The sequence below is a fragment of the Streptomyces sp. NPDC040718 genome (genome assembly GCF_055593565.1).
This window is the reverse complement of sequence record NZ_JBVIXO010000012.1, coordinates 112,316-166,826: the sequence shown is the minus strand read 5'-3', so window position 1 is coordinate 166,826 and position 54,511 is coordinate 112,316. Positions and strand designations below refer to the sequence as shown.

Annotated in this window: 53 protein-coding genes, 1 tRNA gene, 1 pseudogene and 1 riboswitch (2 of these 56 cut by a window edge); of the genes and pseudogenes, 29 read left to right on the top strand and 26 right to left on the bottom strand. The window is 72.7% G+C overall.

The annotated features are described in order from the left end of the window. Positions 1–189, bottom strand: a pseudogene (locus ACZ597_RS27000) (imine reductase family protein); its annotated part reaches 6 nt to the left of the window's first position; the annotation flags it as partial. A gap of 83 nt (positions 190–272) precedes the next feature. Between ACZ597_RS27000 and ACZ597_RS26995 the strand changes: the two are divergent. From ACZ597_RS26995 to ACZ597_RS26985, 3 genes are all read left to right on the top strand, one after another. Then, positions 273–716 (top strand): helix-turn-helix domain-containing protein, encoded by a 444-nt coding sequence (locus ACZ597_RS26995; protein ID WP_471335054.1) that lies wholly within the window; start codon positions 273–275, stop codon positions 714–716. 23 nt (positions 717–739) lie between these two features. Next, a complete protein-coding gene (locus ACZ597_RS26990; protein ID WP_471335051.1) occupies positions 740–1,297 on the top strand; it encodes a hypothetical protein in 558 nt (185 codons plus the stop codon). A 116-nt stretch (positions 1,298–1,413) separates the two neighbouring features. Next, positions 1,414–1,752: a DUF2516 family protein gene (locus ACZ597_RS26985; protein ID WP_405979508.1), complete on the top strand. Its 339-nt coding sequence runs from the start codon at positions 1,414–1,416 to the stop codon at positions 1,750–1,752. A gap of 11 nt (positions 1,753–1,763) precedes the next feature. On the opposite strand, the gene ACZ597_RS26980 is transcribed toward ACZ597_RS26985, so the two are convergent. The 3 genes from ACZ597_RS26980 to ACZ597_RS26970 all read right to left on the bottom strand — a co-directional run bounded on the left by ACZ597_RS26980 (position 1,764) and on the right by ACZ597_RS26970 (position 5,470). Then, the gene (locus ACZ597_RS26980; protein ID WP_471335048.1) at positions 1,764–3,032 is read right to left on the bottom strand and encodes a PP2C family protein-serine/threonine phosphatase; all 1,269 of its coding nucleotides are present in this window, start codon (positions 3,030–3,032) and stop codon (positions 1,764–1,766) included. A 279-nt stretch (positions 3,033–3,311) separates the two neighbouring features. Beyond that, a complete protein-coding gene (locus ACZ597_RS26975; RefSeq protein ID WP_471335046.1) occupies positions 3,312–4,424 on the bottom strand; it encodes a C40 family peptidase in 1,113 nt (370 codons plus the stop codon). Positions 4,425–4,657: 233 nt separating this feature from the next. Continuing rightward, positions 4,658–5,470: a class I SAM-dependent methyltransferase gene (locus ACZ597_RS26970; protein WP_471335043.1), complete on the bottom strand. Its 813-nt coding sequence runs from the start codon at positions 5,468–5,470 to the stop codon at positions 4,658–4,660. Between the two features lie 222 nt (positions 5,471–5,692). On the opposite strand from ACZ597_RS26970, the gene mshA reads away from it, so the two are divergent. Together mshA and ACZ597_RS26960 are read left to right on the top strand one after the other, a co-directional pair. Continuing rightward, positions 5,693–7,075, top strand: coding sequence for a D-inositol-3-phosphate glycosyltransferase (mshA, locus tag ACZ597_RS26965; RefSeq protein ID WP_471335040.1), 1,383 nt, complete (start codon positions 5,693–5,695; stop codon positions 7,073–7,075). After that, entirely contained in the window at positions 7,068–7,553 is a 486-nt protein-coding gene (locus ACZ597_RS26960; RefSeq protein WP_471335037.1) for a type III secretion system chaperone family protein, read from the top strand. The genes mshA and ACZ597_RS26960 overlap by 8 nt, the downstream gene beginning before the upstream one ends. A 48-nt stretch (positions 7,554–7,601) precedes the next feature. Here ACZ597_RS26960 and ACZ597_RS26955 read toward each other — a convergent pair whose 3' ends face one another. Then, positions 7,602–8,873: an MDR family MFS transporter gene (locus ACZ597_RS26955; protein WP_471335035.1), complete on the bottom strand. Its 1,272-nt coding sequence runs from the start codon at positions 8,871–8,873 to the stop codon at positions 7,602–7,604. Between the two features lie 138 nt (positions 8,874–9,011). On the opposite strand from ACZ597_RS26955, the gene ACZ597_RS26950 reads away from it, so the two are divergent. Further along, entirely contained in the window at positions 9,012–9,770 is a 759-nt protein-coding gene (locus ACZ597_RS26950) for a phosphoglyceromutase (RefSeq protein WP_125813820.1), read from the top strand. Positions 9,771–9,858: 88 nt separating this feature from the next. Here the strand turns inward: ACZ597_RS26950 and ACZ597_RS26945 are convergent, their stop codons facing one another. Next, on the bottom strand, positions 9,859–10,008 hold the full coding sequence (locus ACZ597_RS26945) for a hypothetical protein (protein ID WP_165365008.1): 150 nt from the start codon (positions 10,006–10,008) through the stop codon (positions 9,859–9,861). Positions 10,009–10,116: 108 nt separating this feature from the next. Next, positions 10,117–10,794 (bottom strand): phosphate signaling complex protein PhoU, encoded by a 678-nt coding sequence (phoU, locus tag ACZ597_RS26940; protein ID WP_007265512.1) that lies wholly within the window; start codon positions 10,792–10,794, stop codon positions 10,117–10,119. Between the two features lie 227 nt (positions 10,795–11,021). Between phoU and phoR the strand changes: the two genes are divergently transcribed. After that, positions 11,022–12,260, top strand: a complete 1,239-nt coding sequence (phoR, locus tag ACZ597_RS26935; RefSeq protein ID WP_471335032.1) for a two-component system sensor histidine kinase PhoR — start codon at positions 11,022–11,024, stop codon at positions 12,258–12,260. A 5-nt stretch (positions 12,261–12,265) separates the two neighbouring features. Then, positions 12,266–12,937, top strand: coding sequence for a two-component system response regulator PhoP (gene phoP / locus ACZ597_RS26930; protein WP_467644498.1), 672 nt, complete (start codon positions 12,266–12,268; stop codon positions 12,935–12,937). A gap of 75 nt (positions 12,938–13,012) precedes the next feature. On the opposite strand, the gene ACZ597_RS26925 is transcribed toward phoP, so the two are convergent. After that, complete coding sequence (locus ACZ597_RS26925) at positions 13,013–13,696, bottom strand: copper chaperone PCu(A)C domain-containing protein (RefSeq protein ID WP_471335029.1); 684 nt, start codon at positions 13,694–13,696, stop codon at positions 13,013–13,015. Positions 13,697–14,251: 555 nt separating this feature from the next. Here ACZ597_RS26925 and ACZ597_RS26920 point away from each other — a divergent pair. The 6 genes from ACZ597_RS26920 to ACZ597_RS26895 all read left to right on the top strand — a co-directional run bounded on the left by ACZ597_RS26920 (position 14,252) and on the right by ACZ597_RS26895 (position 20,679). Then, positions 14,252–14,734 carry a CarD family transcriptional regulator gene (locus ACZ597_RS26920; RefSeq protein WP_003953493.1) on the top strand — a complete coding sequence of 161 codons (483 nt, stop codon included), beginning with the start codon at positions 14,252–14,254 and terminating at the stop codon, positions 14,732–14,734. A gap of 399 nt (positions 14,735–15,133) precedes the next feature. Beyond that, positions 15,134–15,880 carry a 2-C-methyl-D-erythritol 4-phosphate cytidylyltransferase gene (gene ispD / locus ACZ597_RS26915; RefSeq protein ID WP_471335027.1) on the top strand — a complete coding sequence of 249 codons (747 nt, stop codon included), beginning with the start codon at positions 15,134–15,136 and terminating at the stop codon, positions 15,878–15,880. Beyond that, positions 15,870–16,367 (top strand): 2-C-methyl-D-erythritol 2,4-cyclodiphosphate synthase, encoded by a 498-nt coding sequence (ispF, locus tag ACZ597_RS26910; protein WP_471335025.1) that lies wholly within the window; start codon positions 15,870–15,872, stop codon positions 16,365–16,367. The genes ispD and ispF overlap by 11 nt, the downstream gene beginning before the upstream one ends. A gap of 116 nt (positions 16,368–16,483) precedes the next feature. Then, positions 16,484–17,884 carry a cysteine--tRNA ligase gene (gene cysS, locus ACZ597_RS26905; RefSeq protein ID WP_471335022.1) on the top strand — a complete coding sequence of 467 codons (1,401 nt, stop codon included), beginning with the start codon at positions 16,484–16,486 and terminating at the stop codon, positions 17,882–17,884. A 101-nt stretch (positions 17,885–17,985) separates the two neighbouring features. After that, positions 17,986–18,957: a 23S rRNA (guanosine(2251)-2'-O)-methyltransferase RlmB gene (gene rlmB, locus ACZ597_RS26900; RefSeq protein ID WP_471335019.1), complete on the top strand. Its 972-nt coding sequence runs from the start codon at positions 17,986–17,988 to the stop codon at positions 18,955–18,957. 156 nt (positions 18,958–19,113) lie between these two features. Further along, positions 19,114–20,679: a DoxX family protein gene (locus ACZ597_RS26895; RefSeq protein WP_471335016.1), complete on the top strand. Its 1,566-nt coding sequence runs from the start codon at positions 19,114–19,116 to the stop codon at positions 20,677–20,679. A gap of 133 nt (positions 20,680–20,812) precedes the next feature. Here the strand turns inward: ACZ597_RS26895 and ACZ597_RS26890 are convergent, their stop codons facing one another. The 3 genes from ACZ597_RS26890 to ACZ597_RS26880 all read right to left on the bottom strand — a co-directional run bounded on the left by ACZ597_RS26890 (position 20,813) and on the right by ACZ597_RS26880 (position 23,316). After that, positions 20,813–21,583: a nucleotidyltransferase family protein gene (locus ACZ597_RS26890; RefSeq protein WP_471335014.1), complete on the bottom strand. Its 771-nt coding sequence runs from the start codon at positions 21,581–21,583 to the stop codon at positions 20,813–20,815. A 54-nt stretch (positions 21,584–21,637) separates the two neighbouring features. Then, positions 21,638–22,048, bottom strand: a complete 411-nt coding sequence (locus ACZ597_RS26885) for a hypothetical protein (protein ID WP_125813845.1) — start codon at positions 22,046–22,048, stop codon at positions 21,638–21,640. 191 nt (positions 22,049–22,239) lie between these two features. Next, the gene (locus ACZ597_RS26880) at positions 22,240–23,316 is read right to left on the bottom strand and encodes an ABC transporter ATP-binding protein (protein WP_471335010.1); all 1,077 of its coding nucleotides are present in this window, start codon (positions 23,314–23,316) and stop codon (positions 22,240–22,242) included. 374 nt (positions 23,317–23,690) lie between these two features. Between ACZ597_RS26880 and ACZ597_RS26875 the strand changes: the two genes are divergently transcribed. Continuing rightward, positions 23,691–23,764 (top strand) — tRNA-Thr (locus ACZ597_RS26875). A gap of 87 nt (positions 23,765–23,851) precedes the next feature. Here the strand turns inward: ACZ597_RS26875 and ACZ597_RS26870 are convergent. Next, entirely contained in the window at positions 23,852–25,231 is a 1,380-nt protein-coding gene (locus ACZ597_RS26870; protein WP_471335008.1) for an NAD(P)/FAD-dependent oxidoreductase, read from the bottom strand. A 120-nt stretch (positions 25,232–25,351) separates the two neighbouring features. On the opposite strand from ACZ597_RS26870, the gene ACZ597_RS26865 reads away from it, so the two are divergent. Together ACZ597_RS26865 and ACZ597_RS26860 are read left to right on the top strand one after the other, a co-directional pair. Further along, a complete protein-coding gene (locus tag ACZ597_RS26865; RefSeq protein WP_471335006.1) occupies positions 25,352–25,828 on the top strand; it encodes a GNAT family N-acetyltransferase in 477 nt (158 codons plus the stop codon). Positions 25,829–25,865: 37 nt separating this feature from the next. Next, on the top strand, positions 25,866–26,549 hold the full coding sequence (locus tag ACZ597_RS26860) for a pentapeptide repeat-containing protein (protein ID WP_471335004.1): 684 nt from the start codon (positions 25,866–25,868) through the stop codon (positions 26,547–26,549). Positions 26,550–26,621: 72 nt separating this feature from the next. On the opposite strand, the gene ACZ597_RS26855 is transcribed toward ACZ597_RS26860, so the two are convergent. The 5 genes from ACZ597_RS26855 to ACZ597_RS26835 form a co-directional block, all read right to left on the bottom strand. After that, positions 26,622–28,430, bottom strand: coding sequence for a serine/threonine-protein kinase (locus tag ACZ597_RS26855; protein ID WP_471335001.1), 1,809 nt, complete (start codon positions 28,428–28,430; stop codon positions 26,622–26,624). 111 nt (positions 28,431–28,541) lie between these two features. Continuing rightward, a complete protein-coding gene (locus ACZ597_RS26850; protein WP_471334998.1) occupies positions 28,542–29,066 on the bottom strand; it encodes a hypothetical protein in 525 nt (174 codons plus the stop codon). A 95-nt stretch (positions 29,067–29,161) separates the two neighbouring features. Continuing rightward, a complete protein-coding gene (locus ACZ597_RS26845; RefSeq protein WP_471334995.1) occupies positions 29,162–29,665 on the bottom strand; it encodes a hypothetical protein in 504 nt (167 codons plus the stop codon). A 72-nt stretch (positions 29,666–29,737) separates the two neighbouring features. Then, positions 29,738–30,823: a M4 family metallopeptidase gene (locus ACZ597_RS26840; protein WP_471334993.1), complete on the bottom strand. Its 1,086-nt coding sequence runs from the start codon at positions 30,821–30,823 to the stop codon at positions 29,738–29,740. Between the two features lie 176 nt (positions 30,824–30,999). Next, the gene (locus ACZ597_RS26835) at positions 31,000–32,226 is read right to left on the bottom strand and encodes a serine hydrolase domain-containing protein (protein ID WP_471334990.1); all 1,227 of its coding nucleotides are present in this window, start codon (positions 32,224–32,226) and stop codon (positions 31,000–31,002) included. A gap of 229 nt (positions 32,227–32,455) precedes the next feature. Here ACZ597_RS26835 and ACZ597_RS26830 point away from each other — a divergent pair, with 229 nt between their 5' ends. After that, positions 32,456–33,190, top strand: coding sequence for a GbsR/MarR family transcriptional regulator (locus ACZ597_RS26830; RefSeq protein WP_471335192.1), 735 nt, complete (start codon positions 32,456–32,458; stop codon positions 33,188–33,190). Here ACZ597_RS26830 and ACZ597_RS26825 read toward each other — a convergent pair. Further along, positions 33,187–33,810: a response regulator gene (locus ACZ597_RS26825; protein ID WP_267033560.1), complete on the bottom strand. Its 624-nt coding sequence runs from the start codon at positions 33,808–33,810 to the stop codon at positions 33,187–33,189. The genes ACZ597_RS26830 and ACZ597_RS26825 overlap by 4 nt on opposite strands. Next, entirely contained in the window at positions 33,807–34,961 is a 1,155-nt protein-coding gene (locus ACZ597_RS26820) for a sensor histidine kinase (RefSeq protein ID WP_471335189.1), read from the bottom strand. The genes ACZ597_RS26825 and ACZ597_RS26820 overlap by 4 nt, the downstream gene beginning before the upstream one ends. 472 nt (positions 34,962–35,433) lie before the next feature. Here ACZ597_RS26820 and ACZ597_RS26815 point away from each other — a divergent pair, with 472 nt between their 5' ends. From ACZ597_RS26815 to ACZ597_RS26800, 4 genes are all read left to right on the top strand, one after another. Further along, the gene (locus ACZ597_RS26815) at positions 35,434–35,964 is read left to right on the top strand and encodes a GlcG/HbpS family heme-binding protein (RefSeq protein ID WP_471334986.1); all 531 of its coding nucleotides are present in this window, start codon (positions 35,434–35,436) and stop codon (positions 35,962–35,964) included. Between the two features lie 29 nt (positions 35,965–35,993). After that, a complete protein-coding gene (locus ACZ597_RS26810; protein ID WP_471334983.1) occupies positions 35,994–37,397 on the top strand; it encodes a M1 family metallopeptidase in 1,404 nt (467 codons plus the stop codon). Between the two features lie 78 nt (positions 37,398–37,475). Next, a complete protein-coding gene (locus tag ACZ597_RS26805) occupies positions 37,476–38,180 on the top strand; it encodes a serine/threonine protein kinase (RefSeq protein ID WP_471334981.1) in 705 nt (234 codons plus the stop codon). After that, the gene (locus ACZ597_RS26800) at positions 38,177–39,517 is read left to right on the top strand and encodes a serine/threonine-protein kinase (RefSeq protein WP_471334978.1); all 1,341 of its coding nucleotides are present in this window, start codon (positions 38,177–38,179) and stop codon (positions 39,515–39,517) included. Before ACZ597_RS26805 ends, ACZ597_RS26800 begins: the two co-directional genes overlap by 4 nt. A 134-nt stretch (positions 39,518–39,651) precedes the next feature. On the opposite strand, the gene ACZ597_RS26795 is transcribed toward ACZ597_RS26800, so the two are convergent. Further along, positions 39,652–40,227 carry a TerD family protein gene (locus tag ACZ597_RS26795; protein WP_471334975.1) on the bottom strand — a complete coding sequence of 192 codons (576 nt, stop codon included), beginning with the start codon at positions 40,225–40,227 and terminating at the stop codon, positions 39,652–39,654. Positions 40,228–40,371: 144 nt separating this feature from the next. Between ACZ597_RS26795 and arfB the strand changes: the two genes are divergently transcribed. Continuing rightward, the gene (gene arfB, locus ACZ597_RS26790) at positions 40,372–40,797 is read left to right on the top strand and encodes an alternative ribosome rescue aminoacyl-tRNA hydrolase ArfB (RefSeq protein WP_471334973.1); all 426 of its coding nucleotides are present in this window, start codon (positions 40,372–40,374) and stop codon (positions 40,795–40,797) included. A 5-nt stretch (positions 40,798–40,802) separates the two neighbouring features. On the opposite strand, the gene ACZ597_RS26785 is transcribed toward arfB, so the two are convergent. After that, complete coding sequence (locus ACZ597_RS26785; protein ID WP_471334970.1) at positions 40,803–41,375, bottom strand: flavin reductase family protein; 573 nt, start codon at positions 41,373–41,375, stop codon at positions 40,803–40,805. Between the two features lie 303 nt (positions 41,376–41,678). Between ACZ597_RS26785 and cdgB the strand changes: the two genes are divergently transcribed. Both cdgB and ACZ597_RS26775 read left to right on the top strand, forming a co-directional pair. Continuing rightward, complete coding sequence (cdgB, locus tag ACZ597_RS26780; protein ID WP_471334967.1) at positions 41,679–43,412, top strand: diguanylate cyclase CdgB; 1,734 nt, start codon at positions 41,679–41,681, stop codon at positions 43,410–43,412. A gap of 68 nt (positions 43,413–43,480) precedes the next feature. Then, entirely contained in the window at positions 43,481–44,509 is a 1,029-nt protein-coding gene (locus tag ACZ597_RS26775; RefSeq protein WP_471334964.1) for a CBM35 domain-containing protein, read from the top strand. Between the two features lie 70 nt (positions 44,510–44,579). Here ACZ597_RS26775 and ACZ597_RS26770 read toward each other — a convergent pair whose 3' ends face one another. The 3 genes from ACZ597_RS26770 to ACZ597_RS26760 form a co-directional block, all read right to left on the bottom strand. After that, the gene (locus ACZ597_RS26770) at positions 44,580–45,506 is read right to left on the bottom strand and encodes a 1-phosphofructokinase family hexose kinase (RefSeq protein WP_471334961.1); all 927 of its coding nucleotides are present in this window, start codon (positions 45,504–45,506) and stop codon (positions 44,580–44,582) included. A gap of 103 nt (positions 45,507–45,609) precedes the next feature. Continuing rightward, complete coding sequence (nagA, locus tag ACZ597_RS26765; RefSeq protein WP_471334958.1) at positions 45,610–46,761, bottom strand: N-acetylglucosamine-6-phosphate deacetylase; 1,152 nt, start codon at positions 46,759–46,761, stop codon at positions 45,610–45,612. After that, a complete protein-coding gene (locus tag ACZ597_RS26760; RefSeq protein ID WP_471335186.1) occupies positions 46,761–47,693 on the bottom strand; it encodes an ROK family protein in 933 nt (310 codons plus the stop codon). Before ACZ597_RS26760 ends, nagA begins: the two co-directional genes overlap by 1 nt. A 210-nt stretch (positions 47,694–47,903) precedes the next feature. Here ACZ597_RS26760 and ACZ597_RS26755 point away from each other — a divergent pair, with 210 nt between their 5' ends. From ACZ597_RS26755 to otsB, 3 genes are all read left to right on the top strand, one after another. Further along, positions 47,904–49,208 (top strand): extracellular solute-binding protein, encoded by a 1,305-nt coding sequence (locus tag ACZ597_RS26755; protein WP_471334955.1) that lies wholly within the window; start codon positions 47,904–47,906, stop codon positions 49,206–49,208. Between the two features lie 49 nt (positions 49,209–49,257). Beyond that, positions 49,258–49,527: a DUF3263 domain-containing protein gene (locus ACZ597_RS26750; RefSeq protein WP_471334952.1), complete on the top strand. Its 270-nt coding sequence runs from the start codon at positions 49,258–49,260 to the stop codon at positions 49,525–49,527. Positions 49,528–49,731: 204 nt separating this feature from the next. After that, positions 49,732–50,589, top strand: a complete 858-nt coding sequence (otsB, locus tag ACZ597_RS26745) for a trehalose-phosphatase (protein WP_471334949.1) — start codon at positions 49,732–49,734, stop codon at positions 50,587–50,589. A gap of 21 nt (positions 50,590–50,610) precedes the next feature. On the opposite strand, the gene ACZ597_RS26740 is transcribed toward otsB, so the two are convergent. Continuing rightward, entirely contained in the window at positions 50,611–52,068 is a 1,458-nt protein-coding gene (locus ACZ597_RS26740) for an alpha,alpha-trehalose-phosphate synthase (UDP-forming) (RefSeq protein ID WP_471334946.1), read from the bottom strand. An 88-nt stretch (positions 52,069–52,156) separates the two neighbouring features. Further along, positions 52,157–53,107, bottom strand: coding sequence for a glucosyl-3-phosphoglycerate synthase (locus ACZ597_RS26735; protein ID WP_471334943.1), 951 nt, complete (start codon positions 53,105–53,107; stop codon positions 52,157–52,159). A gap of 228 nt (positions 53,108–53,335) precedes the next feature. Next, positions 53,336–53,474, top strand: a riboswitch (SAM riboswitch). Between the two features lie 17 nt (positions 53,475–53,491). Here ACZ597_RS26735 and thrC point away from each other — a divergent pair. Beyond that, positions 53,492–54,511, top strand: the 5' portion of a protein-coding gene (thrC, locus tag ACZ597_RS26730; protein WP_471334940.1) for a threonine synthase. Its footprint extends 255 nt past the window's final position; the window shows 1,020 of its 1,275 coding nt (coding positions 1–1,020); the start codon lies at positions 53,492–53,494; its stop codon lies off the right edge, out of view.

Below are 54,511 nucleotides of genomic sequence, written 5' to 3'. Positions count from 1 at the left end.
GAGGAGCTCGGCGACGCGGAAGAAGCCGTCGCCGCCGTGGCCGTGGGCGATGGCCCGCTGCGCCAGGCCCTCGGTCGCGCGCATCAGGGCCGCGTCGATGCCGTGCGCCTCGGAGGCGTGGATGATGTGGGCCATGGACGAGGCCCCCGAGGTCAGCGGGTTGAGCCGGCCGGAGTAGCTGCCGCTGTCGCCGATGTCCTCCCGGAGGCGGGTGTGGGAGTTATTGCTAGCAAGCGCTTGCAATAGTTAGCACGGTGCGGCAGGATCGGGTCATGGCATCGCTCAACGTCGGAAACCTCGGCGAATACCTCCGCGAGCAGCGGCGGCAGGCCCAGCTCTCGCTGCGGCAGCTGGCCGACGCGGCGGGGGTGTCGAACCCGTACCTGAGCCAGATCGAGCGCGGGCTGCGCAAGCCGAGCGCGGACATCCTCCAGCAGCTGGCCAAGGCGCTGCGGATCTCCGCGGAGACGCTGTACGTGCAGGCCGGGATCCTCGACGAGCGGGACCGGGACGAGGTGGAGACGCGGGCCGTCATCCTCTCCGACCCGTCGATCAACGAGCGGCAGAAGCAGGTGCTGCTCCAGATCTACGACGCGTTCCGCAGGGAGAACGCGCTGGAGGCCGAAGAGGCTTCCGGCGAGAGCAGCGAGAGCAGCGAGAGCAGCGAGAGCGGCGAGAACGCCGGCGGCGACGCCGCGATGCCCCCAACGAACTGACTGTGATCCGGGAGGACCCGCACATGGCCATCGCCGATGACCTGAAGAAGACCCTCACCGACCCCACCCCCCTCTACTTCGCCGCCGGCACGGCCGACCTCGCCGTCCAGCAGGCCAGGAAGGTGCCCGCGCTCATCGAGCAGCTGCGCGCCGAGGCCCCCGCGCGCATCGAGGCCGTGAAGAACACCGACCCGAAGGCCGTGCAGGAGGCCGTCACCGCCAAGGTCACCGAGGTCTTCGGCTCGATCGACCCGAAGAAGCTCGGCGAGACCGCCCAGGACCTCGCGCTGCGCGGCGTCGGCGTGGCCGCGGAGTACGCCGTCCGGGCCAAGGAGACCTACGACAAGGTCGCCGAGCACGGCGAGCAGACCGTACGGGCCTGGCGCGGCGAGGTCGCCGAGGAGATCGTCGACATCGCCGGGGCCGTGGAGCCGGAGCCGGCGCCGGAGCCCGCCCAGGCCGAGGCCGGGGCGGACGCCCCCGCGGAGGGCGCGGGCGAGGAGAAGGCCGCCGCGAAGAAGCCCGCCGCGCGCCGCACCGCGGCCAAGAAGGCCGCCGCCGCGCCCGGCGAAGAGGCCTGAACGACCCGATTCCGGGCCGGGCACCCGGAGGGTGCCCGGTTCGTTGTCGTTTGGGAAGGCGGCTCCGGCGGTAGCGTGGAGTCAGTGGTGCCGGATGCGAGAAGGCGGTCGAGACGATGCTGATGCAGGGGTTCGATAACGGGGTGCTCCCGTTGCTGGGCTACGCCATGCTGGCGCTCGCCGTCGTGGCCTTCGTGCTCGCGCTGCTGGCGCGCGAGGACGCGTACCGGGCCGCCGACAAGCAGACGAAGACCTTCTGGCTGGTCATCCTCGGGGTGACCGTCCTCGTGGACTTCTTCCTCGGGATGCTGTTCCTGCAGATCGCGGGCCTGGTCGCGAGCATCGTGTTCTTCGTCGACGTGCGCCCCGCCCTCAAGCAGGTCTCGGGCGGCGGCCCGCGCCGCGGCGGCAGCAGCAGCGACGGCCCCTACGGCCCGTACAACGGCGGCCGCTGAGCCGATGGCTCCTAACCCGCCGCGCGGGAGAGCAGCACCACGGCGACGTCGTCGGTGAGCTCGCCCCCGTTGAGGCGGCGGGCCTCGGTGACGGCCGCCTCCAGCAGCGCCTCGCCGCTCAGGCCGCGCTCGATGTGGCGGTTGATCATCTCGACCATGCCGTCCTGCCCGAGGCGCTCGCGGCCGTCGCCGATCCGGCCCTCGATGAGGCCGTCGGTGTAGAGCATCAGGCTCCAGGTGCCGCCCAGGTCGACCTGGCGGCGGGGCCAGCGGGCCCGGGGGAGCAGTCCGAGCGCCGGGCCGCTGTTCTCGTACGGGAGCAGCCGCGCGGGCCCGCCGGGCCGGGATATCAGCGGGGCCGGATGCCCGGCCAGGCACAGGCCCGCGCGCCGGCCGTCCGGGGAGATGTCGACCGTGCACAGCGTCGCGAAGATCTCCTCGCAGGGCCGCTCCACCTCCAGGACCTCCTGGAGGGTGGCGAGCAGGTCGTCCCCGCACAGCCCGGCCAGGGTCAGGGCGCGCCATGCGATCCGCAGCTCGACGCCGAGGGCCGCCTCGTCGGGGCCGTGCCCGCAGACGTCGCCGATCATGGCGTGGACGGTGCCGTCGGGGGTGCGGACGGTGTCGTAGAAGTCGCCGCCGAGCAGGGCCCGGCTGCGGCCGGGGCGGTAGCGGGCGGCGAAGCGGAGGTCGGAGCCGTCCAGGAGGGGAGTGGGCAGCAGGCCGCGCTCCAGGCGGGCGTTCTCCTGGGCGCGAAGTTTCGATTCTGCAAGCTTGTACTGGGCGATGTCCGCCCGCTTTCTCTCCACGGCGTAGCGGATGGCGCGGCTCAGCAGTCGGCCGTCGAGCTCGTCGCGGTAGAGGAAGTCCTGGGCGCCCACGCGTACGGCCTCGGCGGCGCGGTCGGCGTCGGCCTCGCCGGTGAGGACGAGCACGGCGTGGCGCGGGGCGATGCGGAGGACCTCGCGCAGGACGCCGAGGCCGTCCTCGTCGGGGCCGGGCAGGGCCAGGTCGAGGAGTACGCAGTGCACGTCGGGGGTGAGCAGCCGCGCGGCCTCGGTGAGGTTGCGGGCGCTGCGGATCCGGATCCGGTGGCCGTCGGCGTCGAGGATCTCGGGGACGGTGAGGCCGCCCGCGGGGTCGTCCTCCACCACCAGCAGCGTCAGCGACGCCGCCTGCGGTGCGGGGCCGCCGCTGTCCGTGGCCGGGGTGTCCCGCTGCCGCGGTACGGGTACGGGCATCGTCTCCGGTTCCTTGCCTCCCCCCGAAGGTGCGCTCATGCGGCAGACCCTAGCGGGCGGGTACGGGCGAGCGGAATGGGAGCCGGGGGAGGGCCGCCGTCATATGCCCTTATCGCGGGGGAAAACCGCGCCGCCGGAATGACCAACGTCACGGGCCGCCCAGCCGACGTCCCGCCCACCGAGACCCCTGCGCTCCGTGACCCCTGCGCTCCGTGACCCCTGCGCTCCGCGATCCCGTGGCGTGCCGTGCCGGCCCAGGCCCGGGCGGGGTTCCCGGGGCCGTCGGGGCCCCGGGTCGCGTCACCGCCCGGCCAGGGCTCACGCGTCGGGGCGGACCACCGCCTTGATCGGCATCGAGCCCGCGCCCGCCATCGTCACCGTGCGGCCCGGACGCGGGGCGTGGACCATCGCTCCGTCGCCGACGTACATGCCGACGTGGCTCGCGTCGTCGAAGTAGATGATGAGGTCCCCGGGCCGCATGTCCTTCACCGCCACCTTCGGCAGCAGCCGCAGCTGCTCCTGCGAGGTGCGGGGGATCCCCCGCCCCGCCGCCAGCCAGGCCTGCGAGGTCAGTCCGGAGCAGTCGAACGAGTCCGGGCCCGTCGCGCCCCAGACGTACGGCTTCCCCATCTGCGCCGTGGCCCACTGCACGGCCCGCTTGCCCGCGTCCGTCGCGGCGCCCTTGACGTCCTTCATCGCGCCCGACGACAGCCACGCCGTCTGCGCCTTGTACTGCGCTTCCTGCTCCAGCTGGATCAGCCGGGCCTTCTCCTCGGCCTCCAGCCTGTTCTCCAGGGCCTCCGCCGTCTTGATCTTCTCCTCGATCTCCTTCTTGGCGGCTTCCTTCTTGGCCCTGTTGTCCTCCATCTTCTGCCAGAGCGCGCCCGCTTCCTTGGCGTACCGCTCCAAGTCCGTCTGCGTGCGGTTCAGTTCGGACAGCAGGTCCGTGGTGGCCTTCTCGCCCTGCCGCAACCGGCCCGTCCCGTCCAGGTATTCGGACGGGCTGTCGCTCAACGCCAGCCGCGCACCCGGCGGCAGGCCGCCCGATCGGTACTGGGCGCGGGCGGCGGCGCCCGCGCGGTCCTTCAGGGAGGAGATCCGGTCCTGGCCGGCCACCACCAGGTTGGCGATCTGCACGATCCGCTCGGACTGCGCCTTCGTCTCGCCCTCCGCGAGGTTGTAGGCGTCCGTCGCGCTGCCGGCCTGCCGGTAGAGGTCCTCTATCTCCTTGCGGACCTGCTCCAGGGACTTGGTGCCCGGCTCGGGCGCGGGAGCCGCCGGCGCGGCGGGGGCCGAGGGTGCCGAGGGTGCGCCCGGGGCGGCGTACGCGGTGCCCGCGAGCCCCGGGGCCGCCAGTATCGCCATGGCGCACAGCAGTGTGAGAGCGGATGCTCCCTGCCGACGCGACGACGCTCGCTTCACGGTCCCCATGGCTCCCCCAGGCACCCCGGGTCAGACCGACGTCCCCGGGCAAGACAGGCAAACCGCACCGGACATCAGATCTGACTATTCATCAGTAACTTGGCACTGTCACCGGGATGGTGCCACGACTCGGTGAATTCCGACACCCTCCGGATGGCTCCCCGATCATGACCGGCCACACCCCGACCGTCCCAGCCGACTCAACGGGCCGCCCCCGACGCCGGTTCCCCACCGCGCGAGGTTCACCCCGCCGGGCGCAACGCCTCCCACCGCACCGTCAGTTCCCCCTGCCGCCACCGCACCGGACCGTCCGCCAGCGGCCAGTCCCCGGCCAGCGCCCGCGCCGTCCGGATCCACCGCTGCCGCGCCCCGTACGAGGCGTACGGAGCCGCCGCCGCCCACGCCCGGTCGAAGTCGCGCAGGAACGCGTACACCGGCTCACCCGGCACGTTCCGGTGGATCAGTGCCTTCGGCAGCCGCTCCGCCAGGTCCGACGGCCGCTCCAGCGAACCCAGCCGCGTCGCGAACGTCACCGTCCGCGGCCCCTCCGGCCCCAGTGCCACCCACACGTGCCGCCGGCCGATCTCGTCGCAGGTCCCCTCCACCAGCAGGCCGCCCGGCGCCAGCCGGTCGCACAGCCGCTGCCACACCTCCGCGACCTGCTCCTCGTCGTACTGCCGCAGCACGTTCGCCGCACGGATCAGCGCCGGACGCTCCCCGCCGTCCAGCGGCACCTCGAAGCCGCCGTGCCGGAAACTCAGCCCCTCCCGCTCGTACGGCTTCGCCCCCGCCACCCGCGCCGGTTCGATCTCGATGCCGACCACCCGCACTCCCGGAGCCGCCTCCCGCAACCGCGCCAGCAGCTCCACCGCCGTCCACGGCGCCGCCCCGTACCCCAGGTCCACCGCCACCGGCGCGTCCGCCCGGCGCAGCGCCGCCCCGTGCGCGGCGGCGATCCAGCGGTCCATGCGGCGCAGCCGGTTCGGGTTCGTCGTCCCCCGTGTCACGGTGCCCACGGGGCGCTTCGGGGACGGCGGAGTGCTGCGGGAGACCATGCGCCGAGCGTAAGCGGAGGGCGAGGCCAAGATAAAAATCCGGAAAACGAGCAGGAACTTCCGGGCTCCCGGAATGCGGCGGACCGCCATCCGGGTTGCACTCCTTGCAGGGCGCCGACCGCGCTCCCGCAGCCATGCCGCCCCACCGGTGCTGCCGACCCGCCCGCCAGAGCGGGTCGCAGAGGACCGTCGACCGTCGTCCGAGCGAGAGGAACTGCTCCCTTGAGCCAGTACGTGTCCCGTCTCGGCGGCAGCATCAGCGGCCGCATCGCCGCCGCCCGCGGCGCCCGCCCCGACGCCCCCCGCCTGCGCCTCCCGGCCGTCGGCCACCACCGCAAGCCCCGCCGCGTGGCCATGCTCAGCGTGCACACCTCACCGCTGCACCAGCCCGGCACCGGCGACGCCGGCGGCATGAACGTCTACATCGTCGAGCTCGCCAAGCGCCTCGCCGCGATCAACATAGAGGTCGAGGTCTTCACCCGCGCCACCACCGGCGGCCTGCCGCCCGTCGTCGAGCTCGCACCCGGGGTCCTCGTACGGCACGTCGACGCCGGCCCCTACGAAGGCCTCGCCAAGGAAGAGCTGCCCGCCCAGCTCTGCGCCTTCACCCACGGCGTCATGCAGGCCTGGGCCCGCCACCGCCCCGGCCACTACGACCTCGTCCACTCCCACTACTGGCTCTCCGGTCACGTCGGCTGGCTCGCCGCCGAACGCTGGGGCGTCCCGCTCGTCCACGCCATGCACACCATGGCCAAGGTCAAGAACGCCGCGCTCGCCGAGGGCGACACCCCCGAGCCCGCCGCCCGCGTCATCGGCGAGACCCAGATCGTCGCCGCCGCCGACCGGCTCATCGCCAACACCGCCGAAGAGGCCGAGGAACTCGTACGCCACTACGACGCCGACCCCGGCAAGGTCGCCGTCGTCCACCCCGGCGTCAACCTCGACCGCTTCACCACCGGCGACGGCCGCGCCGCCGCCCGCGCCCGCCTCGGCCTGCCGCAGGACGCCGTGATACCGCTCTTCGCCGGGCGCATCCAGCCCCTGAAGGCCCCCGACATCCTGCTCCGCGCCGTCGCCGAGCTCGTCGACCGCGACCCCTCGCTGCGCCGCCGCCTCTTCGTCCCCGTCGTCGGCGGCCCCAGCGGCAGCGGCCTCGCCAAGCCGGAGGGGCTGCAGAAGCTCGCCGCGAAGCTCGGCATCGCCGACCTCGTCCACTTCCACCCGCCGGTGGCCCAGGACGGTCTCGCCGACTGGTTCCGGGCCGCGTCCGTACTGGTCATGCCGTCGTACAGCGAGTCCTTCGGGCTCGTCGCCATCGAGGCCCAGGCCACCGGCACGCCGGTCCTCGCGGCGGAGGTCGGCGGGCTGCCGGTCGCCGTCAACGACGGGGTCACCGGGATCCTCGTACCCGGCCACGACCCGGTGGACTACGCCCGCGAGCTGCGCCGCTTCGTCGACGACCCCGGCCTCACGGACCGGATGGGCGCCGAGGCCGCGCGGCACGCGCAGTTCTTCGGCTGGGACACCGCCGCCAGCGGCACCGCCGACGTGTACACCGCGGCCATGCATGATCATCGCCGTCGCGTACGCTCCCACCATGGCTGACACCGCCGCGATCATCGAGTCCACGCTGGCCGGCGCCGAGCTGAGCTGGGAGAGCCCCGAACCGGGCACGTACGTCGTCCAGCTCCCCGGCACCCGCAAGCTGAGCACCACCTGCGCCCTGCGGATCGGCCGGCACTCCCTGTCGGTCAACGCCTTCGTCATCCGCCACCCCGACGAGAACGAGGCCGGCGTCCACCGCTGGCTGCTGGAACGCAACCTCAAGCTGTACGGGATGGCGTACGCGGTGGACCCGCTCGGCGACGTCTACCTCACGGCCCGGCTCCCGCTGTCGGTCATCACCCCCGAAGACCTGGACCGCCTCCTCGGCACGGTCCTGGAGGCGGCGGACGGCGCCTTCAACACCCTGCTGGAACTCGGCTTCGCGAGCGCGATCCGGCGCGAGTACGAATGGCGCGTCTCCCGCGGCGAATCGACCCGCAACCTGGACGCCTTCAAGCACCTGACCCGGCCCAGCTGATCCGCTGGGCCGTCCGGCCCCGCGCGGCGGCACCGGCCCCCCGGCCTGCTAGGCCTCGGCCGGGACCGCGTCCGGGGCCGGCTTCGCCGCCGCCACGGGCGCGCCCACAGCCCCCGCCCCATCCGGGAGGCTCCGCATCAGCAGCCAGTACCCCGCCGCCGCCACCGTCCCGAGGACACCGGTGGCCGCCCACAGCCACCCCGCCCCGTACCGGTCGATCACGAACCCGGCCATCAGCGGAGCCACCAGCGCCGCCACCGCCCACGACATCGTGTACATCCCCTGGTACCGCCCACGCCCGTGCACCGGCGACAGCCGCACCACCAGCCCCATCTGCGTCGGCGAGTTCACGATCTCCGCCAGCGTCCACAGGCACACCGTCAGCGCGTACGCCCACAGCGACCCCGCGAAGGCCGTCATCGCGAAGCCGTAGCCCGCCAGCAGCGCGGAGATCACCAGCAGCCGGCGCGGGTCGCGGTGCTCGATGAACCGCGTCACCGGGATCTGGAGCACCACGATCAGCAGCCCGTTCGCCGCCACGACCAGCCCGTAGTCCCCGGGCGAGAAGCCCGCCCGGCCCATCGCCACCGGCAGGCCCACCGAACCCTGCGTGAAGATCAGCGAGATCAGGAACGACAGCCCGACCACCGCCATGAACCGCCCGTCCCGCAGTACGGTCCCCAGCCCGATCTCCGGCTCCGCCCCCTTCTCCGTCCCCTCCTTCACCGGCCGCGACTCCGGCAGCTTCGCGTACACCAGCAGCGCGCACACCAGCGTCAGCGCCGCCTCGCCCAGGAAGCCCGCCAGGTAGCTGTACTCCGCCACCACGCCCGCCACCACCGAGCTGATCCCGAAGCCCAGGTTGATCGCCCAGTAGTTCAGCGCGAAGGCCCGCACCCGGTCCTCCGGCGGGACGATGTCCGCCATCATCGCGGAGACCGCCGGGCGCGAGGCGTTCGACGCCGTGCCCACCAGCCCCGCCACCGCCGCGATCGCCGCCGGATGCTCCATGAACCCCAGCAGCGCCACCGACAGCGCCGTCGACACGTTCGCCGCCAGCATCGTCGGCCGCCGCCCCAGCCGGTCCGTCATCACGCCCGCCACCAGCGAGGACACCACCCCGCCCAGGCCGTGCAGGGCGACCACGAGACCCGCGAAGGAGGCCGAGTAGCCCCGGTCCAGGGTCAGGTACAAGGTCATGAACGTCGCGACGAAAGCCCCGAGCCGGTTCACCAGCGTGCTGGCCCACAGCCACCAGAACGCGCGCGGCAGACCCGAGACGCTCTCCCGGGCAGCCCGTCTCAGACTGGCAGCGGACATGCGGATTCCCCCGATGATGTAAGTACCACTGGATCTCCAGGCACATTACGAACGGGGCCCGCCGCCGTCCACTGGATTGACGCCGGCCGTCAATCGGGGGCGCGCAGGCGCCCTGCGGCGTCCACTAGGCTCGTACGCATGGCCGACGCACCGTACAAGCTGATCCTCCTCCGCCACGGCGAGAGCGAATGGAACGCGAAGAACCTGTTCACCGGCTGGGTGGACGTCAACCTCAACGAGAAGGGCGAGAAGGAGGCGGTCCGCGGCGGTGAGCTGCTCAAGGACGCCGGCCTGCTCCCCGACGTCGTGCACACCTCGCTCCAGAAGCGCGCGATCCGCACCTCCCAGCTCGCGCTGGAGGCCGCCGACCGCCACTGGATCCCCGTGCACCGCTCGTGGCGCCTGAACGAGCGCCACTACGGCGCCCTCCAGGGCAAGGACAAGGCCCAGACGCTCGCCGAGTTCGGCGAGGAGCAGTTCATGCTGTGGCGCCGCTCCTACGACACCCCGCCGCCCGCCCTCGAGGACGGCACCGAGTTCTCCCAGTCCGAGGACCCGCGCTACGCCTCGATCCCGCCGGAGCTGCGCCCGCGCACCGAGTGCCTCAAGGACGTCGTCGTCCGCATGCTGCCGTACTGGTACGACGCGATCGTCCCGGACCTCCTCGACGGCCGCACCGTCCTCGTCGCCGCCCACGGCAACAGCCTCCGCGCCCTGGTCAAGCACCTGGACGGCATCTCCGACGCCGACATCGCGGGCCTGAACATCCCCACCGGCATCCCGCTCTCCTACGAGCTCGACGCCGACTTCAAGCCCCTCAACCCGGGCGGCACCTACCTCGACCCGACCGCCGCCGCGGCCGCCATCGAGGCCGTCAAGAACCAGGGCAAGAAGTAGCCAGCCGTACCCCGCAGCCGTACCCCGTGTACGGACGCCAGAGGGCCCCGTCCGCGGTGGACGGGGCCCTCTCGGTGTCGTGGGCGGGTCAGCCGCCGCACTGGCACGGGGCGCCGGACTGGCAGCCGCAGCCGCAGCCCGAGCCGCAGCCGCAGGCCGCGAGCAGCGGGAGGCGCAGCGGCTCCGGGCGGGGCGGCTGCTCCTGTTCCGGCGTGATGGGGACAGGGGTTTCGGGCATGGTGCCTCCTCGCAGGCGGCGTACGGGAAGTCGTGGTGCCTTCGCCTCATTCATGCCCAGCCACACCGGCGCGTCAACGGCGCATTGGGGCGTGCCGCGCGAAGGGGCTCAGACGCCCTCGACCTGCGTCGGCTGCTGCAGCTCGTCCGCGTGCTCGCCCGTCACCAGGTACACCACGCGCTTCGCCACCGACACCGCGTGGTCGGCGAACCGCTCGTAGTAGCGGCCCAGCAGCGTCACGTCGACGGCCGTCTCGATGCCGTGCTTCCAGCGGTCGTCCATCAGGTGCTGGAACAGCGTGCGGTGCAGCTGGTCCATCTCGTCGTCGTCCTGCTCCAGCTGGAGCGCCAGGTCCACGTCCTTCGTGATGATGACCTCGGCCGCCTTCGCCATCAGGCGCTGCGCCAGCTGCCCCATCTCCAGGATCGTCGCGTGCAGGTCGCGCGGGACCGCCGTGTCCGGGAAGCGCAGCCGGGCCAGCTTCGCCACGTGCTGCGCCAGGTCGCCGGAGCGCTCCAGGTCGGCGCTCATGCGCAGCGACGTGACGACGATGCGCAGGTCGGTGGCTACCGGCTGCTGCCGGGCCAGCAGGGCGATGGCGCGCGCCTCCAGGTCGTGCTGGAGGTCGTCCACCTTCTGGTCCGCGGCGATGACGCTCTCCGCGAGCTTCAGGTCGGCGTCCAGCATGGAGGTCGTCGCCCGACCGATCGCGGAACCGACGAGCCGGGCCATCTCGACCAGGCTCTCTCCGATCGAGTCCAGTTCCTCGTGGTACGCGTCGCGCATGGTGTCCCTCTCCGGCCTGCTTGCCTACTGCTCACTACTGCTTGTCTGCTCGCTACTGCTCGTGCGGGGTGTTCGGCCCCACGTTTACACGTTCGGTCGCCAACGCGTCCGACTCCGGCACCGCAAATGAATCAACCCCGTCGTCAGGGTGAACTCTGGGCGACGACTGTTCGAGGTGCCACCCGAACGGCTGTGGAAGTGTCCTCGGGCCTGCTTAACCTGGATGCATGGACGTGAACGCGGCGGTCGCCGCAGCTGCGGCGATCGCCGGTCTCTGCACCGGTGTCATCGCCATGCTGGCGTTCCGCTGGAGCGAGCGCGACCAGGCCCGCCCCACCCGGAGCTCCATGCGGCCCGACATCAACGCGGTGCTCCCGCCCGGAGTGGACACCGTCCTCTCCGTGCTCCGCTCCTCCGCCGTCGTCCTCGACGAGGGCGACGCGGTGGTCAAGGCCAGCTCGGCCGCGTACGCGCTCGGGCTGGTCCGCGGCGGGAAACTGGCCGTGGAGCCCATGCTCCACATGGCCCGCGACACCCGCCGGGACGGCGAGATACGGCAGATCGAGCTCGACCTGCCCCGGCGCGGCACCGGCCGCGGCGAGGCCCTCGCGGTCTCCGCCCGCGTCGCCCCGCTGGGCTCCCGCCTGGTGCTGCTGCTGGTCGAGGACCTCACCGAGGCCCGCCGCATCGAAGCGGTGCGCCGCGACTTCGTGGCGAACGTCTCGCACGAGCTGAAGACCCCGGTCGGCGCGATCTCCCTGCTCTCCGAAGCGGTCATGGACGCCGCCGACGACCCCGAGGCGGTCACCCGCTTCGCGGGCCGCATGCAGATCGAGTCCACCCGCCTGATCAACCTCGTGCAGGAGCTCATCGACCTCTCCCGGGTGCAGAACGACGAGGCACTGGAGGACGCCGAGCCCGTACGGGTGGACACGCTGGTGGCGGAGGCCATCGACCGCTGCCGACACACGGCCACCTCCAAGCAGATCACCATGGCCGCCGGCGGCACCGCCGACCTGCGGGTATGGGGACACCGGGGGCAGCTGGCCGCCGCCCTCGGGAACCTGGTGGAGAACGCCGTGAACTACAGCCCGGCCCGCACCCGCGTCGGCATCGCCGCGCGCCGGGTGACCGCGCCGGGTGGAGACTTGATCGAGATAGCCGTGACCGACCAGGGCATAGGCATCCCGGAGAAGGACCGCGAGCGCGTCTTCGAGCGCTTCTACCGCGTGGACCCGGCCCGCTCCCGCGCCACGGGCGGAACCGGCCTGGGCCTCGCGATCGTGAAGCACGTGGCGGCCTCGCACGGCGGGGAGGTGTCGGTATGGAGCTCCGAGGGCCAGGGCTCCACGTTCACCCTGCGACTTCCCGAGGCGGCCGCGCCGGCCCCGGCGACCGCACCCGAACCCGCCAGACCCCAGCTTGACCCAGAACCAGTCATTCCTGCCCCGGAGGTCCTTCCGTGACCCGAGTGCTCGTCGTCGAGGATGAGGAATCCTTCAGCGACGCCCTGTCCTACATGCTCCGCAAGGAAGGCTTCGAGGTCGCGATCGCCGCGACGGGGCCCGACGGGCTCGACGAGTTCGAGCGCAACGGCGCCGACCTCGTCCTCCTCGACCTGATGCTGCCCGGCCTGCCGGGCACCGAGGTCTGCCGGCAGCTGCGCGGTCGCTCCAACGTCCCCGTGATCATGGTGACCGCCAAGGACAGCGAGATCGACAAGGTCGTCGGGCTGGAGATAGGAGCGGACGACTACGTCACGAAGCCCTTCTCCTCGCGGGAGCTGGTCGCCCGCATCCGCGCGGTCCTGCGCCGCCGCGGCGAGCCGGAGGAGGTCACCCCGGCAGCCCTGGAGGCCGGGCCCGTACGCATGGACGTGGACCGGCACGTGGTCACCGTCGGCGGTGCCAAGGTCGACCTCCCCCTGAAGGAGTTCGACCTGCTGGAGATGCTCCTGCGCAACGCGGGCCGCGTGCTGACCCGCATGCAGCTGATCGACCGGGTCTGGGGCGCGGACTACGTCGGCGACACCAAGACCCTGGACGTCCACGTCAAGCGCCTCCGCGCCAAGATCGAGCCGGACCCGGGCGCCCCGCGCTACCTGGTCACGGTCCGCGGCCTGGGCTACAAGTTCGAGCCGTAGGCCGACCCGTTCTCCGGGCAACACGGGAAGGGCCCCAGCCGCGGTGCGGCTGGGGCCCTTCCCGTCACTGTGCGCTCAGTGGCCGGCGCTGCGCGACGCCGACGCCGACGCGGAGCCCGAGGCGGCGCCCGACGGGGTGGCGCCGGCGGCCGGGGTGCCCGACGCGGCGGGGGAGCCCGAGGCGGCCGGGGAGGCCGAGCCCGAGGGGGTGCCCGACGGGACGGGGCCGGGGGCGGCGGCCGGGGCCTCGGTCGGGCCGTAGCCCGCGTACATGCCGGTGGCCGGCACGACGAAGGCGTCCAGTTCCACGTCACCCGTGGTGCTCAGCTGGAAGACGACGTCCTGGACGTCGCCGTTCTTGACGGCCTCGCGGCCGCCCTCGATGACGGCGGAGGCGTTGCCCTTGCCGCCCAGCACCACGGAGCCGCCGGCCGGCACGGTGATCTTGCCGGAGCCCTCGGCGGCCTTCAGGACGACCTTGGACTTGCCACCCTTCAGGGTGATCCCGTCCAGGGTCTGGGCCTTGGTGCCGGTGTTGAAGACGGTCGCCGAGACGGCCGCCGGACCCTTCTTGTCCTTCTCGCCCTTGGTGATCACCAGGGCGTTCTGGATCTTGATGTCGCCCTTGGTGACAGCGGCGTTGTCCGGCTTGATCTCGAGAGTCTGCGCGTCGTTGCCCGCACCGCACGCTGCGAGCGAGGCAAGGGAGAACACGACGGCGGTAGCGGCGAGAGCGCCGCGTCGAAGGCTGCGGCTCACGGCGGCGGCAACTCCTTGGACGTACGGACGGGACGGGTACAGGCTCGGAGCGGCCGAGGTAAAGCCGCCCTAAGGGTGTGTCAGCGCGCTTAGGTTACCGAGCCGCCGCCCCGCCCCCGCACCCGACCCTCCGCAGCGCGCGCACCGCCCTGCACCGGTCCCGCGATCTTGCATTCCGCTATCCGGTCCCGAGCCGTCCCGTGATCAATTCCGGGATTCCCTCGAACGCGACCGCTTGATCAATTGGAGATTGGGCCTGAACCCGCTGCGTACGGGTGGCCGCCAGTCGAACGGAGTACTTCCGTTTCATGTCCGGGAACCCGGCAAAACGGGACGTACGTCACACTCGTGGCCGCGTCCGCCAGGTGTAACGTGGTCGTTTCGCCCGGTCCGCAGAGCGCCTCCGACCTGCGAATACCCCCCTCCGGAACCCTTTCGCAGCACGTTCGTGTCGCTGTTGTCAAGCCCCGAGATGTGCCCTGACCTGCGAAAACGCCATTCATAACAGTCAGTTCTCGTGTTACCCTGGATAGCCACGGAAGGGGTACCTGTCACATGACGTTCAAGGTTGGCGACACCGTGGTCTATCCCCATCACGGGGCCGCGCTGATCGAGGCCATCGAAACTCGCCAGATCAAAGGCGTGGACAAGACCTACTTGGTGCTCAAGGTCGCCCAGGGCGACCTGACGGTTCGTGTGCCTGCGGACAATGCAGAGTTCGTCGGCGTTCGCGACGTAGTCGGCCAGGACGGGCTGGACCGGGTCTTCGAGGTGCTCCGCGCACCGTATGCAGAAGAGCCCACGAACTGGTCCCGTCGCTACAAGGCGAATCTGGAGAAGCTCGCTTCTGGCGATGTCATCAAGGTCGCCGAAGTGGTGCGCGACCTGTGGCGTCGTGAGCGCGAGCGCGGTCTCTCCGCAGGAGAGAAGCGCATGCTCGCGAAGGCGCGGCAGATCCTGGTGAGCGAGCTCGCGCTCGCCGAGAACACCAACGAGGACAAGGCCGAGGCCCTCCTCGACGAGGTTCTTGCGTCCTGACGCACGAACCGGCCACAGTGTGCCGCGGTGCCCGATGACCCGCCCTCTCGTTTCGAGAGGGCTGTTGCCGGGCGCTGCGGCATGTCTGCGTCCGGACACCGCGCCGCGTCACCACCTGCCGGGCCCACCCGCCCGGCCCCACTCCACCCGGTCCCGGCCCAGCCGGCCCCGGGTGACACCGCCGTACCCTGACGGCCGTACCCTGCGCTCATCCCGCCGTACCCTGCGTGTGCACACCCGCACGGTCCCCTGCCCGCGTGCCGGGTCCGGGCAGCCGGCTCGACCGGTCACGGAAGGGGCGAGGGCATCGCACCCGGCACTCCTCCCGGCCGGAGCCGGGGGTACGCCCAAGGCCATACCCATGTCGGCCGAAGTCACAAACCTGGCTCGGAGCTACTGATGTCTGACGAATCCCGCCCCCACCGCACCGCCGCGGTGATCCCGGCCGCCGGCCGCGGGGTACGCCTCGGCCCCGGCGCCCCCAAGGCCCTGCGGGCCCTCGGCGGGACCCCGATGCTGATCCACGCCGTCCGCGCCATGGCCCGCTCCCGCGCGGTCGCCCTGGTCGTGGTCGTCGCCCCGTCCGACGGGGCCGCCGAGGTGCGCCACCTCCTGGACGAGCACGCCCTGCCCGACCGTACGGAGATCCTGGTCGTCCCCGGCGGCGACACCCGCCAGGAATCCGTGCGCGCAGGCCTGGCCGCCCTCCCCGCCGACATCACCTCCGTACTGATCCACGACGCGGCCCGCCCGCTGGTCCCCGTCGACACCGTGGACTCCGTCGTCGAGGCCGTCCGCGGCGGAGCCCCCGCCGTGGTCCCCGCACTGCCCCTGGCCGACACCGTCAAGGAGGTCGAGCCCGGAGCGCCCGGCGAGCCCGAGCCGGTCGTCGCCACACCCGAGCGCGCCCGGCTGCGCGCCGTGCAGACCCCCCAGGGCTTCGACCTGGCCACCCTGCTGCGCGCGCACGAGGCCATCGCCGTCAGCGGCGAGGGCGCCACCGACGACGCCGGCATGGTGGAGCGCACGGGGGTCACCGTCGTGACCGTCCCCGGCCACGAGGAGGCCTTCAAGGTCACCCGCCCGCTCGACCTGGTCCTCGCCGAGGCCGTTCTCGCCCGCAGGAGGGCCACCGATGTCTACTGACCTGCCCCTGATCCCCCTCGTCGGGATCGGCACCGACGTGCACGCCTTCGAGACCGGCCGCGAGCTGTGGTGCGCCGGCCTGCTGTGGGAGGGCGAGGACGGCCTCGCCGGCCACTCCGACGGCGACGTCGCCGCCCACGCCGCCTGCGACGCCCTCTTCTCCGCCGCCGGCGTCGGAGACCTCGGCGCGCACTTCGGCACCTCCCGCCCCGAGTGGTCCGGCGCCGCCGGGGTCACCCTCCTGGCGGAGGCCGCGCGGATCGTCCGCGCGGAGGGCTTCGAGATCGGCAACATCGCGATCCAGGTGATCGGCGTACGCCCGAAGATCGGCAAGCGGCGCGAGGAAGCGCAGAAGGCGCTCGCGGCGGCGGCGGGCGCCCCCGTCTCCGTCTCCGGCACCACCACCGACGGACTCGGCCTCACCGGCCGCGCCGAAGGCCTCGCCGCCATCGCCACCGCCCTCGTCTACCGGACGAACCCGGCCTGAGTACGACGTACGGCCCCGGGGCCGCCCGTTACGGATGTCACCTCTTCGGCAACAAACCGTTCGGGCGGCCTCAAACGGTCGCGGGGCACTGCCGCAGGCGCACTACCCTGGATGCCGTGACTATTCGCCTGTACGACACCAGCGCCCGGCAGATCCGCGACTTCGTCCCGCTCGAACAGGGCTGCGTCTCGATCTACCTGTGTGGCGCGACCGTGCAGGCCGCCCCGCACATCGGGCACATCCGCTCCGGCCTCAACTTCGACATGATGCGCCGCTGGTTCACGTACCGCGGCTACGACGTCACGTTCGTCCGCAACGTCACGGACATCGACGACAAGATCATCACGAAGTCGGCCGAGCAGCGCCGCCCCTGGTGGTCCATCGGCTACGAGAACGAGCGCGCCTTCAACGACGGCTACGGCGCCCTCGGCTGCCTGCCGCCCACCTACGAGCCCCGCGCGACCGGACACGTCCCCGAGATGGTCGAGATGATGCGCGGCCTCATCGAGCGCGGCCACGCCTACGAGTCCGAGGGCAACGTCTACTTCGACGTGAAGTCGTACCCCGGCTACCTCTCGCTCTCCCGGCAGGAGCTCGACAACATCCGCCAGCCGGAGTCCACCGGCGAGACCGGCAAGCGCGACCCCCGCGACTTCGCCATGTGGAAGTCCGTCAAGCCCGGCGAGCCCTCCTGGGAGACCCCCTGGGGCCGCGGCCGTCCCGGCTGGCACCTGGAGTGCTCCGCGATGGCGCACAAGTACCTCGGCGAGGCCTTCGACATCCACGGCGGCGGGCTCGACCTGATCTTCCCGCACCACGAGAACGAGATCGCCCAGGCCAAGGCCTTCGGCGACGAGTTCGCGAACTACTGGGTGCACAACGCCTGGGTCACCATGTCCGGCGAGAAGATGTCGAAGTCGCTGGGCAACTCGGTGCTCGTCTCCGAGATGGTCAAGCAGTGGCGCCCGATCGTCCTGCGCTACTACCTCGGCACCCCGCACTACCGGTCGATGATCGAGTACAGCGAGGAGGCGCTGCGCGAGGCGGAGTCCGCGTTCGCCCGCATCGAGGGCTTCTACCAGCGCGTCATCGAGAAGGCGGGCGGCCCCGTCGAGGCCGCCGCCGAGGTCCCGCCGGCCTTCGCCGAGGCGATGGACGACGACCTGGGCGTCCCGCAGGCGCTGGCCATCGTCCACACCACCGTCCGCCAGGGCAACAGCGCGCTCGCCGCGGACGACAAGGACGAGGCGATCGCCCGCCTCTCCGAGGTCCGTGCCATGCTCGGCGTCCTCGGCCTGGACCCGCTCGACCCGCACTGGGCCGGCGAGGCCGACCGCGGTGAGGAACTCCACGGGGCCGTCGACACCCTCGTACGCCTCGTCCTGGAGCAGCGCGAGTCCGCCCGCGCCCGCAAGGACTGGGCGACCGCCGACGCCATCCGCGACCAGCTGAACCAGTCCGGTCTGGTCATCGAGGACAGCCCCAGCGGACCGCGCTGGACCCTCGGCCCCCGCTGATCCGGACCCACCCGGACCAGCCGTGTTGTGCCGCCCGGCCCTCCGGGCGGCACACTCTTCATACGTACATATCGCAGCACGAACGAAAACAGGTAGAGGTCATGGCCGGTAACAGCCAGCGCAGGAACCGCCGCACGTCCAACAAGAAGGGCGCGACGGTCGGCAGCGGTGGCCAGCGGCGCAAGGGCCTGGAAGGCAAGGGCCCCACGCCCAAGGCCGAGGACCGCAAGAAGCACAAGGCGAACCGCATCGCCAACGCCATGGCCCGCCAGGCCGCCAAGCGCCGCCCCGCCCCCCGCCGCGGCGGCCCCAAGGGCACCAGCGAGATGGTCGTCGGCCGCAACCCGGTCTTCGAGGCGCTGCGCGACGGCGTGCCCGCCACCACCCTCTACGTCCAGCAGTTCATCGACAACGACGAGCGCGTCCGCGACGCCCTCAAGCTCGCGGGCGAGCGCGGCAACATCAACCTGATGGAGGCCCCGCGCGCCGAGCTGGACCGCATGACCAACGGCCTGAACCACCAGGGCCTGGTCCTCCAGGTCCCGCCGTACGAGTACGCGCACCCCGAGGACCTCACCGACGCCGCCCACGACAACGGCGAGGACCCCCTCATCGTCGCCCTCGACGGCGTCACCGACCCGCGCAACCTCGGTGCGATCGTCCGCTCCGTCTCCGCCTTCGGCGGCCACGGCGTGGTCATCCCCGAGCGCCGCGCCGCCGGCATGACCGCCGGCGCCTGGAAGACCTCCGCCGGCACCGCCGCCCGCACCCCGGTCTCCCGCGTCACCAACCTCACCCGCGCCCTCCAGGACTACAAGAAGGCCGGCATCACCGTCGTCGGCCTCGCCGCCGAGGGCACCCACGAGGTCCAGGACCTCGACGCCCTCTCCGGCCCGGTCGTCATCGTCGTCGGCTCCGAGGGCAAGGGCCTCGGCCGCCTCGTCGGCGAGAACTGCGACTACCTCGTCCGCATCCCGATGCCCGGTGGCGCCGAGTCCCTCAACGCCGGTGTCGCCGCCGGCGTGGTCCTCTACGAGGCCGCCCGCAAGCGCGCCCAGCGCGGCCGCATCTGACCCGGACGGCCGCCGGCGCTTGATCCACTTGGCCCACGGGGCATGACCCGTGAGCGTGTCGCCCCGCCCGTCACGGGCGGGGCGACTTGATCTTGACGGGTCTCGGACAGATCCCTCGTGTCAAGGCAGTGTCCTAAACACTCATCACTCGGTTAGATGAGTGTGGACACCAGAACGTCAGGGTTCGACGACCAGCCCGCGCTGAGCATGGTCAAGGTGCCGTGCGACCCCGCACAGGTCATCGTCAACCACGCCAGCTTCCGCGTGCGGCTCGCACCGAGCCCGAGCGCGCGTTCCAAGCCCGCGAAAGCCCCCGGCCGCGCGCCCCTCCTCGGCGCCGCCGCCGTCGCGACCGCCGGAGCCACCCGCCGCCGCGCACCCGTCGTCTGGAGCGGCAAGTCCGCCCCCGGCGACGCCGCGGCCATGGGAGGACTCCTCCAGGCCGTACGCGAAGCAGGCCGCGGCCACGACGACTACGACGGCGGAGCCGCCACCCAGACCATCCCCCGGGTCGACCTGGCACACGACCTGGGCGAGGACACCCTCGCCACGCCCACCGTCATCGGCCAGCGCACCTACGGCGACCCGGACGAGACCCGCCCCCTCGCCGCCGTACGCGACCTCCCGCGCGGGCCCCACCAGCCGTACGACCGCTACGACGGCGGCCACGACGCCCACGACGGCGGCCACCCGGGCCCCGACAGCCGGCGCCCCGCCCCCGACGCCCGCGGCCAGGCCTCCTACTACCCCGGACGCCGCATGAACCTCGGCGTCGTCCTGCTCCCCCTGCGCGTCTTCCTCGGCTTCATCTCCATCTACGCCGGCATGGGCAAGCTCTGCGACCCCGTCTACTTCGACGGCGGCGAACGCGGCTCCATGGTCACCTGGCTCCAGACCCTGCACCCCTGGGCCCTCGCCGAACCCCTGCGCGACTTCGCTCTCGCCCACCCCGTCGGAGCCGGCCTCAGCGTCGCCTTCCTCCAGGTCATCGTCGGCGTCCTGACCGTCTTCGGCCTCTGGCAGCGCTTCGCCGCCTGCATCGGCGCCCTGCTCTCCGCCGCCCTCCTCATGACGGTCAGCTGGAAGACCGTCCCCGCCTACGACGCCCCCGACATCATCTACCTCGCCGCCTGGAGCCCGCTGGTCATCGCCGGCGCGCCCGTCTACTCCCTCGACGCACGCCTCTCCGGCGAGGCCTGGCGCACCCTCGGCCCCCGCTCCGAGATCTGGCGGCTGCGCCGCCGCGTCCTGCGGCGCGGAGCCGTCATGGCCTCCGTCGTCTGCGGACTCACCCTCCTCATCGGCTCCCTCCTCGGCGGGGCCGTCCGCTCCTCCACCGTCGTCACCGTCCCCGGCCCCGGCGAGGCCCCCAGCAACTACCTCCCCGGCAGCCCGCTCCCGCAGGCCCCCGCCAAGCAGCCCGCCCCCGGCAGGCAGCAGCAGCCCTCGAAGCAGGCCTCCCCCTCCGCCGCTCCCTCCGAGCCCGCCGCCAAGTCCGGCCGCACCGGCAGCAGCGCCCCCACCCGCAGCGGCTCCACGGCCGGCTCCGGAGCGCCCAGCGCCACCAAGAGCTCCGGCAGCGGCAGCCAGACCCCGCGCGGCAGCACCCCCAAGCAGTCCAGCCCGCAGCAGCCGCCGGCCACCTCCTCCGGGACCCGCAGCGGCTCCGGCGGGGACACCACGAGCAAGAAGCCCGGCCTCGTCGGCGGCCTCCTGGGCTGACAGGCTCCGACGGACCGAAGGGCCCGGCGCGCGTACGGCGCGCCGGGCCCTTCCGCACGCCCTCGCCCGGCACGGCACGACGGAGCGACGGCGCAGCGACCACATGACGACGACGCAGCAACACGGAAACCGCTCATACGGCGCTCTGAGCCGCCAACTCCCGCGCCGCCTCGGTCAAGTCCTTCGCCGTGTCGATAGCCCGCCAGTAGGCCCCCTGCGGCAGCGGAAAGCCCGCCAGCCGCCGCTCCCGCGCCAGCCGGGGGAACGTCGTCCGCTCGTGGTCCCCCAAGTCCGGGAGCAGCGACGCGAATCCGGGAGCGAACACGTACACCCCGGCGTTGATCGGATAGGGCGACGGCGGAGCCTCGATGAAGTCCAGCACCTGACCGAACTCGTTCGCCTCCACCACCCCCCACGGCATCCGCGGCCGGGCCAGCGCCAGCGTCGCCACCGCCTCCCGCTCCTCGTGGAACGCCGCCATCTCGCGCAGCGGAAAGCGCGTCCACACATCGCCGTTCGTCGCGTACCAGGCCCGGTCCGGACGCGGCAGCCGCCGCGCGGCGAACTTCAGCCCGCCCCCGCGGCCCAGCGGCTCCTCCTCCACCACCGTCGTCACCCGCAACGGCAGTACGGCCCCCGCCAGCCACTCCTGGAGCACCTCCGCCAGATGTCCGCAGGACACCACCGCGTCGGTCACCCCCTCGGCGGCCAGCCACGCCAGCTGGTGTCCGATGATGGGCAGTCCGGTACCGGGGATCTCCACCATCGGCTTCGGCCGGTCGTCCGTATACGGCCGCAGCCGCGAACCCTGCCCGCCCGCCAGGACGACAGCCTGGGTGGGAGGGGCCGGGAACGCGGCCGCGTCATCGGTGGATTGGGGTGGTTCGGGGCCGATCTCGGTCATGGCCGCCAGCGTAGGGACGGCCCCCGCCCCCGACGGGGCAGGCGCGACGGGCCGTCAGCCCATCGAGGCGACGCCGGTCGCGTACGAGGTGTCGCAGACGGGGCGCGCGTACGACTGGGCCTTCGTCGGCCCGTACGCCTCCACGGCGGCCCGGCCCAGCGCCCGCGCGATGCTCACGCAGTGCTCGGCCAGCGAGGGCCGCCCGTTCACCTCCTGCTGGAGGTGCGTGAGCACGGCACCCGGCTGCTCGCCCTGCTGGAGCTCGCCGAGGAGCTTGTCGCGCAGCAGGTCCTGGGGTGCGGCCGGCTTCTTGGGGACGGAGACGTCCTCGGCGGAGGCGGTCAGGATCTGGGAGGAGTTGTCCGCCCAGGGGACCATGGTGACCGCGAGCGTCCCGGACAGGACCAGGACGACGGGCAGGACCAGGGCGAGGGAACGGCCGATTCGGCGGGCAGTGTGGGTCACGAGGGCGAGAGTAGCGCTCGGTGAGGATTTGGCGACATTTAGTCACCCGGTCGGGGGATGGTTCGACGTGGCTTTTCGATTTAAGGGTTGACGGGTGCGGCCGAATGGCCCGGTCTGCCGGGGTTCGCGGGGCGCGCACCCGCAACTGCCGCGGCGGGGGCGCCCCTTGGCGGGGCGCCCCTGCCCGTCACTCAGTTGGACAGCCGTGCACCGGTCGACGTCGAGAAAACATGGATCTCGTCCGGACGCGGAACCACGTGCAGCGAGGAGCCCTTCTCGGGCACCTGGCGGCCGTTCACGCGGACCACGATGTCCTGGCCGTCGCGGCTGCCGTACACGTAGCCGTCGGCACCCAGCTCCTCGACCACGTTCACGGTGATCGTCAGACCGCCGGTGTCGCCGATGTCGAAGTGCTCGGGACGCACGCCGACGGTGACGGTCTTGTCGCCCGAGTCGGCGGCGGCGGACAGCGCCTCGCGCGACACCGGGACCACGCTCTCGCCGAACTTCACGCCGCCGTCGGTGATCGGGACCTCGACGAGGTTCATGGCGGGCGAGCCGATGAACCCGGCGACGAACAGGTTCGCCGGCCGGTCGTACATGTTGCGCGGGGTGTCGACCTGCTGGAGCAGCCCGTCCTTGAGGACGGCCACGCGGTCGCCCATGGTCATGGCCTCGACCTGGTCGTGGGTGACGTACACGGTGGTGATGCCGAGGTCGCGCTGGAGCGCGGCGATCTGCGTACGGGTGGACACGCGGAGCTTGGCGTCGAGGTTCGACAGCGGCTCGTCCATGAGGAACACCTGCGGCTTGCGCACGATGGCCCGGCCCATGGCGACGCGCTGGCGCTGACCGCCGGAGAGCGCCTTCGGCTTGCGGTCGAGGTACTGGGTGAGGTCCAGCATCTTCGCCGCCTCCTCCACCTTGCGGCGGATGGTGGCCTTGTCCTCGCCGGCGATCTTGAGCGCGAAGCCCATGTTGTCGGCGACGGTCATGTGCGGGTACAGGGCGTAGTTCTGGAACACCATCGCGATGTCCCGGTCCTTGGGCGGCAGGTGCGTGACGTCGCGGTCGCCGATGCGGATGGCGCCGCCGTTGACGTCCTCCAGGCCCGCGAGCATGCGCAGGGAGGTGGACTTGCCGCAGCCGGAGGGGCCGACGAGGACGAGGAACTCGCCGTCCTCGATCTCCAGCTCCAGCTGGTCGACGGCGGGCTTGTCGCCGCCCGGGTAGAGGCGGGTCGCCTTGTCGAAGGTGACAGAAGCCATGGTTGTGAATCCCTTCTACCGGCAGGAACGTGCCGGACGATCCGAGTGGAAGGTCTAGTCCAGTCGACTGGACTCCGCCCGACGCTACCCGGCGGAACGGCTCCTGTCAGCCCCCGGCCGGCGCGGCGACCGTCACCCCGGCCTGCTTTCCTCCCGGCATGAGCGTTCACGAGATCCTCCCGGCCTGCCCGCCCCTGACGGAAGCGGTGGTGGCGGTCCTGAACCCGGAGGCGGACTTCGCGGGCGTGGCGGCGGCGGCCGCGCGGATCGGGTATCCGGTGGCCGGGGTGCGGGATCAATGTGATGGCTCGGGGAATCGGGCGCTGTGTAGAGTGATGGCGGCTCCACGCGCAGTAGGTCGCGGGTGGTGTTGTGCCGCCTTAGCTCAGTTGGCTAGAGCGCTTGACTTGTAATCTTGAGGTCGTCGGTTCGATTCCGACAGGCGGCTCCGTCCCAGGCCAGAGGGTTGACGGCCAAGGGAACTCGTACAGAAGCGGAAGGCCCCGGGTGATCACCCGGGGCCTTTTCTTATGCCTCAGTCGCGGCCCGAGACGCGGTTGGCCAGGCGGGCCAGGGGGGTCGTCGTGGGGCGGTGGGTGGTGGATTCGCGGCGGTCCGCCTCGCGGTAGGCGGCGTAGAGGGCGTGGACGCCCAGCCAGCGGAAGGGCTCCGGCTCCCAGCGGCGGACGCGGTGGTGGACCCAGGGGAGCGCGGTCAGCTCCGTGGTGTCGCCGAGGACCAGGTCGCGCAGGGTGCGGCCGGCGAGGTTGGCGGTGGCCACGCCGGAGCCGACGTAGCCTCCGGCCCAGCCCAGGCCCGTGGTGGCGTCCAGGGTGACGGTGGCGCACCAGTCGCGGGGGACGCCGAGGACGCCCGACCAGGCGTGGGTGATCTCCGTGCCGGTGAGGAGGGGGAAGAAGGTGGTGAGGAGGGAGGTGAGGGCCGTGATGGTGGTCGGCTGGGTGCGGCCGTCGTTGTCGGTGCGGGAGCCGAAGCGGTACGGGACCCCGCGGCCGCCGATCGCGATGCGGTCGTCGGCGGTGCGCTGGGCGTACATGTAGGCGTGGGCCATGTCGCCCAGGAGCGGGGCGTCCTGCCAGCCCAGCTGATCCCAGGCGGAGGGCGGCAGGGGGGCCGTGACGATCATCGAGGAGTTCATGGGGAGCCAGGTGCGCTTCTGGCCCTTGAGGGCGGCGGTGAAGCCCTCGGTGCAGCGCAGGACGTACGGGGCGCGGACGGTGCCGTAGGGGGTGACGGCGCGGCGGGGGGCGATCTCGGTGACGGGGGTGGACTCGTGGATCACGACGCCGAGGCGGTCGCAGGCGGCGGCCAGGCCGCGGACGAGCTTGAGGGGGTGGATGCGGGCGCCGTGGGGGGTCCAGCTGGAGCCGACGGCGTCGGCGATGTCGACGCGGGCGCGGGTGGCGGGGGCGTCGTACAGCTCGCGGCCGGTCTCGCCGAAGGAGAGCTCGGCGGTGTGGAAGGCCTTGAGGCGGGTGAGCTGGGCGGGGGTGCGGGCGACTTCGAGGACTCCGCCGCGGTGGATGTCGGCGTCGATGTCTTCCTTGGCCGCCACGTCGATGACTTCGGTGACGGTGTCGTTCATGGCGTGCTGGAGGCGGCGGGCGGCTTCGTGGCCGTGCCGGGCGGCGTAGCGGTCGCGGCCGGCGATGCCGTTGTAGAGCCAGCCGCCGTTGCGGCCGGAGGCGCCGTAGCCGCAGAACTTCTGCTCCAGGACGGTGACGCGGAGGTCGGGGGCGGCGCGCTTGAGGTAGTAGGCGGTCCACAGGCCCGTGTAGCCGCCGCCGACGATGGCGACGTCTGCCGTGGCGTCGGTGGTGAGGGGTGCGCGGGGTGGCTGGTGGGCCGTCGTGTCGGTCGCGTACCAGAAGGAGATACCGCCGTTGATCGTCATGGGGGAGTTGGTACACGCGGTCGCGCGGGGGTGTCCAGGGACCGGATGTCGTGGCCGGGGGCCGGTTGCGCGGCGGGATGTTCGATGTGGGCGCGGGGTGGTCGGCCGTAGGGTGGCGGGGTGATCCGTGATGCGGTTGTTGACGATGTTGCCGAAATCCACTCCATGATCCGGGAGTTGGCGGAGTACGAGAAGGTGCCGCACGAGGCGCGCGCGACGCCGGAGCAGTTGCGCGAGGCGTTGTTCGGGGAGCGCCCGGCTGCGTTCGCGCACATTGCGGAGACGGACGCCGGGGAGGTGGTGGGCTTCTCGGTGTGGTTCCTGAGCTTCTCGACGTGGCGCGGGGTCCACGGGATCTACCTGGAGGATCTGTACGTGCGGCCGGGTGTGCGCGGAGGCGGGTACGGGAAGGCGCTGCTGGCGGAGTTGGCGCGGACCTGTGTGGCGCGGGGGTACCAGCGGCTGGAGTGGTCGGTGTTGAAGTGGAACGCGCCGACGATCGAGTTCTACGAGGCGCTGGGCGCGCGGCCGCAGGAGGAGTGGTCGGTGTACCGGCTGACGGACGGGGCGCTGGCGCGGCTGGGCGGGGCGGGTTAGCGGGGCCGTTGTCGGTGCCGTGGGCCACGATGGGCACATGGCGCGGAACGGGCGGGCGAAGGCGAAGGTGAAGGTGGCGGAGGCTCGGCGGCCGGAGGTCCGGCTGCCGGAGCTGGTGGTGTGGGAGGGCGGTGGGCTGGAGCCGGACGGGGATTACGACGGGCTGGAGTTCGCGGACCTGGATCTGGCGGGGCAGGAGGGTGTCGGGGCGCGGTTCATGGACTGCGCGCTGCGGCGGTGCGGGCTGGACGGGGCGGGTCTGGCGAAGGCGCGGTTCCTGGATTCGGTGCTGGAGGGCGTCCGGGGTGTGGGGGCCGACCTGTCGGGGGCTTCGCTGCGGGATGTCGAGGTGGTGGAGGCGCGGCTCGGCGGTGTGCAGTTGCACGGGGCGGCGCTGGAGCGGGTCCTCGTACGCGGCGGCAAGATCGACTACCTGAACCTGCGGGCGGCGCGGCTGCGGGACGTGGTGTTCGAGGGGTGTGTGCTGGTGGAGCCGGACTTCGGGGGTGCGGTGCTGGAGCGGGTGGAGTTCCGGGACTGTGTGGTGCGGGGCGCGGACTTCACGGGGGCGCGGCTGGCGGATGTGGATCTGCGGGGGGCCGCGGAGCTGGGGATCGCGCGGGGGGTGGAGGCGTTGGCGGGCGCGGTGATCAGTCCCGGGCAGTTGTTCGAGCTTGCGCCGTCGCTGGCGGCGCACCTGGGGCTGCGGGTGGTGGGGTAGCGGAGACACCGCCCACCGGACGGGTCCGGCCCGCACGGACGGGGGTCGTGCGGGCCGGGCGCCGGGGTGGTGTCAGTGCTTCTTCGGGTCCTCGGCGTTGCGCCAGACCGTGAGGTCGACGGTGATGTAGTTGCTGGCGTCCTTGGTGTCGGACCTGCCGCGGTAGGTGGCCACCGCGATGTGTCCGGCGTCGCTGAGCACGCAGATCTCGGTGCCGTCGCCGAGCTGGTCGAGCTTGATCGTCTCGGTGTAGCGGGTCTCCGTGCGGCAGGTTTCCAGGGAGCCCTTCTGGGCGTTGTTCAGCACGACGAGCTTGCCGTTGTCGGTGCCGAGTTCTTTGCCGATGATCACGTCGGAGGAGTAGAAGAGGTCTCCGTGGTTGTAGTGCACGCCGTTGCTGCCGCCTGAGGTGGGGCGTGGCGGGTTGTCCGCGAGCATGAGCTGGTAGTCGGCCGTGATGTCGATGCCCTGGTACGAGGCGGGGGTGGGGTCGGGCCGCTTCTGGTTCTTGTTCTGGGCGGCGGAGCTCCCGGGGCTGGGGGCGGTGCCGCTGTTGCCGCCGTTGGAGCGGCTGCTGCCGGTGCTGGTCTTCCTGTCCTTGGCGGAGCCGTCGGGGAGCAGGGAGACGATGACGGCGATGCCGATGATCGCGCCGATGACGGCTCCGGCGATGATCCGCCCGTTGGGCTTGGAGTTCTGGGGGGCGGCGGTCGGGTAGCCGGGCGGCGGGGTCTGGTATCCGGGCGGAGGCGTGTGGTAGCCGGGCGGCGGGGTCTGGTATCCGGGCGGCGGGGTGGGGTAGCCCGGGGCGGCCGGGGCCGTCTGCGTCGGCGCGTACGCGGGGGCCGGGGGCTGGAGCGGGAACTCGGCCGGCTGGGCGGGCTGGGCCGGGGCGGTGGCCGGCTGCGGGGGCGCGGAGAGTTCGGTCGGGGTGGGCGCGGCGGCGGGCTGCGGCGGCGGGGTCCTGGCCGGTTCGGGCAGGCGCAGGCGTTCGGTGATGGAACCGGCGACGGCCTTGGGGAGCCAGTCCTCGCCCTGGCGCAGTGGCGCCGGGGAGAGGGCGTGGCACATTTCGATGATCTCGGTGAGGGTGGGCCGTCCGGCGGGGTCGCGGCTCAGGCAGCGGGTCACCAGGGGCTTCAGCTCGGCGGGCAGGGCGCTGAGGTCGGGGTCCTCGTGCACGATGCGGTAGAGGATCGCGTGCGAGTTCCCGTCGCCGTACGCGGGGGCGCCGATCGCCGCGAAGGCGATGATCTGGCCGAGGGCGAAGATGTCGGTGGCGGCGGTGACCGTGCCGGTGGAGGCCTGCTCGGGTGCCATGAAGGCGGGCGTGCCGACGCTGACACCGCTGCTGGTGAGGGAGGTGGCGTCGGCGGCGCGGGCGATGCCGAAGTCGATGACGCGGGGGCCGTCGGAGGCGAGGAGCACGTTCGCCGGCTTCAGGTCGCGGTGGACGATGTCCGCGCCGTGGATGACGTGCAGGGCCTCGGCGACCCCGATGGTCAGCAGCAGGACGCTGCGCAGCGGCAGCCGGCCGTGGCCGGAGACGGCGTGCGCGAGGGAGGGGCCCGGGACGTAGGCGGTGGCCAGCCAGGGCTGTGCGCCGTCGGTGTCGAAGTCGATGACGGGGGCCGTGTACAGGCCCTGGACCCGCTGTGCGGCGCGTACTTCCTGCTGGAACCGCCGCCGGAACTCGGGGTCTTCGCTGAACTCGGGCCGGATCACCTTGAGGGCGACGGGCCGTCCGCCGAGCGTGTACGAGAGGTACACCTTGCCCATGCCGCCGGCGCCGAGCACGGCGCTGAGGCGGTAGCCGCCCACGGTGGCCGGGTCGTCCTGCCCGAGCGGTTGGAAGAGTTCGGTCGGATGTGTGCCGCTCATGAAAGAAACCGTCCCCCATCAGGCAGTTCAAAGCCTGCCGACGCCTGAAGCCAACCGGGAGAGGGTATCCAACACCGTCCCCGGTCGGCCCGCGTGGCGTTCGGAGCCGGTTCAGCGGGCCGGCCGGGGGCGGCGGCGCCGGTGGTAGGCGCAGGTGAGGGCCAGGATCAGGGGGCCCCAGAGGACGAAGAGGCCGCTGGTGACGAGGGCGAGGGCGCGCCACCAGCCGTTGGCGTAGGGGACGTCGGAGAATCCGGCGAGGTCGAAGGCGCAGAGGATCCAGTCGACGAGCAGCAGGGTGAAGCCGATGCCCGCGAGGGCGGCGGGCACGGTGACCGCGTACGGGGGGACGCGCCTGCCGCGCAGTACGGGGACCCAGGCGGGGACGGTCTCGCCCCAGGGGCGGACGAGGCCGGAGCAGAGGAGGGCGAAGGCCTCGGAGAGCAGGCTGAGGGCGAGGACGTAGGGGACGGTGACCCACACCGGCTGGGTGGTGGGGGGCAGGTCCATTCCCATGAGGAAGCCGAAGCCGATGGGCAGCCGCCACAGGCACACCGGCAGGGCGAGCAGCGGCAGCAGGCGGGCGGTGGTCCGGGCCCAGTGGGGGACGGGGTGTTCGGTGGTGTGCGGAGTCATGCGTCCAGCCTTCCGGCGGGGTGGCCGGCGGGGATCGGGCGCGGGGGTGATCCGGCTCCCCCGGGTGGGGGAGGGCCGGCTCCGGCGGGTACCGGTCAGGCGGGTACGCGGGGGAAGCGGGACTGGAGCGTCCAGATGACCGGGTTGTCGCCGAGGCCCTCGTGCATGTCGACGAGGTCGGCGATCAGGTCGTGGAGGAAGTCGCGGGCTTCGCGGCGCAGCAGGCGGTGGCCGAAGGTGAGGGGTTCTTCCTCGGGGGCCATCCAGTCGGCTTCGATGTCGACCCAGCCGAAGCGGCGTTCGAAGAGCATGCGGTCGGCGGACTCGGTGAAGTCGAGTTCGGCGTACTGGCGGTTGGCGGAGCGGCTGCCGCGGGGGTCGTCGTCGAGCTGTTCGACGATGTCGCACAGTGCCCAGGCGAAGTCGAGTACGGGTACCCATCCCCAGGCTGTGGACACTTCCGTGTCCTTTTCGGTGTCGGCGAGGTAGACGTCGCCGCAGAACAGGTCGTGCCGCAGGGTGTGGACGTCCGCGGAGCGGTAGTCGGTCTGCGGGGGGTCGGGGAAGCGCCGGGAGAGGGAGTAGCCGATGTCGAGCACGTTCCCGATGGTGTCACGGGTGTGCCTCTCCCGGCGCGGGGGGCGGTGCGGGGGTGGCCGGTGCGGCCGGGGTCAGCGGACGTTGACGGCGGTCCAGGCGGCGGCGACGCGGGCGGTCTCGGGGGCGGAGGGGCCGTAGAGGTCGGCCGCGGCGCGGAGGGTGGCGGCGCGGGCGCCGGCGTAGTTGGTGGTGGAGCGCATGTGGAGGGTCAGCGCCCGGTACCAGATGCGGGTGGCCTTGTCGCGGCCGATGCCGAGGAGCTTGGAGCCGTCGTGGGTGGGGGAGTCGTAGGCGACGCCGTCGATGACCTTGGGGCCGCTGCCTTCGGCGAGGAGGTAGTAGAAGTGCCGGGCGGGGCCGGAGCCGGCGTGCGGGTCGAGGCCGGCGATGTCGGGCGACCAGTAGTCGCGGGAGACGCCGTCGGCGCTGGGGCGGTCCATGCGGCGGGGCGGGCCGTCGAAGACGCGTTCGCCGAGGAGGTAGTCGCCGGGGTCCGCCTTGTTCTCCGCGAAGAACTCGCCGGCGGTGGCGAGGATGTCCGAGGTGCCCTCGTTGAGGGCGCCGGGCTCGCCGCTGTAGCCGAGGCGGGCGGTGGAGGCGGTCAGGCCGTGGGCCAGTTCGTGGCCGACGACGTCGAGGGAGGTCGGCGGGCGGCCGGGGGTGGTGCCGTCGCCGTACGTGACGCAGGCGCAGCTGTCGCTCCAGAAGGCGTTGCCGAAGCCGGTGCCGTAGTGGACGCGGGAGGTGGTGCCGACGCCGTCGCCGCGGACGCCGTTGCGGTTGAAGGCGGCCTTGTAGAAGTCCCAGGTCACGGCGGTGGCGTAGTGGACGTCGGCGGCGGCCGTCTGGCGGTGGGCGGGGGTGCCGTCGCCCCAGGTGTTGTCGGCGTCGGTGAAGGGGACGCCGGGGTTGCCGGTCTGGTTGAGGGCGTCGAGGGTGCGCTGGCCGCCGCGGGTGGGGTCCTGGAGCTGGTAGGCGGTGCCGGTGTACGTGGTGCCGAGGGGGACGGTGCCGGAGTACTGGGTGAGGCCGGTGCCGGTTGCTGCGGCGCTGGCTGCGGTGGCGGGGGTGGTGGCCGTGAGGGCGGTCGCGCCGAGCAGGGCCGCGGTGGCGGCGGTGAGGGCGAGGCGGCGGCGGGGGCGGTGGGGGTGTGACACGCGGGCTCCTTCGCGGTTGCCGGGGTGGCGGCGGGGCCGAGCGTGCCATCGGGGGCGGGGGGTGGGGCAGGTGTGCGGCGGGGGGTTGTCCGAAGAGCGGGGCGGAGTGTCCGGATCCGGGCCCCTGCCCCCGCCCTGGCCGGGCGGGGGCAGGGGCCCGGATCCGGACGGCCGGGTCAGTTGTCCAGGGCCTGGTAGGTCGTGGTCCAGAAGTCGTGGATCACTCGGGCCGGGGCCGGGGTGGAGAGGCCGACCTGCATCAGGAGGATGCCGGTGAGCTCGTTGTGCGGGTCGGCGTAGACCGAGGTGCCGGTGCCGCCGTCCCAGCCGAACTGGCCGACGGGCGCGTAGTCGCCGCGGTAGGTGCGGACCGCCATGCCGAAGCCCCAGCCGCCCTGCTGGCCCTGGCCGAAGGACACGTGGACGGCGCCGCGGGCCAGGGCGGAGCGGGCGCTCTCCTGCTCGGCCGTGAGGCAGTTGGAGGTCATCAGCTCGACGGCGGGCCGGGACAGGATCCGCTCGGTCCCGTGCGTGCCCTGGTTCAGGAGCATGCGGAAGTACGCGTGGTAGTCGTCGACGGTGGAGACCAGGCCGCCGCCGCCGGACTGGAACTGCGGGGCCTGGCTGTAGCGGCCGCCCTCGGCCTCGTCCCAGACCATGAACTCGCCGGTCATCGGGTTGGGGGCGTAGCAGGGGGGCAGTCGGTCGAGCTTGTCGCCGGGGACGTGGAAGCCGGTGTCCTTCATGCCCAGCGGGTCGAGGACGCGGTCGCGCAGGACGTCCTCGAACGGCTTGCCCGTGACCCGGGAGACGAGCACGCCGAGCACGTCGTGGCTGAGGTGGTAGCCCCAGTGCTCGCCGGGCTGGTACATCAGCGGGAGCTCGCCGAGGCGGCGCATCCACTCGTCCTGCTCGGGCGCCGGGACGACGCCCTGGCTGAAGACGGCCTTCTCCTGGAGGGCGACCTGGATGGGCGAGCCGATGGTCGACAGGTCGATGCCGAGGCCGAAGGTGGAGGTCACCAGGTCCCGTACGGTGATCGGCCGCTTCGCCGGCACGGTCTCGTCGAGCGGGGCGTCGGGCCGGGTCAGGACCTGGCGGTCGGCGAGCTCGGGCAGCCATTCCTGCACGAGGTCGTCCAGGCGCAGCTCGCACTCGTCGAGGAGGGCCATCACCGGGGCCATCGCGACCGGCTTGGACGTGGACGCCATCCGGAAGATCGTGTCGCGGCGCATCGGTGTGCCGCCGTCGTGGTGTGTCGTGCCGATCGCCTCGACGTGCGTCTCGGCGCCGCGGCTGACGAGGGCGACGACTCCGGGGATCTTCCCCGAGTCGACGTGGCGGGTCAGGACGTCGCGCATCCTGCGCAGGCCCGCCTCGGAGAATCCGTTGCTCTGTCCCATCGTCGATCTCCCCCTGAGTGTTTGGGAACTGCTGAACTCGCTCGAAGCTACATTGCGTTTATGGATCCGTCAACGAAGCTTTGCGGCCTAACTGACCTAATGGATCGGGGGTTGAGGGATTGGCATTGCAATGACTGTGGGGGTGAACGCAAGGGTGGCCGGAGGGTGGATTGCAATGGGGTTGGTGCGGATGCATACTGCGCGTGTCGAGGAGGGGAGGCGGGTGCCGATGCCCGGAGGACGGCTCACCGGCGAGGACCGACGGCACATCGCCGCATGGCTGGCCGAAGGCCTCGGATACACGGAGATCGGCCGCCGGCTGGGGCGGCCCGCCTCGACCGTCATGCGGGAGGTCACCCGCAACGGCGGGCCCGAGGAGTACGGGGCCGAGCGGGCGCAGGACGCCACCCGGGACCGTGCGCGCCGCCGCAGGCAGCCGGCGCGGCCCCCGGCGCCGCAGCCCGCGGACGGCGGCCAGGGGCGCGACCCGCACGCGGTGCGCGAGTTTACGGACTCCTTCACTGGTCTGCTGGCCAAGCAGGGCCTGCCCCCGATGGTCTCCAGGGTGCTCGCCTGCCTCTACACCACCGACTCGGGCGCCCTCACCGCCGCCGAGCTGGTCGAGCGGCTCCACGTCAGCCCGGCGTCCGTCTCGCACGCCGTCACCTGGCTCGAACAGCAGGGGATGCTCCGGCGGGAACGGCCGCCCGGCGCGCGCCGCGAGCGCTACGCCATCGACGACGAGCTGTGGCTGCGGTCGCTGCTGGCGGCCGCGCAGATGAACGACGTACTGGTGGCGGAGTCGCAGCGCGGCGCCGAGATCCTCGGCGCCGCGACTCCGGCGGGCGCGCGCTTCGAGTCCTCCGCCGAGCTGCTCACGCTCGTGAACGAGTCCCTGCGGCGGTCGATGGAGGAGTGGCGGCGGAGGCTGGCCGAACGTGCCGCCGCCGGCGGCACCCCCTAGGAGGGCAGCAGGCGCTGTTCCTTGGCCACCGCCACCGCGCCCGCGCGGGTGTCGACGCCGAGCTTGTCGTAGATGCGGCCCAGGTGGGTCTTGACCGTGGCCTCGCTGATGAACAGCGCGCGGGCGATGTCCCGGTTGCCCAGGCCCCGGGCCAGCTGGCCCAGGATGTCGAGTTCGCGGTCGGTGAGGGTGGGGCGCGTACCGCGCATGTGGGCCATGACCCGGCTGGCGACGGGCGCGGACAGCGTGGTGCGGCCGGCCGCCGCCGAGTGGATGGCGGCGAACAGCTCCTCGGGGCGTTCCGCCTTCAGCAGGTAGCCGGTCGCGCCCGCGCCGATCGCCCGGGTGATGTCCGCGTCCGTGTCGTACGTGGTGAGGACCAGGACGTGCGGCGGCCGGGGGAGGGCCGTGATGCGGCGGGTGGCCTCGACGCCGTCGATGCCCTCGCCGAGCTGGAGGTCCATCAGGACCACGTCCGGCCGGAGCTTGGCGGCCAGCGCGACCGCCTCCTCGCCGCTGCCCGCCTCGCCGAGCACCTCGATGTCCGGCTCGCTGCCGAGGAGCGCGAGGAGACCGGCGCGGACCACCACGTGGTCGTCGCAGAGGAGGATCGTCGTCATCCCGTGGGCTCCAGGGGGATTGAGGCGGAGAGGACGGTGCCCTCGCCGGGGGTGGATTCGACCGTCAGGGTGCCGCCGAGCTGGCGCACGCGGGCGCGTATGGCCGGAAGGCCGTGACCGCGGCCGGGACCGCCTCCGGGGGTGGCGTCGGTGAAGCCCGCGCCGTCGTCCGCGATGTCCAGGACCACCTGGTCGCCGAGGAAGCTGAGGGTCAGGGCGGCGGTGTGCGCGTGCGCGTGCTCGCGGACGTTGGCCAGGGCGCCCTGGGCGATGCGCAGCAGGGCCGATTCGGTGCGGTCCGGGAGGGGGGCGGGTACGCCCTCCAGGTGGAACCGGACCTCGACGCCGGGTCCGGCGTCCAGGGCGCGCAGGGCCTCGGCGAGGCCGGCGCCGTTGTCCAGCTCGGGCGGCGCCAGGTCGTGGACCAGGCGGCGGGCCTCGGCGAGGCCGCGGGCCGCGATGCCGTTGGCGGTACGGACGTGCGCGCGGGCGGTGGCCGGGTCGCTGTCCCAGGTGCGGTCGGCGGCCTGGAGCAGCATCTGCTGGCTGGACAGGTGCTGGGCCAGCGTGTCGTGGATCTCCATGGACAGCCGCTGCCGTTCGGCGAGGGTGCCTTCGCGGCGTTCGGTGGCGGCGAGTTCCCGGCGGGTGCGGATCAGGTCGTCGATCAGCGCGCGCTGGGCGCGGGCCTGGCGCTCCATGTGGACGAAGACGGCCGTCGCGAGGGCGGCGATGGCGGGCGGGGCCAGGAGGAGGTTGGGGTCGAAGGCGGTGGAGAGCTTCATCTGCGCCGCGACGACGAAGACGGTGAGTACGGCGACCAGGGCGACGGCGGCACGCGGGGGGAGGGTGCGCAGGGCGGTGAAGAACAGCGGTACGGCGCACCAGGCGAAGCTCGGCGCGAGGACGACGAGCACCACCCAGGTCGCGACGACCAGGCCGAGCCAGAGCCTGCGGCGCAGGGTGGGGGCGGGGGCGTGCCGGTCGGTGGCGTGGGCGGCCTGGGTGACGCCGACGGCGGGGCCGAGGACGTACAGCAGGGCGAGGGCGACGCCGAGGGAGATCACCCAGGGGGTGCGGGGTTCGCCGGGGTGGCGGAGCAGGAAGCGGGCCACCGATGCGCCGAGCAGGAGGAAGAACGCCGTGTGCATGACGGTGGCGAGGGTGCGGGTGTCGGGCGCGGTCGCGGGGTGCCGGGTCACGGCGTGGCTCCTGGGGGTGCGGCGGTGGTATCCATACTGCCTTCGCCCTGGCCGGGCGGTGTGCGGGTGGGGCGGGCCGCTGCGCGGGCTGGAATCTCGCCGCGCGAAATCCAGCCCCGCCGGCGTTTGAGGCGCGGGGGTGCGGGGGCGGAGCCCCCGCAAGGGGTCCGGGCGCAGCCCGGGGAACGGTGGAAGGGCGGGTAGGGGACCGGCTCCGCGCAGCGGCAACGCCCCCGCCCGGCCGGGGCAGCGGCGGTCCCCGACCAGGTAAACGGGCGGCCAGCCCCGCCGCATCGACCGATCGGCTGACCCCGGGGTCAGCCGGTGCGGTCGCCGGGCCCAGCCGGTACGGGGACGGGTCGGGGCGGTGCCCGGGGCGAGGCTTGGAGGGAGCCAAGCCGACGACCCAACAGGAGCTGAAATGAACACCCGCACCCGCGTCCTCACCGGTACCGCCCTCGCCGTCGTCCTCGGCGCCGGGACCTTCGGCGCCGTCAGCGCCAGCGCCACCCCCGCCGCGCCGGCCAAGAAGGACTCGGACAAGAACTTCACCACCTCCACGCACCTCACCATCGGTGCCGCCACCCGCGCCGCGCAGGCCGCGCTGGAGGCCGCCGAGAAGGAGAACCAGAAGGTCACCGTCGCCGTGGTCGACCGCAACGGCAACACCATCGTCACCCTCCGCGGCGACGGTGCGGGCCCGCAGTCCTACGAGTCGGCGCAGCGCAAGGCCTACACCGCCGTGTCCTGGAACGCCCCGACCTCCGTCCTCGCCGGCCGCCTCGCCCAGGCCCCGAACCTGAAGGACATCCCCGGCACCCTGTTCCTCGGCGGCGGCGCCCCCGTCCAGTCGAGCGGCGCCCCGGTCGCCGGCATCGGCGTGGCCGGCGCCCCGAGCGGCGACCTGGACGAGAAGTTCGCCAAGGCCGGCGTGGAGTCCCTGCAGAAGTAAGGCCCGCTCCGCTCCTTAGGATTCGGTGCGTGGAACTCAAGCGCCTGGCCGTCCCCGCCGTCACCGCCCTGCTCGTCCTCGCGACGGGATGTACGGGCGCGACGGTGCAGGGGCGGCCCGGTGCGTCCGGGCTGCGCGATCCGTTCTTCCCCCGGGCGGGCAACGGCGGCTACCAGGTCGAGCACTACGCTCTGGACCTCGCCTACGCCCCCGCGGACGGGCAGCTGCACGGCACGGCCGTCATCACCGCCCGCGCCGAGCAGGGGCTCAGCTCCTTCAACCTCGACCTGAGCGGGCTGAAGGTCGAGGGCGTGGACGTGCAGGGCGCGGGGGCGCGGTACAACCGGACCGGCAACGAGCTGACGGTGCGCCCGGCCAAGGACGTGAGGAAGGGCGAGGTCTTCCGTACGACGGTCCACTACTCCGGGCGGCCGAAGCCGGTCGTCGATCCGGACGGGTCGCACGAGGGCTGGATCACCACCGGGGACGGTGCGGTCGCCGTCGGCGAGCCGGTGGGGTCGATGGGCTGGTTCCCGGGCAACCACCACCCGAGCGACAAGGCCGCGTACGACGTGACGATCACCGTCCCGGACGGGTACGAGGCCGTGTCCAACGGGCAGTTGCGCTCCCGCCGTGCGGTGGGGGACGGGCGGACGGAGTTCGCCTGGCACAGCCCGGAGCCGATGGCGAGCTACCTGGCGACGGTCGCCATCGGGAAGTTCAAGGTGAGCACCGGGCGGACCCCCTCGGGGGTCGAGGTGTACGACGCCGTCGCTCCCGGCGAGGCGGCGGGCAGCGAGGCGGCGCTGAAGCGGCTGCCGGAGATCGTGGAGTGGGGCAGCGCCAGGTTCGGCCCGTACCCCTTCGGCACCGCCGGTTCGATCGTGATGCCCGCGCAGACCCTGGAGTACGCGCTGGAAACGCAGACCAAGCCCGTCTACCCGGGCGCGCCCAATGAGGAGCTCGTGCTGCACGAGCTGGCCCACCAGTGGTTCGGGAACTCGGTCTCGCCGAAGTCCTGGAAGGACATGTGGCTCAACGAGGGCTTCGCCACGTACGCGGAGTGGCTGTGGTCCGAGGACCGGGGCGGGATCTCCGCGGAGCGCCGGTTCCGGGCGTTCCTGGCGGGTGACACCTCGGTCGACGACCAGGCCGACGGCGACTGGGCCGCGTTCCCGCCCGCCTCCCCGCCCGGTGCCGATCACGTCTCCGACTCGCCCGTGTACTACCGGGGTGCGATGGTCCTGCACCGGATCCGGCAGGAGGTGGGTGACGAGAAGTTCTTCGACCTGCTGCGCGGCTGGGCCGCCGACCACCGGTACGGGAACGCGAGCACCGCGGACTTCACGGCGTACGCGGAGCGGCGTACGGGCCACCGCCTGAAGAAGGTGTGGGACGTGTGGCTGTACGGGGAGGGCCGCCCCAAGGCGTAGGCCGCGCCTCCGGGCGCAGGTGGCCTGTATGCGACGCGGCTGACGCCGCGCTTGCGCGGGCCGTGCCAAGATCCGTCCATGTCGGGGCTGGTGGTGCACACGGAGCACGGGCGGCTCGAACTCGGGCCCGGTGAGGCGGTCCGGTTCGGCCGGGGTGCTCCCGGGGTTCCGGTGGGGCTGGCGCTCGACGATCCGGCGGTGCCGCGGCTGGCGGGCGAGATCCTCGCCGCCGAGGACCACTGGCGGCTGAGCAACCTCGGGTACGGGCAGAGCCTGCTGGTGGAGAACCCGGAAGGGGCGGGCGAGTACTTCCGCGTCGCCCCGCGCCGGATCGGCGCCCCGGTGCCGTTCGAGTTCGCCCGGGTGGTCCTTCCGACCCGGTCGCCGGACGGTCTCGCCATCCACGTGTACGCGCCCGGGCACAGCTACGCCGAGACGGCCGGGGAGCTGGACGGGGAGGGCACGGTCGCGGCGTTCAGCCTCGACGAGACGGCGACGTACTTCGCGGTGCTGGTCGCCCTGTGCGAGCCGAGGCTGCGGGACCAGTCGGCCACCGTGATCCCGACGACCCGGCAGGTGGCCGAGCGGCTCGCGGGGCTGAGCGAGCAGGCGGTGGGCTTCCACATCGACTACCTCGCCCGCAGCAAGCTCCGCGTGAAGCCCGCCGGGGAAGCCGGGGGCCGGCTGGAGTGGAAGCGGGAGCTGGTGGTGAGCCTCGCCCTGCGCTTCGGGCTCGTGCGCGAGGAGCACCTGGCGGTGCTGCCGGCCAGGCAGCGGCGGTGAGGGGCACGGAGGAGGACGGGGTGCCGGCCGGCTACCGGGTGGGCGGCTGGGAGGTCACCGGTCACATCGCCTCGGGCAGCTGGGGCAGCGTGTACGCGGCCCGGGGAGCCGGGGGCGACGAGGTCGCCCTGAAGTTCCTCGGTACGCAGGGCCTCGCGCCCCGGCAGGCCCGGGAGCTGGCCGCGACCGCCCGGCGGGAGGCCGAGTTCAGCCGCCAGGCGGTGCACCCGCACCTCGTCCGCATCTTCGACACGCTGACCGTCGACGACCCGGGGCTGCCCGCCGCCGACGGCGCGGTCGTCCTGGTCATGGAGCGGGCGGAACGCAGCCTGTGGGACGTCCTCGCCGCCGGCCTGCCACTGCCGGACGCGGGCGCCGTGCTCACCGAGGTGATCACCGCCCTGGCGCACCTGCACGCCGAGGGCTGGGTGCACGGCGATCTGAAACCGGCCAACATCCTCCTGGCCCGCGACGGCTCGGTACGGGTCGCCGACTTCGGCCTGATCGCCCGGGTGGAGGGGACGCACGGGTACGCGCCGCCGTGGGGCTCCCCCGACTACCTGCCGCCCGAGCGCAGGGCGGCCCTGCTCGGCGAGCGGGGGGTCCGGACCCGGCCGGACGCGGACGTGTGGGCGTTCGGGGTGACCGCCCACCAGCTCCTCAGCGGCGGTGCCCTGCCCTTCCCCGGGGCCACCCCCGCGGCCCGGGCGGCGGCCGTCGTGGAGTACGCGGCGGGACGTTCCCCGCTGCGCCTCGCCGCCGGCCTGCCCCCGGGGTGGAGCGCCCTGATCGCCGACTGCCTCAGCGCGGACCCGGTGGTGCGCGGCACACACACGGCGCAGAGCCTGATCCCGCGGGTCCGAGCGGCGGCGGGCGGAACCGCGGGCGGCCGGGGGAGGGGGCGGGCGAGACGCCGGGTGACGGCGGTGGCCGGGGCGCTGGCGTCGGTGCTGGCGTGGGCGGGGACGGGGGAGGCGGAGCCGTCGGGTGCGGGTGCGGGCCGGGTGGAGGCATACGGGAACCCGCCCCTCGCGGTCTACGTGGGCGTCCCCAAGGGGTGCGCGCACTTCAGCCTGCGGACGCCGGAATGCCGCACCGAGCTGGTCATCGACCCGCGTGCCTTCCGGGGCAGCGGCAACCAGCTGGCGCTGGCCGCCTGGCCGGGCGATGTGTTCACGGCGGAGTGCGAGGTCCGTGACGGGCGCTGGTATCCGGACCAGACGGGGTTGGAGAGCCGGCGCTACTACCGGGTCCGGGTGCAGGACGCGCCGAAGGGGCACGCCTACGTCCCGGCCATCGGCCACGTGTCGCAGCCGGAGCTCCCGGAGTGCCGCTGACGGCTCGCGGTCCCGGGCCCGGCGGGGGGCGAGGGGTTCGAGGGGTACGGGCCGGACGGTAGCGGGACCCCCTGCCCGGAAGGGTCCGGGCAGGGGGTTCCGGCCGACTGGCGCGTCGGGGGGCCGGATCCGGGTCAGACGTTGACGCCGAAGTCCTGGGCGATGCCGACGAGGCCGGAGGCGTAGCCCTGGCCGACCGCGCGGAACTTCCACTCGGCGCCGTTGCGGTAGAGCTCGCCGAAGACCATGGCGGTCTCGGTGGCCGCGTCCTCGGAGAGGTCGTAGCGGGCGATCTCGGCGCCGCCGGCCTGGTTCACGACGCGGATGTAGGCGTTGCGGACCTGGCCGAAGTTCTGGCTGCGGGCCTCGGCGTCGTAGATCGAGACCGGGAAGACGATCTTGTCCACGTCGGCGGGGAGGCCGGCGAGGTTGACGTTGATGGCCTCGTCGTCGCCGGAGCCCGCACCGGTGCGGTTGTCGCCGGTGTGGACGATGGTCTGGTCCGGGGTGGACTTGTTGTTGAAGAAGACGAAGTGGCCGTCGGAGACGACCTTGCCCGTGGCGTTGACCGCGATGGCGGAGGCGTCCAGGTCGAAGTCGACACCGGTCGTCGTACGGACGTCCCAGCCGAGGCCGACCGTGACGGCGCTGAGGCCCGGGGCCTCCTTCGAGAGCGAGACGTTGCCGCCCTTGGACAGGCTTACTGCCATTTTGACTGGTGTCCTTCCTCGACGCTTGACCGCGATGTGGGGTCAAGTTACCGCTGCCCTTCATAACGCGGCGAGGGGGCGCGGAGGTTCCAGGACCCGGAAATGCGGGTGACGGCGGCGCGGGCGGGGGCCGATCATAGGTCCATGCCTGGTCCCCATGTCATCCGCGGTTCCGTCGTGCTCCCCGAGGCGGAGCTCGCCTGGCGGTTCTCACGTTCCTCCGGGCCGGGTGGGCAGCACGTCAACACCTCGGACTCGCGCGTCGAGCTGCTGTTCGACCTGGCGGCGACCAGCGCGCTGCCGGAGGTGTGGAAGGAGCGGGCGCTGGAGCGGCTCGCGTCCCGGCTGGTCGACGGGGTGGTGACGGTGCGGGCCTCCGAGCACCGCTCGCAGTTCCGCAACCGGGAGATGGCGCTGGTCCGGCTGGCCTCCCTGCTGGCGGAGGCCACGGCCCCGCCGCCGAAGCCGCGCCGGGCGACGAAGATCCCCCGGGGCATCAACGAGCGGCGCCTGCGGGAGAAGAAGGCCCGCGGCGAGACCAAGCGGAACCGCAGCTCGCGCGACTGGTAGGCGGTCTACGGGGCCAAGTGGCGGTAGCGGCCGCGGAAGTACGTGAGCGGCGGCGCCTCCGGGACCGGCAGGGCGGCGCCCAGGACGCGGCCGACGACGAGGGTGTGGTCGCCCGCCGTGACGCGGGACTCGGTGCGGCACTCCAGGGTGGCCAGCGCGCCCGACAGCAGCGGCGCGCCGGACACGGCGCCGCGCACGTACGGCAGCCCCTCGAACAGCAGCCGGTCGCTGATCCGGCCCTTCATCGAGAACCGGCCCGCGACCTGGAGCTGGCTGTCCGCGAGGAGGGAGACCGCCCACAGCGGCTGCTCGGCGAGCAGGTCGTCCATCCGGGAGCCCTCGCGCACGCTGACCAGGACGAGCGGCGGGTCCAGCGAGACCGACATGAAGGCGGTGGCCGTCATGCCGACGTCCTCGCCGCGCGGTCCGTCGGCGCTCAGGGGCGGTTCGTGCGCGGTGATCAGGCACACGCCCGCCGCCAGCCGGGACATGGCGGCCCGGAACTCGTCGTTGCTCACCCCCTCAGGATGGGGGGTGGTGAGCACGGGGGCCGGGTGTACGGAGATCGTCTTGGGCACGTACCGAACGCTAGTCCCGGGTCCGCACGGCGCACATCGGGCCCTGGCCCGAGCCGCGTCCCCGCCCCTCGTCCTAGGCCCCGGCGTATCGTTTGCTCCCGGGAAGGAGAGGGAGCGCTCCCACTCCGTACCCGCCTCTCAGCACGCCCTTGTTCATCTCATGTGACTTGAGTCACAGAGGGCAAGATTTGTTGACCCTGTGTACCTGGCGCACAGCTCACTGTGATTCAGTGGACGGGACACCGCAACGAAACGCCGATGACAAACCTGGAGTTGCTGTCGAGGTCTCGGGGAGAGCGAGCAATGGAGACCGAGTCGGAGCCGTACGTCCGTCTTGCGACCCTGCGGCAGCTGCACCAGGTGGTGGCCGAGCTCAACACGGCCCGGAGCCTGGCGGACACCCTGCAGACCGTCGTGGACGGCATCGTCAGGGGCCTCGGCTACGAACTCGCCTGTGTCAACCTCGTACGCCCTGACGGGGATCTCGTCGTCGCCGCATTCGCGGGCGACCCCGCCGCCGAAGCCCTGATCACCGGCCGGGTCGGCTCCCGCGCCGCCTGGGAGCGCCGCCTGACCATGGGCGAGGACTGGGACGGCCTGCGCTTCATCCCGCACACCGAGGGCTGGGTCCTGATGGAGGACGACGTCCCCCAGTGGCACACCGACGGCCCCGATCCGCGCTTCCTGGACGAGTGGCACCCGGAGGACCGGCTCTACGCCCCCATGTACGCGACCGGCGGGGAACTTCTGGGTGTCGTTTCGGTGGACAGACCGCGCAACGGGCGCCGCCCCGGCGCATGGGGGCGTGAAGCGCTCCAGATGTACGCCTTCCAGGCCGCCATTGCGATCAGCAACGCGAGGCTGCGCGCGAACATGCAGCGGGCCCTCGTCCGGCTGGAGCGCGAGCAGCAGGCGCTGCGGGCCAGCGAAGAGTCGTTCCGGCAGGCCTTCGAGTACGCGCCCAGCGGCATGGCCATCGCCGAGATGGGCGGCGACCAGCACGGCCGGCTGCTGCGCACCAACGACGCCCTGTGCCGCCTGCTGGGCCGGCCCGCCTCAGTGCTGCGCCGCTACTCCTTCTCCGACCTCGTCCACCCCGAGGACATCGGCACCCTGCTGCGCACCTCCGCCGAAGGCGGCCGCGCCGAACTGCGCCTCGGGCGGCGCGACGGCACGTACGTGTGGGTCTCGCTGCGCAACTCGGTGGTCGCCGACGCCGCCGACGGCCCCCGCTTCCTGCTCACGCACGTCGAGGACATCGAGGAGCGCAAGCGGCACGAGCTCCAGCTCGCGCACCGGGCCAGCCACGACTCCCTCACCGGCCTGCCCAACAGCGCCGAACTGCGTTCCCGGCTCGGCGCGCGCCTGTGCCGCCGCCCCCAGTCCGTACGGGCCAGCGCGGTCGAGGCCCTGGACGCGGCGTACGAGGGCCGCCCCGAGGCGGGTGGTGCCGGCGAGCACGGCTTTCCACCCGACGGCCGGCCCCACGGACAGCCCCACGGGTACGACGGCGGCTTCCCCGCCGCCGGGCAGGCCGGCGACGCCCCGGACTTCCCCGGCGCCTTCCCGGGCGGCCCCGACGGCCCGTACGACCACCACGTGCACACCGTGGCGCCCGCCTCGGACGTCGACGACGGCACGAAGGGGCTCGCGGTGCTCTTCTGCGACCTCGACGGCTTCAAGTCGATCAACGACCGGTTCGGCCACCACACCGGCGACGCCGTCCTCATCGAGGTGGCCCGTCGCCTGACGACGTGCGTCAGGGACGGTGACACCGTCGCCCGGCTGGGTGGTGACGAATTCGTCGTCCTCGCCGACGGACTCGGCGCCGCCGACGCCGCCGACCTCGCCGTGCGGCTGCGCAACGCGATCATCCCGCCGATCCGCGTCGACGGCCGCGCGGTGCGCGTGGGCGCGAGTTTCGGCATCGGCTGGGCCAGCTGCGGGATGTCCGCGGACGAGGTGCTGCGCTCGGCCGACCAGCGGATGTACATCGAGAAGCGGTCCCGCTCCAAGGCCCACCGCCGGGCCGGCTGATCCGATCGGCCACCCGTGTGCGCACGTGTTCGGGGTAGGCTCCCGTGGGTCGAAAGGAGTGACCTGCGATGACGACGCCCGCGAACAACGGCCCGCACGGTGGGGCGAACCAGCCCGGGGACGATGACCCGTTCGGCTATCTCTACGCGGACGGCCAGGCCGCCGGAGCCACCCCGCCCGGTCAGGGCGGCGGATACGGCTACCCCGGCCCGACGGCCGGCGGACAGCCCGGCGCGCAGCCCGGCGTCCCCCGGACCTCGTACAACCAGGTGCGCACGGTCGGCGAACGGACGTACGGCGGCCAGCGCGGCGCCGTTCCGCAGCAGCAGCCCCCGCAGGCCTACCAGGCCCAGTACCAGGCCCCCGAAGCCCTCCAGGCGAACGGCTACGGCGTCCCGCAGCAGCCGTCCGCGCAGACGGCGCAAGTCCGTCCCGTGCCGCCCCGTGGCGGCGGCCGCGGCGGCGGCTCCAGCCGCCGGGGCCTGCTCATCGCGGCGGTCGCGGTGGTGGCGGCCGTCGGCATCGGCATCGGCGCGGCCGTGGTCTTCGGCAAGGACAAGGACAAGGGCGACAAGAACCAGGCGACGGGCCAGGCCCAGTCGGCGGCGCCCTCGAAGAAGTCCGAGCCGGAGCCGAGCACTTCGGCGGAGCCCTCCAAGGCCCCGCTGCCCAAGGGCGAGGCCGCCGGCGCGGGCATGGCCCTCACCGGCGGAGCGGCCCTTCAGAACAGCGTCCCCGGCTCCAAGAGCTCGGGCGGCCAGTACGTCGGCAACTTCAACCAGACGGGCGCCGCGCTGACCTGGACGGCCGAGCTGCCCGAAGCCGGCGACTACACGCTGAACGTCAACTACGCGGTGCCGGGCAAGGACGCGAAGGTCACGCTGACGATCAACGGGCAGACCCCCACGCAGTCCCTGAACCTGGCCAACTTCTCCAAGGCCGATGCGGGCGCCTGGGACAAGGGCTGGACCCGGACCTACGCCTTCGTCACCCTCAAGAAGGGCACGAACACGATGAAGATCTCGTGCGAGGCCGGCAACCAGTGCGATGCCATATTCGATCAGCTGCGCCTCAGCGCGGGCTGGGCCAAGGGCTGACGGCCGGCCGGAGACGGACGCGAGGGGGAGACGCACCGGGTGCGTCTCCCCCTCGGCCGTTCCCCCGCGCCTACGGGGCGGGCAGCGGCACGGCCCTGATCTGCGGGGCGATCTCCTCGTACGTGCGCGGGTCGAAGTCCCCCGCCGTCGGGGCGTGCACGGTGGCCGCGGAGAGGGCCACCGCACGGGCCAGGCGCTCGGGCCAGTCCAGGCCCCGGGTCAGGGCGGAGAGCAGGCCCGCCACCGCCGAGTCGCCCGCACCGGTGGGGTTCCCGCGCAGCGGGCGGGGCGGGGCCGCCTGCCAGGTTCCGTCGGGGGTGGCGGCGAGCAGCCCGGCAGGGCCGAGAGAGGTCACCACCGCCTGGGCGCCCCGGCGGCGGGCGTCACGGGTGGCGGGGAGCGGGTCGCGGGCGCCGGTCAGCTCCGCCAGTTCGGCCGCGTTCGGCTTGATGATGTCCGGCCGGGCGGCGACCCCGCGGCGCAGGGCCTCGCCGCTGGTGTCGAGCAGCACGGGCAGCCCGGCGGCGCGGGCCGCCCGCACGAGGACCGCGTACGCGCCGACCGGCACGCCCGGGGGCAGGCTGCCGCACAGGGCCACCGCCCGGGCGCCGGTGAGGAGTTCGGCGTACCGCTCCAGGAAGGCGGCCCATTCGGCGGCGGAGATCTGCGGGCCGGGCTCGTTGAACTGGGTGGTGTCGCCGGTGCTCTCGTCGACGACGGCCAGGGTCCGGCGGGTGGTGCCCGCGCAGGGGACGAGGGCGTCGGCCACTCCGGGGGCGCCGGCGAGGAGTTCGCGTACGGTCTGGCCGGCGGGGCCGCCCGCGAAGCCCGTCGCCGTGACCTCCTCGCCGAGCGCGCCGAGCACCCGGGCCACGTTCAGGCCCTTGCCGCCCGCGCGTTCGGTGACACCGGTGACCCGGTGGGAGGTGTGCGGCAGCATTCGCGGCACCCGGTGGGTGACGTCGAGCGCGGTGTTGAGCGTCACGGTGAGGATCATGGCCAGCCCCGGTCTTGGTGTGTGCCGGGATCATGCCAAATCGAGGGCGGCCAGCCCAGCCCCGTGGGCGGGCCGCCCCGTTCGTGCCGGTCGAAAGGCCGGTTCAGCCCAGCGGGCTGACGATCCATTCGCCGCGCCGCATGACGCCCTTGACGTCGAACGCGGCGTCGAGGACCACCAGGTCGGCGTACTTGCCGGGCTCCAGCGAGCCGACCTCGTCGTAGAGGCCGAGCAGCTTGGCCGGGTTGGCCGAGATCGCCTGGACCACGGACTCGACGGGCAGCCGGTCCACCGTCACCGACCGCTTGAACGCGGTGTCCAGGGTCAGCGTGGAGCCCGCGATGGAGCCGCCCTCGACGAGCCGGGCGACGCCGTCCTTGACCTCCACCTCCAGCGGGCCGAGGTGGTAGGTGCCGTCGCCGAAGCCGGCCGCGTCCATGGCGTCGGTGATCAGCGCGACGCGGTGCGCGCCCGCGTGGTGGAAGGCAAGTTCCAGCATCGCCGGGTGCAGGTGGGTGCCGTCGTTGATCAGCTCGACGGTGACCCGCTCGTCCTCCAACAGTGCGGCGATCGGGCCGGGCGCGCGGTGCTCCAGGCCGGGCATGGCGTTGTACAGGTGGGTGGCGACGGTCGCGCCGGCGTCGATGGCCTGGCGGGTCTGGTCGTACGTGGAGTCGGTGTGGCCGATCGCGGCGATGACCCCGTGCTCGGCCAGCAGCCGTACGGAGTCCAGCCCGCCGGGGAGTTCGGTGGCGAGGGTGACCATGCGGGCGGCGCCGTGCGCGGCGTCGACCAGCTTGCGGACCTCGGCCGGGTCGGGGTCGCGCAGCAGGTCGGCCTTGTGGGCGCCCTTGCGGCAGGGGTTGATGAAGGGGCCCTCGAAGTGGATGCCGGCGATCTCGCCCTGCTGGGTGAGCTCGGCGAGCAGTCCGGCGCGGCGGGCGAGTTCGTCGAGGTCACCGGTGACGGTGGAGGCGACGAGGGTGGTGGTGCCGTGCTCGCGGTGGGTGCGTACGCCCTTGAGGACCTCCTCGGCGGTGCCGGAGGTGAAGGAGGCGCCGCCGCCTCCGTGGTTGTGCATGTCCACGAAGCCGGGGACGATCCAGTGCCCGGACAGGTCGACGACCGTCGCGTCCTCGGGGGCGCTGCCCGCGACGCGGGCGCCCTCGACGATGACGCGGCCGCCCGCCACGATCCCGGTGGGCAGCACCACCCTCGCGCCGGAGAGAACGGTGCTGTGTGCGCTTCCGGACATCAGGCAGGTACCTCCGTGGCGAGTAGGTCCCAGGCGAGCAGCCCTGCGCCCAGGCATCCGGCGGTGTCCCCGAGGGCAGCCGGAACGATCTCGGGCAGCCGCTGGAACGTCACGCGCTCCTCGACGGCCGTCCTCAGTGGTGTGAACAAGGTTTCCCCCGCCTCGGCGAGCCCGCCACCGATGATCAGCGTGCTCGGGTCCAGCAGGGTGATCGCGGTGACGAGGCCGTCGGCGAGGGCGCCGATGGCGGTCAGCCAGACCTCGCGGGCGGCCGCGTCGCCGGATTCGACGGCCTTGGCGCAGTCGGCGGCGTCGGCCTCGGGGTCGCCGGAGGCGGCGGCCCAGGCGCGGCTGACGGCGGAGGCGGAGGCGAGGGTCTCCAGGCAGCCGTGCTGGCCGCAGCCGCAGGAGGGGCCGCCGGGGCGGACCACGATGTGCCCGATCTCGCCCGCGTAGCCGTGGGCGCCGGCCTCGATGCGGCCGGCGATGCCGATGGCCCCGGCGATGCCGGTGCCGAGCGGGACGAAGAGGAAGCGTTCGGCGCCGAGGCCCGCGCCGATGCGTCCCTCGGCGAGTCCGCCCGTGCGGACGTCGTGGCCGAGGGCGACCGGGATCCCGCCGAGGCGGGCGGTGAGCAGCTCGCGCATCGGTACGTCCCGCCAGCCCAGGTTCGCCGCGTACACGGCGATGCCGCGCTCGGCGTCGACGATGCCGGGGACGGCGACGCCGGCGGCCGAGGCGGGCACGGCGAAGCGCTCGCGGCCGAGGTCGAGGAGCTCGGCGGCGAAGTCCAGGATCGTCTCGACGACGGCTTCGGGGCCCCGCTCGCGGCCGGTGGCGCGGCGTGCCTCGTGCAGCAGGGTGCCGTCCGCCCCGATGAGGGCGGCCTTGATCCCGGTGCCGCCCACATCGAGGGCGATGACGTGTTTCACGGGTTTCACAGCAGACAGTCTCGCGTGCTCGGCGGGGAAAGGTCTAGTCCATTGGAGGGGATTGTTGAGCAGCCATACAAATCCGGACGCCGTTCCGGACACGGTCCGGACACAGTCCGCGACAAGCCCCGTTCCGGATGTGGAGGAGCCGCCAAAGTGGTGTAGACCTTACGTCGGATCGTACGTACAACCTGGGGTGGATCAAGAACTGTGAAGGGCCGTTACCTGAGGCCGGCCGCGACCGGCGCCGCACTGTGCCTGACCGTGGCGACGCTGGCGGGCTGTGGAACCGTGTCCGGCCTCACCGGGGACAACGAGGTGACCCTGCGGGTCGTGGCGGCCGACTACGGGGACAATCCGCAGAACTCCTCCGCCGGCTACTGGAAGAACCTCGCCACCTCCTTCGAGAAGGACAACCCCGGCGTCCACGTCGAGGTCAGCGTCTACTCCTGGTCGGAGGTCGACGCCAAGGTCGCCGCGATGGTCAAGGCCGGCAAGGCCCCCGACATCGCGCAGATCGGCGCCTACGCCGACTACGCCGAGGCCGGCAAGCTCTACACCGCCGACGAGCTGCTCTCCGTCACCACCGAAGCCGACTTCCTCGCCCCCCTCGCCGACGCGGGCAAGGTCAAGCGGGTCCAGTACGGGATGCCGTTCGTGGCCAGCACCCGGCTGCTCTTCTACAACACCAAGCTCCTCGGCGACGCCGGGATCATCCCCAAGGACGGCAACACCCCCTGGCAGCCCAAGAGCTGGGCGGACATCGAGGCCGCCGCCAAGAAGCTCAAGGGCGCCAACGTCCCGACCCCCTTCGCACTGCCCCTCGGCCGCGAAGAGGCCCAGGCCGAGACGATGATGTGGCTGCTCGCCGGCGGCGGCGGCTACACCGACAACGAGGAGGCGTACTCGATCGACTCCCCGGAGAACGTCAAGTCGCTGGAGTTCCTCCGCGACAAGATGGTCGGCCAGCAGCTCACCGGCCCCGTCGAACCGGGCAAGCTCGACCGCCAGACCGCCTTCGACGCCTTCACCCGCGGCGAGGTCGGCATGCTCAACGGCCACCCCACCCTGCTCAAGCAGGCCGCCGGCAAGGGCGTGAAGTTCGGCATGGTCGCCATGCCCACCGTCGACGGCACCGACCACTCCACCATGGGCGTCGCCGACTGGGTCATGGCATTCAAGAACGGCCACAAGAAGGAGTCCGGGAAGTTCCTGGACCACCTCTTTTCCGCGAAGAACGTGACCACCTTCACCAACCAGTACGACCTCCTGCCCGTCACCACCAGTGGCTACCGGGCCATGGCCGGCAGCACCGGCGGCTCGGCCGCACAGCTGCGGACCTTCCTGACCGCCCTGCCGAACGCCCGGCTCTACCCCGTCGGCAAGAAGTCCTGGGCCGGGGTCAGCGAGGACGTCAAGCAGAACATCGGCAAGGCCGTCGCCCCCGGCGGACAGCCCGCGAAGGTCCTGGAGAAGATAGCCGTGGACGCCCGCAAGGCGGACGGGGAGCGCTGACCCCGGCCTGACCGTGAGTGGTGTCGGTGGGCGGCGTTAGTGTGGCCGTATGACGGATGGCGGGCAGGCGGGTGACACGGGCGGCGCGGCGGAAGGCCGGCTGAGCCCCGCCGAGGCCGCCGTGCTCGCGTACGAGGGCCGCAGCTGGCCCGGCCCCGGCGCCAAGGAGCGCGCCATACGCGAGGCCCTCGGGCTCACCCCGGTCCGGTACTACCAGCTGCTCAACGCCCTCATGGACGACCCCCGCGCCCTCGCCCACGCCCCCGGAACCGTCAACCGCCTCCGCCGCATCCGCGCGGCCCAGCGGGCCCGGCGGTAGGGGGCGGGAAGCGGGGACGGGTCCCCCGGCCCGCCGCGGTGGTCGGGAGCCGGCCTGCGTGCGTCTGCCGCGTGCCGTCCGGTGCCGTCCGTCCGTAGTGGGGAGGGCCGCCGCGGGCGCGACGCCCCGTGCCGCCCGAGCCCGACCGGAGCGGCCTCCGCGAAGGCCGGGCGGGCACCGCGACACGCCGGTAGGGTCGTCCGTATGGGGAGCCAGCCGCACGATCCGCCGCCGATGCCCGTGCCCGCCACCGCAGCCGGACGCGAGGGACTCGAAGCCCTCCTCCGCGCACCCCGCAGAGCCGTCGTCGCCCTCGACTTCGACGGCACCCTCGCCGAGATCGTCCCCGACCCCGACCAAGCCCGCGCCCACCCCTCCGCAGTCCCGGCCCTCGCCGAGCTCGCCCCCCAGGTCGACGCCGTCGCCGTCGTCACCGGCCGCCCGGCCGGCGTCGCCGTACGCCACGGCGGCTTCGCCGGGGTACCCGGACTGGAGCACCTCGTGGTCCTCGGCCACTACGGCGCCGAACGCTGGGACGCCGTCACCGGCATCGTCCGCGCCCCCGCCGAACACCCCGGCGTCGCCGCCGTACGCGCGGAGCTGCCGGGCTTCCTCGACGCCATCGGCGCGTGGCGCGGGACCTGGATCGAGGAGAAGGGCCAGGCGCTCGCCGTCCACACCCGCCGCGCCGAGGACCCCGCGGCAGCCTTCGAAGCCCTCCGCGAACCCCTCGCGGAGCTCGCCGCCCGGCACGGGCTGATGGTCGAGCCGGGCCGCGCCGTCCTGGAACTGCGCCCGCCGGGCATGGACAAGGGCGTCGCCCTGACGGAGTTCCTCACGGAGCGCGGCGCCGAGGCCGTCCTGTACGCGGGGGACGACCTGGGCGACCTCGCGGCGTACTCGGCGGTCGAGAAGCGCCGCGCCGACGGCCTCCCGGGCCTCCTGGTGTGCAGCGGCTCGGCGGAAGTCCCGGAACTCGCCGCCCGAGCCGACCTCGTCCTCCCCGGCCCGGCGGCGGTGTCGGAGTTCCTGGCGCAGCTGGCGAGGGCGCTGCGGGGCTGAGGGCCCCCACCGTGAGCCCCCCTACCCCCGCAGCGCCGCCAGCTGGGCCTCGAACCAGGCCGCCGGGGGGAGGGTCGTGGCGGCTGCGGCCAGGCGCTTCGTGCGTTCCGCGCGTTCCGCTTCCGGCATCGTGAGGGCCTCGTGGAGGGCTTCGGCCGTCGCCGTGACGTCGTACGGGCTGACCGTGAGGGCGTCCGCGCGGAGTTCCTCGTACGCGCCCGCCCCGGTGGACAGGACCAGGGCGCAGCCCGCCTCCGAGACGACCGGGATCTCCTTCGCGACGAGGTTCATGCCGTCCCGCACCGGGTTGATCAGTGCCACGTCGGCGAGGCGGTACGCGGCCAGGGAGCGGGCGAAGTCGTCCTGGACCGACACGAGGACCGGCTGCCAGTCGGCGGTACCGAACTCCGCGTTGATCTCCTCGGCCAGTTCGCGCACGGACTCGGTGTAGTCCCGGTACACCTTCAGGTCCTGCCGGGAGGGGTAGGCGGAGGCCAGGTGCACTACGCGGCCGCGCCACTCGGGGTGGACGGTGAGGAGCTCGCGGTAGGCGAGCAGCCCGCGCAGGATGTTCTTCGACAGTTCGGTGCGGTCGACGCGGACGATCGTCTTGCGGTCGCCGACCTCGGCCCGCAGCGCGGCCAGCTTGTCGTCGACCTCCGGCCGGTGGGCGAGCGACCGCAGGTCGTCGCCGTCCACCCCGAGGGGGTAGGCGGTCACCGTGGTGAACCGCTTCTCCCCGTACCGGCCGTCCGCCGTCATCCTGCGGTGGTTGACCCCGGGGTCGCTGTTCCGGGGGATGGACGGGTCCGCGATGCCGTGCTCGTCGTCGATGTGGGCGCCGGTGACGAAGTTGATCGCCCAGGCCTCCGTGTGGAACCCCAGCCGGTCCGCCCCCAGCATGCCCCGCACCAGCTGCTTCCTGATGTCGTCCGGGAGCATGCCCAGGAACTCCCACGACGCCCACGGCGTGTGCGTGAAGTGCGCGATCCGCAGGTCGGGGCGCAGTGCGCGGAGGGCCCCGGGGACCAGGGCGAGGTGGTAGTCCTGGACCAGGACGGACGCGCCCTCGGCGGCCTCCTCGGCCAGGGCTTCGGCGAAGGCCCGGTTGTAGGCGGTGTACGAGTCCCAGCGCCGTCGGAACTCCGCGTCGAAGACCGGCTGGCGCGGGACGTCGTACAGGTGGTGGTGGGTGAACCAGAGCACGGAGTTCGCGATGCCGTTGTACGCGTCGTCGTACACCGAGGGGTCGATGTCCAGCATCCGGACGCCCGGCTCGGAAACGCCGCGGCGGACCGCCTCCCGGTCGGCTTCGGAGAGGGCCGCGCAGACCCACAGGGCCTCCGGCTGTGCTGCGAGCGCCGCGGACAGGCCGGAGACGAGGCCGCCGCCGCCGCGCCGGGCGCTGAGGGTGCCGTCGGCGGCGAGGGCGTACGAGAGCGGGCCGCGGTTGGCGGCGACGAGTACCTGAGAAGCCATGCCGCGAACCTAGCCCGGGGCCCCCTCGCTCAAACGTCCGGGAAATGTCCGGTTCGTCACGTACTGGTCAAACCCCGGCGTTCCCGGGTCACGCCACGCGCCGTCCCGCGTACTCCTTGATCTCCGCCATCGGCGGCCGTTCCTCCGTGTCCACGGCGTACGTGCGCGGTACGAACCCGTCCGGTCCCCGCTCGAACTGCGTCAGCTCCGGCCGGACGAGGTGCCCGCGCGAGAGCCGCAGCTGCGCGGTGCGGTAGATCGCGGCGGCCATCCGGCCCAGCGCCTGCCCGTCCTGGTGCCGGTGCAGCCGGACCCCGACGTCCACCTGGGCCAGCGCGTCCAGCCCGACCGTGTGCAGCGCGTCCACGAGCAGGCCCAGCTCCACCCCGTACCCGACGGGGAAGGGCAGGCGCTCCAGCAGGGAGCGGCGTACGGCGTACTCGCCGCCCAGCGGCTGGACGAAGCCGGCCAGCTGGGGCCAGTGGAGGTTGAGGAGCGGGCGGGCCACCAGTTCGGTGACGCGGCCGCCCTGGCCGGGAGCGTCCCCGAGCGGGCGGTCGTACATCGCCTTGACGAACTGCACCTGCGGGTCGGTGAGCAGCGGCCCGACGATCCCGGAGACGAAGGCGGAGTCGAAGTCCCGCAGGTCGGCGTCCACGAAGCAGACGACGTCCCCGGTGGTGGCCAGCAGGGAGCGCCACAGCACCTCGCCCTTGCCGGGCAGGGCCGGGATCCGGGGCAGGATCGAGTCCCGGTGCACCACGCGGGCGCCGGCCTTCGCCGCGACCTCCGCCGTACGGTCGGTGGAGCCGGAGTCGACGACGACGAGCTCGTCCACCAGGGGGACGGGCGGGGCCTCGATCAGATCGCGCCGGACGATCTCGACGATCTCCCCGACGGTGGCCTCCTCGTCCAGCGCGGGCAGCACCACGCTCACCGTCGTCCCGGCCGCCCGTTTCCGGGCGAGCAGCTGGTCGAGCGGTCGGTCGGCGGCGGACCAGGAGCGGTCTGCCAGCCAGCGCTCCACCTCATCCAGCACTCTCAGCACTCCCTGGGCATCTTTCCGCGGGTTCCGCGGTCTCTACGGCACTCTGCGCCACTCGGCGGTTTTGGGCCGAATTGTGATCCATCTCGCGGTTCGGACGGCTGTCTCAACCACCCGTCCCTTCGGTTACAGTCTTGAACAACGCGAGAGACCACCGCATGCCGGGGGTCCCGCGCACAAACGCACCGGCGCGCCACAGAGCGCGTGTGTCCGGTGCCATACCGCTCATCCAGAGGGGCAGAGGGACACGGCCCGTTGAAGCCCCGGCAACCCTCCAGTCGGTTCTCGCCAGCGCGAGGCCCCGACTAGGGAAGGTGCCAATTCCGTCTCATGGCGAAGTGCGCCATGGGGAAGATGAGGAGAAAGGGCCTCGCCATCATGGCTGCACAGACCGTCGCCACCTCTGTCGACCTCGGACCCGCCACCGGACTTTCCTGTCGCGAGTGCGGTACCCGTTTCGAGCTCGGCCCCATCTTCGCCTGCGTCGAGTGCTTCGGGCCCCTGGAAGTCGCCTACGAGCTCCCGCTCGGCGACCCCGAGGCCCTGCGCGCCGCGATCGAGGCCGGCCCGAACAACATCTGGCGCTACGCGCCGCTGCTGCCCGTCCCGGTGGACGTGGCCTCCAAGCCGAGCCTGAACCCCGGCTTCACCAAGCTCGTGGACGCCGAGAACCTGGCCAAGGAGCTGGGCGTCACCGGCAAGCTCTACGTCAAGGACGACTCCGGCAACCCGACGCACTCCTTCAAGGACCGCGTCGTGGCCATCGCCGTCGAGGCCGCCCGCGCCTTCGGCTTCACCACCCTGTCGTGCTCCTCCACCGGCAACCTGGCCGGCGCCGTCGGCGCCGCGGCCGCCCGGGCCGGCTTCCGCTCCTGCGTGTTCATCCCGCACGACCTGGAGCAGGGCAAGGTCGTCATGGCCGGTGTCTACGGCGGTGACCTCGTCGGCATCGAGGGCAACTACGACGACGTCAACCGCTTCTGCTCCGAGCTCATCGGCGACCCGCTGGGCGAGGGCTGGGGCTTCGTCAACGTCAACCTGCGCCCCTACTACGGCGAGGGCTCGAAGACCCTGGCGTACGAGATCTGCGAGCAGCTCGGCTGGCAGCTGCCCGACCAGATCGTCATCCCGATCGCGTCCGGCTCCCAGCTGACGAAGATCGACAAGGGCCTCCAGGAGCTGATCAAGCTCGGCCTCGTCGAGGACAAGCCGTACAAGATCTTCGGCGCCCAGGCCGAGGGCTGCTCCCCGGTGTCCACGGCCTTCAAGGCCGGCCACGACGTGGTCCGCCCGCAGAAGCCGAACACCATCGCCAAGTCCCTGGCCATCGGCAACCCGGCGGACGGCCCGTACGTCCTGGACATCGCGCGGCGCACCGGCGGCTACGTCGAGGACGTC

Bases quoted from the DNA above. Each gene is read 5' to 3' on its own strand.
- ACZ597_RS26895 (WP_471335016.1), top strand. From the start codon at position 19,114: ATGAGTGTGGACACCAGAACGTCAGGGTTCGACGACCAGCCCGCGCTG.
- ACZ597_RS26985 (WP_405979508.1), top strand. From the start codon at position 1,414: ATGCTGATGCAGGGGTTCGATAACGGGGTGCTCCCGTTGCTGGGCTAC.
- ACZ597_RS26945 (WP_165365008.1), bottom strand. From the start codon at position 10,008: ATGCCCGAAACCCCTGTCCCCATCACGCCGGAACAGGAGCAGCCGCCC.
- ispF (WP_471335025.1), top strand. From the start codon at position 15,870: ATGTCTACTGACCTGCCCCTGATCCCCCTCGTCGGGATCGGCACCGAC.
- arfB (WP_471334973.1), top strand. From the start codon at position 40,372: ATGCCTGGTCCCCATGTCATCCGCGGTTCCGTCGTGCTCCCCGAGGCG.
- ACZ597_RS26820 (WP_471335189.1), bottom strand. From the start codon at position 34,961: ATGCACACGGCGTTCTTCCTCCTGCTCGGCGCATCGGTGGCCCGCTTC.
- ACZ597_RS26975 (WP_471335046.1), bottom strand. From the start codon at position 4,424: ATGGGGACCGTGAAGCGAGCGTCGTCGCGTCGGCAGGGAGCATCCGCT.
- ACZ597_RS26815 (WP_471334986.1), top strand. From the start codon at position 35,434: ATGAACACCCGCACCCGCGTCCTCACCGGTACCGCCCTCGCCGTCGTC.
- phoU (WP_007265512.1), bottom strand. From the start codon at position 10,794: ATGCGCGACGCGTACCACGAGGAACTGGACTCGATCGGAGAGAGCCTG.
- ispD (WP_471335027.1), top strand. From the start codon at position 15,134: ATGTCTGACGAATCCCGCCCCCACCGCACCGCCGCGGTGATCCCGGCC.
- ACZ597_RS26835 (WP_471334990.1), bottom strand. From the start codon at position 32,226: ATGGGACAGAGCAACGGATTCTCCGAGGCGGGCCTGCGCAGGATGCGC.
- ACZ597_RS26825 (WP_267033560.1), bottom strand. From the start codon at position 33,810: ATGACGACGATCCTCCTCTGCGACGACCACGTGGTGGTCCGCGCCGGT.
- ACZ597_RS26920 (WP_003953493.1), top strand. From the start codon at position 14,252: ATGACGTTCAAGGTTGGCGACACCGTGGTCTATCCCCATCACGGGGCC.
- ACZ597_RS26805 (WP_471334981.1), top strand. From the start codon at position 37,476: ATGTCGGGGCTGGTGGTGCACACGGAGCACGGGCGGCTCGAACTCGGG.
- ACZ597_RS26795 (WP_471334975.1), bottom strand. From the start codon at position 40,227: ATGGCAGTAAGCCTGTCCAAGGGCGGCAACGTCTCGCTCTCGAAGGAG.
- ACZ597_RS26960 (WP_471335037.1), top strand. From the start codon at position 7,068: ATGGCTGACACCGCCGCGATCATCGAGTCCACGCTGGCCGGCGCCGAG.
- otsB (WP_471334949.1), top strand. From the start codon at position 49,732: ATGGGGAGCCAGCCGCACGATCCGCCGCCGATGCCCGTGCCCGCCACC.
- ACZ597_RS26855 (WP_471335001.1), bottom strand. From the start codon at position 28,430: ATGAGCGGCACACATCCGACCGAACTCTTCCAACCGCTCGGGCAGGAC.
- ACZ597_RS26830 (WP_471335192.1), top strand. From the start codon at position 32,456: ATGCCCGGAGGACGGCTCACCGGCGAGGACCGACGGCACATCGCCGCA.
- ACZ597_RS26775 (WP_471334964.1), top strand. From the start codon at position 43,481: ATGACGACGCCCGCGAACAACGGCCCGCACGGTGGGGCGAACCAGCCC.
- phoR (WP_471335032.1), top strand. From the start codon at position 11,022: ATGGACGTGAACGCGGCGGTCGCCGCAGCTGCGGCGATCGCCGGTCTC.
- ACZ597_RS26995 (WP_471335054.1), top strand. From the start codon at position 273: ATGGCATCGCTCAACGTCGGAAACCTCGGCGAATACCTCCGCGAGCAG.
- ACZ597_RS26850 (WP_471334998.1), bottom strand. From the start codon at position 29,066: ATGACTCCGCACACCACCGAACACCCCGTCCCCCACTGGGCCCGGACC.
- ACZ597_RS26860 (WP_471335004.1), top strand. From the start codon at position 25,866: ATGGCGCGGAACGGGCGGGCGAAGGCGAAGGTGAAGGTGGCGGAGGCT.
- ACZ597_RS26990 (WP_471335051.1), top strand. From the start codon at position 740: ATGGCCATCGCCGATGACCTGAAGAAGACCCTCACCGACCCCACCCCC.
- ACZ597_RS26970 (WP_471335043.1), bottom strand. From the start codon at position 5,470: ATGGTCTCCCGCAGCACTCCGCCGTCCCCGAAGCGCCCCGTGGGCACC.
- ACZ597_RS26950 (WP_125813820.1), top strand. From the start codon at position 9,012: ATGGCCGACGCACCGTACAAGCTGATCCTCCTCCGCCACGGCGAGAGC.
- ACZ597_RS26750 (WP_471334952.1), top strand. From the start codon at position 49,258: ATGACGGATGGCGGGCAGGCGGGTGACACGGGCGGCGCGGCGGAAGGC.
- ACZ597_RS26980 (WP_471335048.1), bottom strand. From the start codon at position 3,032: ATGAGCGCACCTTCGGGGGGAGGCAAGGAACCGGAGACGATGCCCGTA.
- ACZ597_RS26890 (WP_471335014.1), bottom strand. From the start codon at position 21,583: ATGACCGAGATCGGCCCCGAACCACCCCAATCCACCGATGACGCGGCC.
- cdgB (WP_471334967.1), top strand. From the start codon at position 41,679: ATGGAGACCGAGTCGGAGCCGTACGTCCGTCTTGCGACCCTGCGGCAG.
- ACZ597_RS26770 (WP_471334961.1), bottom strand. From the start codon at position 45,506: ATGATCCTCACCGTGACGCTCAACACCGCGCTCGACGTCACCCACCGG.
- ACZ597_RS26740 (WP_471334946.1), bottom strand. From the start codon at position 52,068: ATGGCTTCTCAGGTACTCGTCGCCGCCAACCGCGGCCCGCTCTCGTAC.
- nagA (WP_471334958.1), bottom strand. From the start codon at position 46,761: ATGTCCGGAAGCGCACACAGCACCGTTCTCTCCGGCGCGAGGGTGGTG.
- rlmB (WP_471335019.1), top strand. From the start codon at position 17,986: ATGGCCGGTAACAGCCAGCGCAGGAACCGCCGCACGTCCAACAAGAAG.
- ACZ597_RS26880 (WP_471335010.1), bottom strand. From the start codon at position 23,316: ATGGCTTCTGTCACCTTCGACAAGGCGACCCGCCTCTACCCGGGCGGC.
- ACZ597_RS26870 (WP_471335008.1), bottom strand. From the start codon at position 25,231: ATGACGATCAACGGCGGTATCTCCTTCTGGTACGCGACCGACACGACG.
- ACZ597_RS26955 (WP_471335035.1), bottom strand. From the start codon at position 8,873: ATGTCCGCTGCCAGTCTGAGACGGGCTGCCCGGGAGAGCGTCTCGGGT.